Origin of the sequence: Xenorhabdus hominickii, from assembly GCF_002632725.1 — a bacterium.
GTDB lineage: Bacteria > Pseudomonadota > Gammaproteobacteria > Enterobacterales > Enterobacteriaceae > Xenorhabdus > Xenorhabdus hominickii.
This window is the reverse complement of sequence record NZ_NJAI01000004.1, coordinates 11,810-61,086: the sequence shown is the minus strand read 5'-3', so window position 1 is coordinate 61,086 and position 49,277 is coordinate 11,810. Positions and strand designations below refer to the sequence as shown.

Below are 49,277 nucleotides of genomic sequence, written 5' to 3'. Positions count from 1 at the left end.
GATTTGTGACAATAACGGCAATAGACGTCAGCTTTGGCCATGCTTTACCCTTAAAAGGCGGGAAGCATATCACAACAACTAACTATTTAATACATGACCGTTTGTTAGGTTATCGCCAATCTATTTGTTATTTTCATTATGGTGATAGCGTGGCATCAAAAAAGAAAACCAGAACTTCTATTGTTATTTTTTGGATTGGTGTTGTGGTGGTCGCATTTAATACCAAAGGGGCAAAAGAGAGCATATTAAATAATGTAATACTGTTTACATTTATATACTGGGTCGGTTATTTTGCGCTGAGAATGACGCGGTATTTTACCGCAATTATTCTTGAGCGTAGTTCCAAAAAGAGGCGCACCCAAGATGCTAGAAAATATTTAGAGATTTTTTTGTCCCAATTAGAGAGGTTTTTGCCAGTATTGGCAAGAAAGAAAAGATTTTTAATTACAGCTGATGACTACGGATATATATCAACTGATAAATGGGAATCTGAAAAACGTAATTTTCTAAAGAAATTTAATTACCAACCGCGCATCACTAGAGACTACAGAGGCCTTATTGATGATGAATATAGCTTTTCATTAGATACCGCAGTAGATGATTATTTGAATAAAAACCCTCTCATAGAATGGAATGATCGCATGAGTCCCTCTGAATACGAAGGATATTGTGCTGACATCCTTAATAGCAATGGCTGGCAAGCAAGAACAACATCTCTTAGTGGTGATCAGGGTGTTGATGTGATAGCAGAAAAAGATGGTCTTTGTATCGCTATCCAGTGCAAGAAATACTCATCACCTGTGGGTAATAAAGCAGTACAAGAAGTTACGGCAGGCATGACCTATTGGGGGGCTTCCATTGGTATTGTGGTAACTAACGCTGGCTACACTAGATCAGCGCGAGAATTGGCGGCTGTTCATGGAATATTTCTTCTTCATCATGAAGAATTAGGGAATTTAGAAAACATTATTCAAAAGTAAACAGTTACTGTCGATAGCAGCCCCATAAGGGGCTTTTACTATCCAAACCCTCTCGTCATACGCCATTGACTTATACGATAAGAGTGCTATTATCATTCTATACATACACCAATGGCGTACTGAAACATGATATTCATTGAGACCTCTATATTCACCGAAGACTGTAAAGAGCTGTTAAGTGATGATGAGTATCGCGAGTTTCAGCAATATCTTGCAGACAATCCCGCTTCGGGTGATGTTATCCAGCACACTGGGGGCTTACGTAAAGTCAGATGGGCATCCAGAGGTAAAGGTAAACGTGGCGGTGTACGCGTCATTTATTATCACAAGGTCGATGTCTCACATATAAGACTGCTGCTGATTTATAAAAAAGGCATTAAAGATGACCTTAGCGAGTCAGAAAAGAAAGTCTTGAGAGCATTAAATGAGGGATGGTAACAATGGATAGCAAATTATTTTCCAGACTCACCGAAAGCATGACACAGATGAACGAAATCATGAATGGTGAACGTGCTGCTTCTCGTGAAACAACTATTGAGGCAGTGAAGGTAAAAAACATTCGTCAGACAACCGGCTTAAGCCAAGCGGGATTCGCTAAATTAATCTCTGTTAACGTTGGAACCCTTCGTAATTGGGAACAAGGAAGACGAGAACCAACAGGGCCAGCAAAAGCATTGTTAAAGGCGATAGAGAAAGATCCGCTTCATGTATTAAAGGCGTTATCTATGTAGCTTACTAAGCCCCATCACGGGGCTTTTTTGTTGGTGAGTTCTTTTTTTAGATCAAGTAATTCTCTGAATTTACGACTATCTGCCTCCATTCTTTCCATAAGCAGATATGTTAGCAAATCAATTTTATAATAAGCCTCATCATTGTCCCAGTCATCCGCCTCAAGCATTTCTTGGTAAACGCTGGAGAACTCTTCATCCATAGGTAAAGATACGCCTCCATGCAGAGTGTCTTGCAAAATCTGAACAATTTCGGAATTCATTGATCTGCCGTTTTCTTCTGCTCTTTTGGCGATAGAGTCTCTTAAACCGTCAGGAAATCTAACGGTGAACTTATCCTGTGTTTGGCTTGGATACTTACTCATAATTATTACCCTGAAAATATACTTAAATAAGTATAGTGGCTACTTGACTTTATAAGCAATGGTGCTAAATTAACTCTAGAGGCAAGTAGCCTCTAGAGTTAAATAGCCTTCACATTCAGAAAGGGAATCATAATGAACACAAAACTAGACACAAGAAAGAAGAATGAAAAGATGCAATTAAGAACCACTGAGTTTTTGAAAGACCAGATTTGTAAACTAGCTGATAAAGATGGAATTTCTCAGAATTCAGTGATTAATCAAGCGCTAGCTTGGTATGTAAATGAGAGAACAAGAAGTGTGGCGTAGTAAAAGCGAAACCTCGAAGGGTGCAACCGACGAGGCTTCTAAATCTTCAAGACCATCGAAAGTAATTAAAGATTATGTCAACCCATAACAGAGAGTGACAATATGAATAATGTAGCAAATAAAAATCTTCCTGTCATTGCAGGCGTAGAAATCACTACCGATTCAGAAGGTCGTTTTAACCTGAATGCTTTGCATAGAGCGAGTGGTGGAGATGCTCATAAAAAACCCAGCCAATGGCTACGCCGTAATGAAACACAAGCTCTTATCACAGAGCTTGAGTCTAACTCATTGAAAAATATCCAGAGTGTAAATTTACACCCTGCTCGCAAATCAATCAATATTGTTAACGGTGGCAATAATCAAGGCACTTTCACCCACGAGCTTTTAGCTGTTGAATATGCGGGGTGGATCTCTCCCAAATTCCGTTTACAGGTCAACCAGACTTTCATTGACTACCGTTCTGGTAAGTTAGCGCCAGTATCACCTGAGAAAAGCAAATTAGGTTTACCTGAATATCGTCGTGCCAGAACATTGAAAATGTCGATTGATGCTGTCAGTAGCTTGTTTGCTCTGATGCCAAACTTGAGCGATGAAGCAAAACAATGTGCAGCCGCTAATATCGTTAACCCTATCGTCGGTTTTGAAGCAGTCCCTCTCCCTGTAAGGGTTTGTAGTGGAACGGTGGACGGTAATCATCGAGGCCAGAAATGAAACTGAATGTGTTGCTGAGTGTGGTGCCTTCACCGCCACTGTCTCCCAGTGCCTGCGGGCAACGTCCGTGGTGGCTGATACCGACCACCTGCCAGCGAACATTGAGCGGTTTATGTGGATGATTTTTTATCTCGAAGATTTTGCCCGGCATCAGTTTGATGCAGTTACTACTGCCGCTGCCGGTTTGTTTCTGGTTATCCAGCGCTTCCTGACGGTATTTTAAAAAGGGTTTGGCGGCGGCATCTTTTTGAAAGCGTCCGTAACTTTCAAATACGGTATACGGTGTCTGGCTGCCAAAATCACGGAAGCCTTCGCTGCTTTGCATATGGGAGAGGTGATAGCGCGGGTTCTCCAGGTTGTAATCTTTATGCAGACTGCGTTGCGGACTCATACCAACGCCTAGCCGCACCTGATAAATCGTATCGACGCCGTAGGCCGTTTCCGGCTGGGGCTGGTATTGCAATGGCAGACCCGCCGTCATTCCTAAATGACTGTCACTGAAAAACGCCGTTTCATCTTCAAACCAGAAACTGCATCCCTCTTCCGCCGCCAACCGGCTGAAAAACGCATAATCCGATTCGCGTTTCTGGGTGACATATTCCCTGTCCTGATGGGTATCGTAGAGCTTCGAATCGGCTTTCACCCGGTGTTTTTTCAGCAGACTGTTTAACATCGCCGGAACATTTTGCTGATGATAAATCCGGCTGTCCTGATTGAGCGTCAGACGCCAGAGCGCCGGGCGCACGGTGACGGTATAAAGTGTTTTGTTGCCATCTGTACCGCTCCAATCTGCATGGGAAACAATACCGGTGATTTTGCGCTGCTCAGTTTCGCCGTTAAACACCTGCAATACCGCTTCCTGCATCAGCAGCGAGGCCAAATCAATTTCCGCCTGCGGTTTAAACGGGTTCGCGTTACCGGTTCTGACTAACGTCAGGTTCAGGGTAAAGAGTTCCGATAAGCCTTCTTGCAGGGAAAACTCCCCCACGGCAAAGGTGTTTTCCGGCACACCGGCGAGAGTGCAGACAAAACGTAATCCACTTTTCATTTTTACTCCTTCTGATTTATTGCATCGGTTCCTTAGTTACATATCCGGGCGTAACCCATCGACATGCCCGAACTGCCACAGCACTTTGTTACTGTCCGGGATAAAAATTTCCAGCTTGACAAATGTAGACTGGCTGATAAAACAGGCCATTGCTTCATTGATTAAGCGGCAGAAGCGGTACATCTCGCCGGGAGTGCGGTAATAATCTGGATTCAGCGTCAGTGACAGCACATACCCGCGAGCCGGTCGGTCAGGCGTTCTTCCACCTGTACAATACCGTCAATATGTTGGCGGAACTGGCGGCTCATCGGGTGATTTGTATTGGTATGCGAGTCAAACAGGCGGAGGAATTGTTTCAGGCTGTCAGTAGCAAATAACATCACCGGCGGGCTGGAAAGGCAGGACAGCAGCGGCCCGCCGCTATTTTCCTGTAACAACGGCGGGTAATCGGTCATGACCGGGATAATATTCTGCGCACCAAGATGAGACGGTGAACTTTCCTGTGTCACCGTGATCGCCCCCTGTGCCAGCGTCAACGCCTGCTCGTGATAGCTGATGAAATGGCACGAGATGGCGATGTCGGGTAAGTTTTTTGCGGGTTTGCCGGTCAAATCAAAAAAGTTCAGCCGGTGCCCGGTTCTGCCCAGGAAATCCTGTGTGGTTTGAAGCTGGTAATAAAAGTCATCAGGTTGCTGGTCGTCATCGAGAAAATGCCCGGCCGGAACAAACTGTTCAATCGGCAGCCAGCGATAAGGTGTGCCGCGTTGCTCATCGTTATCGGGCTGTTGCACCACCTGAATCTCCCGAAGCCGGAACAACCGCATCGATTCCCCCAACGGCAATAGATAGCTGTGATCCCCGGTCTCCAGCAAAATGGACGGACTGCTTTGGTTTTCCAGATGAATGGCAGGCACGCAGCCCAACAAAAACGCCCCATCGACATCATCCAGCGGCAATTCACCCTCGAAACGAAAAATCAGCTCAAACATGCTATCTTCATTCAGCGGCACTTGTGCATGCTCATTGCTGATGTCCAACGGGACGAAGTTATAAAGTGCAGGTAGCGCATAATATTCCACCAACGGTTGCAGGCCGGAATACGTATTCTTTGGTGTCGGTAGCACCGGACTATCAAACAAATTATGCCAGCCATAAGGCGAATCGTTGAGTCTCCGCCGTTCGTCCTGAGCTTTCAGGCTGACATCACAAAGGTGCTGATCCAGCCACAAACTGAGCTGAGTGGCACGTTCCATATCGGTACCCAGGAAAAAGGTTAATGAACCACTTTGCCAGACAGCAGATCCCGTGCCTGTCTGGCACAGAGTCAGAATGATCTCACTGTGAGTGCCCGTTTTATTTACCGCTCGCTCCTGCACGATTAACGGTTCGATATGCAGGGGCCTACAGGTCTTAAAGGCGAGTAACTGCCCGTTAAGCCGGGCAGACACGGATGCCCCTGCTGGAATATCAGCAATACCCTGATGCTCATCATCCATGGGATAAAACTGCAATAACGTCGTGGGCGGAACAGGACACAAGAATAACGGCCAGATACGCGAGAGAATGCCGTGGGTGACTTCGGGAAACTCATCGTCCAGTTTATCCCGTATATTGGCGATTAGCAGGGCAAAGACTTCAAAAAGACGCGCAATATCGGGAGCATGGGAGGCAATAAGAAAATCGGCCAGATGTGGTGATTTTTTCGCCACGCGCTGTGCCAGCTCCCGCAGATAGGCGCGTTCTTGCAGGTACAGCGATTCCTTGTTGTTTTTCATTATGCTTACTTTTTTATGTTAGATTTTTTTATTCGGTAGGTTAATTTATTGTACACATTCATCAATAAAATTAATTAACCAATTAGATGGAATTTTCACCTGATTTTGGTGAAATATGGGGAAATTAGTGGAATAGGCACGGAAATATAGGCAAAAATAAGGCTGATACGAACACGGTAATTGTCAACATCGTTGGCATCATTAATGAATTTAATCAACCATCACTATTGTAGTGACTTCATTAGGGACACTTGTGTTAGATATTTTACCAAATAAACAGCAAGGAGGATTTATTCCTCCTTATCATGTACACCAGTAAAAAATACAAAGAAGAATTAGAGAGCACTCACTGATATCAAAAGGAATATTGGCTATTTACGGGGCAAGAACATGGCTTCTAGAATTTCAACAAGCAGCGCTGCATAACGACCATCGGGATCTAAATCAGGATCGAAAACAGAAACCGTCATGCCACAGCATAATGGGTTATTAAGTAATTGCGCCCCGATATTTTTTAGCCAACTCGGTTCAATACCCGGACTACCGGGTGAATCAACCGCTGGCATGATGTTTTGGTCAAGAACATCGACATCGATATGTATCCAAAAACGCCATGTCGGCTGAGCAACTAACATTTGCTCGATTTTGTGGAGGATCCCTTTTTCACCGATTGAATGTGCGGTAAATACATCAATCTGTGAAATAGCCGTTTGGTTAATATCAGGCCAAGCAAAATCAACATCTCTGCTCTCGCGTTCGCCGAGTTGGAGTACCTGTTGCTCTGGCACTAATGGACTTTCTATATCCGGCCAATCGATTAATAGCGCCTCACCTCGACCGGTTGCCAAAGCCAAATCCATCCCAGCCACTGCACCTAACATTTGCTGTGTATCGTAGTTATCTGGATGACGATAATCACTGTGACCATCAATATGGATGAGTGAAATAGGCCCTGCCTGACGAGAGCCCGCCAATGCGCCTAATAGAATTGAGCAGTCACCACCAATAATGAGTGGAAAGTTGCCATTTTCTTGTACCTTAGCCACTTCCGCCGCCAACTGTAGATTAAAGTCACGAATACCATAACCATTGCGTATCCGTGTCCCGATTTGAGGTTCCGGTGAATATACCGGACGCATTAATTCACTGACCGCATTAGCCCGTAGCTTTTCCGCTAACCCATGTTTCATCAGTACTTGCGGAGCCCGCCATGTCCCTGGCAAGTGCCCCTCCCATAAAGGGCTTAACCCAAGATTGGTTGGCGCTAGAATGATATGCATAATAAGAGCTCCACTGATAAATCATAAGCGAATTTATTAAAATAGAAGCATAAACGGGACAACAAGAAGAGTAAACACAGCGGTATCGAGGCTGGCTTTTAGCCGGTGGGGATGACCTGCTTATGCAGACGGCAGTACCGCGTACTCAACCGATACCCCGCAATACCTCAACCTGTGTTCACTCTGGCGCACAGATATTCGTCAAGGGCAAGGCAGATATATCTTGTTTTGCCGCATTGTCGCGCGCCAGAGATCGTATGTTGTCAGGTATAAGCAAGGGAAAGCCAATGAGCCGATTGATTAAAGAATTAAAATTTTTTGCCCGTCAGGGTGGTGGCAGTCATAAAACCTGCCATGACCGTATTCGGATTGCGGGACGTTTAGGGGCGTTGTTATTGAGCCTGAATATTCAGGTTAAAAGTCTCAGCCATTTGAAAGCCAAGCATGTGGAACATTACGTTGATGCCCGCTTATCTCAAGGGATTGCCAAACGAACGGTGCAAAATGAAATGTCCGCACTGCGTAATATCTTCCGCATGGCAGGCCGGGAAAAATTGGAAACTTCGTCCCGTTTAAGTAATCAAGCATTGGGATTAAGCGGAACCAGCCGCGCTGGAACAAAACAAGCGATCCCTGATGCCACGTTTCAGATGGTTTATCAGAAGGCGCTTGAACGTGATGCCGGATTTGCTGTCACGCTGAAACTTGCCCGATTATTGGGATTACGTTTTCAGGAAGCGGTGCAATGCAGTGCTTCACTGAAAAGCTGGCGTAAACGGTTGGAACAATCAGATCCGAAACTGCATGTTGTCTTTGGTACAAAAGGTGGCCGACCAAGGCAAACCCGTGTATTGAATACCATAATCATCATGGTGCTTGTTAGTTTTCATTTGATTAGTTGTTGTTTTTACGTCAAAATTTTGTATAAATTACATTAACTTTTAGATGACATTAACGGCGCATATCTGGTGATTACCTCATTTTGTATTTACCTGATTTACTTATGTATATATAATGCTGCCCCGTTTTTATGGACTCAAAAAGTAAATGCTAAAAAAATTACTATTATTATCTACTCTTGCTATGTCTGGTTGTGTATTAAATAAAATACCAACAGATAACTTAACATCACTCAGCAATAATGAATTATGTTCGGCTCTTGGTGAAAATTCAGATAATGGCAATACTACCCTTAGAATCTTAGATGAAATAACCTTCAGAAAAGGTGCCATTGATATGGATAAATGTCATGCACTTGAAATGTCAGCAAGAAGAAAAGGCTCTGATTTTGTTGATTCTAACGCTTGGGCTCGTGATGCCAGCAGAATGGCAGAACAAGCCAGAAGAGATGCGGAAATGTTCAAGAAATTACAGGAAATGGGTAAAATTTAGTTATTGAGTGAAGGCACATTCATGTTCTGGTGTGCTTTATTTCCAATCGATTGAAGAAAGTTGGAAGAAATATGCAATGGTAGGTTATACTGGTCAATAAATCATCTGATCATGGTGTGCTTATGTGGAACAGCCATCCCCAAAGAGGAAATATGCAGTTATTGGCAAATTTTCTATCACCGATAGATGCTCATATTATTTTGGGCAGAATGTTGTCTGAAAACGTTTATGCAGTAGTGATAGATGAAGACATTGTGTGGAATAACTACATGTATTCTCAAGCATATGGTGGTGTTAAGATCCTTGTTCATCGTTCTGATATAGAACGGGCGAAAGAGATACTTTCTCAAATTGAAGACAATCAGTATTTATTAGATGAAAGAAAATCTAATTTGGAAAAAAGTAAATCATCTCAATATCGCTCTATGACGTTAATAAATATTTTTTTAGTTATTTCTTTATTTTTGACGATGGGGATAGCTTTACCACTAAAAGATGATGACCATTATTCATTGTGATTTATTTAAGATCAATGTTTGGATGCTAATAATGCTCTATAAGGATTAATTTAAATAAAAATTAATCTGATATTTTTTAGGGTGAATAAGGCGTTCGTGGTTGGTATAATACTTCGTTATTGCATTTCTTGGATAAGGAAAAATCAACTAATGTTAATTAAAATTAAAAAGAGTGGAAGAGTGATATAAAAAATCTGCTGAACAAGGTGCTGTAGACGCTGAATGTAGTTTGGAAAATTTATATGCAATACTAGGCAAGCATTTATTATTCAGTGAATTAAACAATATTCAATGGCATGAGCTTTTATGGTGATCAAGTTTCCCAGTATCATATTGCTGCTTTATATATAGAAAAAATGTCAGGGAAAATCGTAAATGATGTTCGTTTTTATTAGAACTTTTTTGTAATAATGGCTATCAATGTAGTTGTCAGATATTAAAGAAGTATTTTCATTAATCACCCCTTGAAATTAAATGCAAAGTTAATTAAATCACCTTCTTATGGTTTAATTAACATAAATTAAAAAAACACTGGCAATAACTATAAAAATTGAAGTATGATTCAGCGCGCGTAAAACGCAACTATTCATTAAACCCCATTAACGACTGAAAAGGAGGAATTCATCATGATGACAGTAGCAATAACTCTTTTCAGGCCAGCCCATAGCTAATTACGAAATTAAAAATTTTTCAGTATTGCTTGGCTAGGAAGGCCTGACCACACCTTTATTTTTTCATTGATCATAAGGTTGATCTATGGGCAATACTTTGCATTCCGCTGTACCGAACGTACAGATTATCGCAACAGAAAATACTTGGCTGGAAGGTAAGGCCATTCAGCAACTTGAAATAACAGCGCAACTTCCTGACATGGTAAGTGTAGTTGGACTCCCGGATCTTCACCCAGGTAGAGGGTATCCTGTTGGAGCAGCATTTTTTTCACAGTCACGTTTTTATCCCGCACTCATTGGCAATGATATTGGTTGTGGTATAGCATTATGGCAGACTGATTTGACATTAAATAAATGGTCATTGGACAAGCTGGAAAAACGGTTAGGCTCCATTGATTCTCCGCTGGCAGAAGAAGATTTACCTGACGATATACCTGAACATTTTTGCTATTTGCCGGGAACGATTGGTGGTGGCAACCATTTTGCTGAGTTACAGCAATTGGATGAAATATATCAACCAGAGGTGCTTGAAACGTGGAAACTGAATAAACAGCAACTTCTTTTATTGGTACATAGTGGTTCACGTGGCATGGGGCAAATGATCCTTGAACAACATGTTCGTGAACATGGGCATCATGGATTGGTTGCATCTAGCCCACAAGCGCAAAATTATCTTCAGCAGCATCAACAAGCGTTGGATTATGCTTGTTTCAATCGTCAATTAATTGCGGAGAGAATGCTAAAACGCTGGAAAGCTAATGGGGAACGCTTGCTTGATGTTTCACATAATCTGCTTACCCCATGTACTATTGACGGCACCAATGGCTGGTTGCATCGCAAGGGCGCAACACCGGCTGATCAAGGGCTTGTGATTATACCGGGGTCGCGTGGTGATTATAGTTATTTAGTTCAACCGCTGGCCAGTGAACATAGTCTATTTTCTCTTGCTCATGGTGCAGGACGGAAATGGATGCGTAGTGAGTGCAAGGAACGGTTGGATGGTCGTTACAATGCAGTACAGCTTTCTCGCACTGCATTGGGTAGCCGGGTCATTTGCTTAGATAAGCAATTAATTTTCCAAGAGGCACCTGAAGCTTACAAATCTATCAGTTGTGTGATGGATGCAATGTTACAGGCTGGTTTGGTGACGTTAATCGCAAGACTTAAACCTGTCCTGACATATAAAACGCGGGGAGGCAATGAATGATATTATTGCAGATTTCCGCTGCACAGGGGCCTGATGAATGCGCGTTAGCTGTCAAAAAAGCATTAGAGCGATTGATTCAAGAAGCCGAAGAATTGGGAATTACAACTAATATTTTGGAGGAAGAACGGGGGCAGCGTTCAGGTACATTGTGTTCTGTGTTGGTTGCTATTCAAGGAAAAAATGAACAGCAATTATTTGAGCGTTGGCACGGTACGATTAAATGGATTTGCGAAAGCCCATGGCGAAAAGGAGTTGGCCGCAAAAATTGGTTTATTGGCGTGACGCAATTTGAACCTGAACTCATGCAGGAAATAACGGAAAGCGAAATTCGGTTTGAAACATTGAAAGCTTCCGGACCTGGTGGTCAACATGTCAATAAAACTGAATCAGCAGTTCGGGCAATACATGTTGCCAGTGGTATCAGCATTAAAGTGCAATCAGAGCGTAGCCAACATGCTAATCGGCGGCTTGCTCGTTTGTTGTTGGGGCATAGGCTTCAGCAACAGCAGAATAGGTATCAGGTACAACTCAGGGCTGAACGGCGTTTGTTCCATCATCAGGTTGAAAGAGGGAATGCGGTGCGCACTTTTATTGGAATAAAATTTATTCCACAGTCCTGATATTAGAGCGACGCCATGGTTCCGTCGCTCTACACGTGTTTATTTAACACTTTCCGACAAGGCATGCTTTGTTTGTACTTTGCATGCTTTAACGGATTTATCCAGCGATTCGTCAAAATTCTGATGACTTGGGAACACTTGCTTATTTTTTCTGACTTCTGTGACGGTTTGTTTGATGGATGAGACAAATTCATCTTTGTTGCTATGGATTTCTTTAAGATCGAAACCATTACTACTCAATTCACTGAAAGCTTTTTGGGCTATTGCATCAGATGAATCATTAGTTTTGAATGCTTCTACGGAGGCTTTCCCAAACACATTACAATAGGCTTCCGCTGTTTTATCTATATTCGTATGTGCGGCATAAGAGAAGAATGGGGCAAGGAAGAATGGCAGTAAAAGACGTTTCATAAGTTCCTCTTGATCGACAATACCGTGAGAGTGATGACAACATTAACAATAGTACATTATCTCGTGTTTTTGCCAAATCTGAATGATGAACCGAACTTATTAATCTTTTTGTATTGGACATTCCCCTCTTTTACACAGTTTGAGGAGTGTTTTAATGGGATCAATTGTACTATTTATATAGATGCGACTGAGAAGTTTAACGTTTTTGTCGGTAATTTTTAGCGCATCAACTTCAAGATAATTTCCAGAACCTACCGTGAGTTTAGAGACGACGAGTTCCTTGGAACCATCATCGTTAATATCGGCAAATGCTATTCTTGGTTTATGGTTATCGTCGAATACTGAACCGTCCCGGGAAAAGACAGCTCCAGTCTCAAAGTTTATGAGATCTTTATCCTTGAAAATGGCAATGGAGTAGCTGCCAGCAGATTCACTTTCCAAATCGCCAACTGATAGAACGGCAAAACGTTTATCAGGTAAGTGAATCAGAACTCCATCTCTTGCGATGGCGAGTGTTGATAGAGATAGCGCTACTATAAGAGAGGACATGGCTATAGTTTTCATAATATTGCTTATACGCATAATTAATACTCCATTGTCTATGGTCTTGTTCAACATAATCATGAGATTAAATTTATATCGTAGCATGGATTTTGAAAAACCATATTCCTAATGTATTCCCTTTCATTTTTCAGAGTCTCTTTTTGTCGGTTGCACTCTTGTAATATAGTTACATTAACTATGCTCCTTCAGATCCATTGATTTGTCTTTTCAATGCAACTCGAAATCTATTGGATATATTTTGTAGGTTTTAAATAATTATCTTTACGATAGAGAATAGAAAAATATTTCTTTATATGGGGAAGAGGGTTGGTGTGATTACTGAATTTCATTCAAATCAATAGACTGTTTTTTGGTTTTATTTATTAATTTAATTGATGTTTTTTTGATTGGCAGATGATAAAGAGTCAACGGGAGTGGTGACTCCCGTTTATTTGTTAATTCCAACATATTAAGCTCTATGTGCTATTTTTTTCGATTTTTTCGACAATCTTATTGTACTCTTTCCAAACAACGGATACTGGTGAATTTAAACAGCAAATAGAGATCGAACCACCTGTTGACGGATGGTACTCATACTTTGATTTTCCTCTGTAAACTCTCTTGGGAAGTATGTTGTCTGCCGGGTTTTTTCGTTTTCGTATTAACATCGACTATACCTCATTTGCAGGCTATCTGATGATCCGATAGTGTAAATTTAACATATTATTAACCTATTATTTTTTGTTTCCTACCGTAAAGATAACAAATGAAAATTTTAATATGTAATGGTGTCTTTTTCCAATTATCACTGTATTAAAATTTAATAATCTCATTTGTAGAAAGATGTTGCTATATATTTTCGTAAAAAAGGAAACTTCAATATTAAATTTTGTAATTATTTTTATTTTTTTAGTAAATCTCGTTATTGCTACTTAAGCAATTTAATGGTGAGGGAATATCGGAATTTGTTCTGTTCGATTATATGATAGGGTGTTAATAACCTTTCATTAACACATGATTTTTGTAAGGACTTTGTGCGATTATTTATCTGATTGGTTGTGTTTTGGTTATTAATTGGTTTCTATTTTGGGTTTAATTGTTAATTTATTTATTCTTTTTTTTGTGTGTTAGATGAGGAATTAATCTATTTTTTCTCATAAAAAATACGCTAGACCCTTTTGTATAAGGGGATTGTGTTTTTAGAGATAAATGCAAATGTTTATGAATGTTAAAGTAAATGTAAAAATTTCATTAAAAGTTACCCATTGAAATGGATATTGTGTTACATTCTTTGCGTTTTACTGGCTAGTATCTCTCTGTTTTCGTACGCGGAATTGTGTTACTTGTTGATTATAAAGGAAATTTAGCACAATAAAATCTCACAGATACTGCATTATGGTCAGCTAATGTTTGCTAATTAGTAAGGGGAAAATATCTTGACGGATCCGATTAACTTCATTAACAACATTCTTTGGGACTACGTACTAATATACTTACTTCTTGGAGTTGGCCTTTACTTCACAATACGTTTTGGTTTTATACAGCTCCGTCATTTTGGTCACATGTTTTCAGTCCTGAAAAATAGTAACAAATCAGATAATGCTGGTATCTCATCTTTTCAGGCTTTATGTACCAGTCTTGCTGCTCGTGTAGGAACCGGTAACTTAGCCGGGGTCGCTATTGCAATTACTGCTGGTGGGCCAGGGGCTATTTTTTGGATGTGGGTAGTAGCATTTATTGGCATGGCAACTTCTTTTGTGGAAAGCACGCTTGCCCAGTTGTACAAGACGAAAGACGATCGAGGAAATTATCGCGGTGGCCCTGCCTATTATATGGAGAAAGGGTTGAAGATGCGCTGGATGGGAGTCTTGTTCTCATTCTTCCTTATTATCGCGTTTGGTCTTGTGTTTAATGCTGTTCAAGCAAACTCAATTGCGACAGCGGCTGATGTTGCCTTTGGTGTTAAACCAATTTATGTCGGTATTGTATTAGTCATTATCAGTGGCATGATTATTTTTGGCGGTTTACGTTCCATTGCACGCGTCGCCGAATTCGTTGTACCGTTTATGGCCGGGGCTTATTTAATATTGGCATTTTGGGTTGTTGGTCACAATATTGAACGTATTCCAGATGTATTTGCGTTAATTATCAAGAGCGCCTTCGGTCTTCAAGAAGCGATAGCCGGGACATTAGGTTACGGTATCTCTCAGGCGATGATTCAGGGGGTTCAACGCGGGCTGTTTTCGAATGAAGCGGGAATGGGTTCTGCACCAAACGCCGCAGCTTCTGCCTCTCCATATCCACCACACCCAGCCTCTCAGGGTTATGTGCAGATGTTGGGGGTATTCATGGATACTATCGTTATCTGTAGTGCAACGGCTGTTATTATCCTCTCTTCTGGAATACTCAACGAAAACATCACTGATATCAGTGGTATTGAATTGACTCAGCGTGCATTGTCATCGGCTGTGGGGTATTGGGGATCAACATTCATTGCTATTGCAATCTTCTTCTTCGCCTTTACATCAATAATCGCGAACTACGCCTATGCTGAAAGTAATATGATATTCCTGGAGCGTAACCACACCGCGGGTTTATTTATCCTGCGCTTGGCTGCACTGGGTATGGTGATGTTTGGCACATTGGCAGAAGTGCCTCTGGTTTGGAACATGGCTAACTTATCAATGGCATGTATGGCTATTGTTAACCTGATTGCCATACTTATGTTGTCTGGTATCGCAGTGAAACTTGCGAAGGATTATAACCACCAGAGAAAATTGGGGCAGTTGCCAACATTCGACATCAATATGTATCCAGAGATTCGGCAACAAGTTGAAAAAGGTATCTGGGATAATGAGTCTCCTCAGAACATTGAGAAGAGTCATAGCTGACTAAGGTATAATATTTATACTAAGTAGATTTCGAAGATATAACGTTATCAACCGGACATTCGCTACTTGACGAGTGTCCGGTTTTTATTTGTGCTCAGAAAACTACCTGATAATAAAAACATTACAACTATTTTAGTTTCATCTACTATATAGTTATTACAATGTTATGTTTTTATTTCAAATAGCTAACTCAGCATGATAAGAAAATTAATGATAGGTGTGTTTATCACACTATTGATTGGCTGCTCTCATTCCCCTGAACGGGAAAACAGAAATGGTTATATTATTGATCGCTCTCATCCTTATTCAACCAAGCAGGATGTCGATTCGATTAAAGTTCTTGTCCTACATTATACAGCGCTGAATGATGAACGCTCTTTGCGGGCATTAACGGGAGGACATGTCAGTGCCCATTATCTCATTCCTGCGCAACCAAAGTATGAAAATAATGAACCGATTATTTTTCAATTAGTTTCAGAAAAAGAAAAGGCGTGGCATGCAGGCAGAAGCGATTGGAATGGATATCAAGACTTAAATAGCTATTCTATTGGGATTGAAATTGTTAATTGTGGATTTAAACGACACTTTATCAAAAAAGAATGGTGTTTATATTATCCGTCACAAATAGATGCAGTGATCCGACTGGCAAAAGATATTATTCAAAGGCATCAAATTAAGGCAATAAATGTTGTTGGTCATAGTGATATAGCTCCACTGAGAAAAGAAGATCCCGGGCCTGTTTTCCCATGGGAAATGCTTTATGAACAGGGGATTGGTGCTTGGCCTGATCATATGACGGTTAATAAGTATTTGGCAGGTCGAGCTACTGATATGCCTGCGTCAGTGATTTCTATACAGAAAGCACTGGCCACTTATGGTTATAGCATACCTCAAACAGGTTTTCTGGATAACGCGACTCGTAAAACTATTCAAGCATTTCAGATGCATTTCCGTCCGTCAGATATTAGTGGAACGCCTGATGCGGAAACAGAAGCAATTGCTTTGGCAGTGGTCGAAAAATACCAGTAGCAATTTGCGATGAACGTATCGAAAGTCATGAGTCGCAATTATCAGTCAGATGTAATGGGAGTTTAACTTCAAGCTCTATGTCTACACTTTGGCGAAAGTCATAGGGCGTAATACCATATTCTTTACGGAACATATATGTGAAATGAGATTGAGAGCCGAAGCCGAAATCCAGAGCAATATCAAAAATAGGCAATGAACTGTTTCTCAGCAGGAAAACAGCCCCCGCCAATCGTCTTTGGCGGATGTACTTTCCAAGCGATATTCCTGTGACTTCTTTGAATATTTTCTGCATGTGCCAAAGCGAATAGCCAGAGTAAATAGCAAGCTCTTCAAGATGGATAACTCGGCCAAGGTGGTTTTCTATCCATTTACTCAGTGCGCATACAAGTGCTAAGTGGTTATCTTGTAGCATTACAATTTTAAATTAGTTGAATGTAGGGGAAGTATACACAACTTCTTTTCAAGATGACAAAACCATTACTTATAGGTGTTGACATGCTTAAGTAAAAAATTAAAAATTTTACATATCAAACCCCTCATCATATTTGATTAAAATGTCAACTACAATACAATTGTTCTGAGGCGGTCTAATTGAACATTGAAAAGACGCTTTTAGCTTTTTGTTTGGTATTGGTATATCTATTTTTGTATTTGCAAGCACTAGACGTACATTGTGATCATGGTAATGATGGATTCGAATTAGGTGTCTGTTCTATTACTCGATATCTACCTTTTTGATATTTACCTCAATCAGTATCCAGCTTATATGTGTGTTAACATACATTCGCAGTATTCATTCTTTGAAAATGATGCTTTAATATTCACTTGAATCAAATTAACAGACTAAATCTCGCGTTAAATTAGAACCTACTTCAATCTCTGCAATTGCTGAAGCAATTTAAGCTGGACAATTTTTGTGGGAATTGGGAGAGTGGGAAGATTTTTGCTCTATACAGGTTCAAAACAACAAATAAAATAGCTTTTAATGAGACAGGTTCTAATCATTGTAAGTAGAGGACTAGATGGCAGGACAACAGGAACAACAATCGACGCTTAAGCGTGGTTTACAGAACAGGCATATTCAGCTTATTGCTCTTGGTGGGGCAGTAGGGACGGGATTGTTTTTAGGTATTGCTCAAACTATAAAGATGGCTGGGCCTTCCGTGCTTCTCGGATATGCGATTAGTGGATTTATTGCATTTTTGATTATGCGCCAATTAGGTGAGATGGTTGTTGAGGAGTCAGTTGCAGGATCATTTAGCCACTTTGCCTATAAATATTGGGGAGATTTTGCCGGTTTTCTATCTGGCTGGAATTACTGGGCAATGTTCATTCTGGTCGGTATGGCAGAGCTAACTGCCGTTGGTATATATATTCAATATTGGTGGCCAGAGGTTCCAACATGGGTTTCTGCAGCAATATTTTTTGTCCTGATCAATCTTATTAACCTAGTTAATGTCCGATTTTATGGTGAAACCGAATTCTGGTTTTCTATCATTAAAGTTTCTGCAATCATCGGCATGATTATCTTTGGTAGCTATTTACTGATTAGTGGTAATGGTGGCCCGCAGGCAAGTATCACTAACTTATGGCAGCAGGGCGGTTTTATGCCAAATGGGGCTTCTGGCCTGATTATGGCTATGGCAGTCATCATGTTTTCATTTGGCGGTCTGGAAACTGTTGGGATCACTGCGGCAGAAGCTGAAAACCCTGAAAAAAATATCCCAAAAGCAACAAACCAAGTTGTTTATCGCATCCTGCTGTTTTATATCGGTTCATTGGCTATCCTGCTTTCTTTGTATCCGTGGAAGAATGTGGTAGAAGGCGGTAGTCCTTTTGTTCTTATTTTCCATGATCTGGATAGTTTCTGGGTAGCAAATATCCTGAATGTTGTTGTGTTAACGGCGGCATTGTCTGTTTATAACAGTGGAGTATATTGTAATAGCCGGATGTTGTATGGTTTGGCTAAACAAGGTAATGCACCTCAAATTCTGGCAAAAGTGAATAAGCGCAGTGTACCTGTCTTGTCAATTGGCTTATCGGCGTTAGCAACATCGATTGGTGTGTTAATTAACTATATTATGCCGGGTAAAGCATTTGAGTTGCTGATGGCATTGGTCGTGACAACGCTGGTCATTAACTGGATTATGATTTGCCTTGCTCACCTGAAATTCCGCGCTGCTAAGAATAAAGAAGGAATTAAGACGAAGTTCCAAGCATTGTGGTATCCATATGGAAACTACTTATGTTTAGTATTCTTGGTATTTATTCTCATCATTATCCTGAATATTCCGCCAATTCGTATTTCAGTTATCCTGATGCCATTCTGGATTGGTGTATTATGGGTAGGCTACTTGTTTGCCAAAGCAAACAAGGCCAAAAAACAAGTAAACTGATTTTGTAACCATTCAACACTTTTTCAGCCGGGTATCATGCCCGGCTGATTATTCATGTCAGAACCATTCTTATGAACGCTTCAATTTATTCATAGACAACGATGATTACCACTGCCAACGTAGCCAGCTAAACAGCACGTTACCGTTATTGTAAGTACCGGGGATATAGGTTGACTGTAAAGACAGCCGATTATATTCAATGGAAAAAATCGGTAACGGTAAGGGCAGGGGAATGTAATTATAATCGTGGCGTGCAGTAACACTGAGTGTGAAACCTCCACCGATTCTGAAACCATCAAGGCCATCAGGTATCCACATTTTTTGAAACCCGTAGCCGACAATAGGCTCAAGGCGATTGTGTGAGTCCATAAAAACCATCATATAAAGTGAATGCCAATCGTTATCTTTGTCATAACGATACTTGCCGTAACCAAATCCCCATGGCATTTCGTTATATTTATCTGTCTTTTTTTTATCATAGGTAAAACGGTTATGCCATGTGATTACAGGTAAATAAATATCATTATTTGGAGAATCCCATGCTAAGAGTATATTACTTCTGAGTTTTCCCCATACTCCAGGAGTAGAGTATTTGTAATCCTTTTCTGACAATTTAATCCCACTCTCTTGAATAGGAACCGAATACGCCATTTTTGATGATATAAATAGTGTTATTGGTAGAACACATAATGTGGTGAAATTAAACTTCATTTTTAACTCCAACTACCCCAGTGTCATATGTTTTATATGATTTATTGTATATAAAGAATAGTAGGAGTAAATTGTTAATACAATAATTGAATAATATTTAACAATATTTAACAATATTTAATAAATGATAAACAAAAAAACAAATAAATTAGACCTGTAATAGTTATATTCTAATTCTGATAAGTAAAATGGTTTAGATCATACTGATTTTAGCCATACCATTATTGTTATCCAAAAAATCATTTGGGTAATTATAATTCTATAGTGTACCTCTTAAGAGGTGTAAAAACAGCATTATATATTAAATTAATTAAAGTTATTTTTTGTGGTGGTGTTTTGTTTTTGTATTTATTCATTAGCTTATGTGAATTAAAGATTTTTTAATAATTTCAAATAGGTATTAATGTTAAGTTTTTTAAATGTGTGCGTTGGCTCCAGCACCTGAAAAAAATGGCTTGCGATTATATAAAGAGTATGTGATAAAACACATGGGTAAACGAAGTCGTACTCTGTTTATAAATAATAGCAACCAATACTGGTTTGTTTATTTGTATGCCAATCGGCGGATAAAGTGATTCAAAGGAAATTTTTGAAATGGCAAAAATCACTGGTACTGTGAAGTGGTTCAACGAGTCTAAAGGTTTTGGTTTTATTACTCCAGCAGATGGTAGCAAAGATGTATTCGTACATTTTTCTGCGATTATGAAAGATGGGTTTAAAACATTGTCTGAAGGCCAAAAAGTTGAGTTTGAAATTCAGGATGGTCCTAAAGGCCCTGCCGCCGCAAACGTCTCAGCTTTATAGTAATTAATTTATTTTGGCTGGTCTGTCATTGCGGGCTAAATGTATATATCACTAGTTTTGTTATCTAATAATAATCTATTGCAAAAATCACTCTATTGGGATACTAGTAGAGTGATTTTTATTTGTGGCTCGGGGCGTTCTTGATTGAACTGAGAAGAACCCGTATTACCTGATCTGGATAATGCCAGCGTAGGGAAGTCATGGTATCTCTTATTTTGATACTGGCTTTTCTTTGGCTGGTAGTAGGAGTTACCATCATGAGAATTAATTCATTAACTATCGCAGGTACCGATCCCAGTGGTGGAGCTGGCATTCAGGCTGATTTAAAAACTTTCTCAGCACTTGGTGCTTACGGTACAACGGTCATAACTGCACTGGTTGCCCAAAACACATCAGGCGTACAATCGGTTTATGAGATTGACCCTCTTTTTGTTGCTGCTCAGTTAGAATCGGTGCTTTCAGATGTCAGAATAGATAGCGCCAAAATTGGCATGTTATCCAATGCTGCCAATATTGCTGTCGTTGTAGAGTCATTACATCGTTACACTATCCCCTATGTTGTATTGGATACCGTTATGATGGCGAAGAGTGGAGATCACCTATTATCACCGAAAGCCATTACAACTCTGGTAGAACAATTACTGCCAATCGTCTCTTTAATCACACCAAATTTGCCCGAAGCTGCCGCCATGCTGAAATGTCATGCTGCCAAGACAGAAGATGAAATGTTACAGCAGGGACGTGATCTACTTTCAATGGGATGTCAGGCGGTTTTATTGAAAGGGGGGCATTTAGTTAATGTAGAAAGTCCCGATTGGCTTTTTACACCTGAAGGTGAGTGGCGCTTTACTTCGACTAGAATAGATACACGACATACTCACGGAACGGGGTGTACTTTATCCGCAGCACTTACCGCATTGCGTCCGCATTATTCTGATTGGCAAAGCACGTTACCTGTGGCCAAGACATATTTGCAGAATGCGTTGGCACAGGCAGATACGCTTGAGGTTGGTCAGGGTATCGGGCCGGTACACCATTTTCATCAATGGTGGTGAGTTAGGATAACGGTACTGTCATTAATGGAGATACTTGTATCTCCATTAAATGGTGAATGAAACAGTTTGATTAGGCGATGGTGATTTTCTTGTCGAGATAAACATCTTGAACGGAATGGATCAATTCAACACCTTCTTTCATTGATTTCTTGAATGCTTTACGGCCAAGAATTAACCCCATCCCACCGGCGCGTTTGTTGATAACCGCAGTGCGGATTGAATCACTCAAGTCGTTTTTTCCAGAAGCACCACCGGAATTGATTAATCCAGAGCGTCCCATATAACAGTTAGCGAGTTGATAGCGAACCAGATCAATCGGATGTTCAGTGGTCAAATTACTATAGACACGTTTATCAGTATGTCCGAATCCAATGGCAGTATAGCCGCCATTAGTTTCTGCCATTTTTTGCTTAACGATGTCAGCACCGATTGTTGCAGCCAGATGATTTGCCTGACCTGTTAAATCGGCACTGGTATGGTAATCAACCCCATCTTTCTTGAAAGCTGAATTGCGCAGATAGGCCCATAACACAGTAACCATACCCAGCTCGTGAGCGCGTTCGAAAGCGGCTGAAATTTCCTCTATCTGGCGACGTGATTCGATTGAGCCGTAATAAATTGTCGCACCCACTGCAACCGCACCCATTTCAAATGCCTGCTCGACACTGGCATACAACGTTTGGTCGTATTGGGCGGGATAGGTCAACGTTTCATTATGATTGAGCTTAACTAAAAACGGGATTTTATGGGCATAACGACGAGAAACTGACGCCAAAACGCCGTAAGTTGAAGCAACACAGTTACAACCCGCCTCGAGCGCTAATTCAACAATATTTTTTGGATCAAAATAGAGGGGATTGGCGGCAAAAGAAGCACTGGCGGAATGTTCTACACCCTGATCTACCGGCAAAATTGAAAGATAACCAGTTCCTGCCAAGCGGCCATGATTCATTAAGGTTTGCATAGAACGCAGGACAGTATTGGGCCGATTATTTTCTATCATTACCCTATCGACGAAATCTGTTCCTGGGAGATAGAGATTTTCACGAGGAATGGTACTACATTGATGTTGCAATAAACTCTCTGCGTCTTTTCCCAACAACTTAGCAATATCAGTCATGATTAACTCCAGTTTGCAAAAGGCGCTACTGATTGTTGTTGATATTTATATTAAGTACAAGATAAGTAGAGAGGGAAACCGCAGTGGATCGCTTCAGTTGAATAACTTCGATGCTATTTTCCTAAAATTTCCTTCAATAAATTGAATGATATTAATCGCAATATAGTTTTTTTATTTATAATAAATTACGTTATTAAATTTAGTTGAAATACATGTCATTGAGAATCAGGAATTATTAAATTATTTTATCATTTTCGTCATGATGAGCTTCACTTTAACATATTGAATAAATTAGATTATTTGTTTTTTGTGCAAAAGAAAAGGCCAGCCCAAGGGAGATTGAGCTAGCCAAGGAGGTGGTTCCTAGTCTTACAGTAAAACTTTTTTAGTTCTTCATTTTTCAGGGCTGATAATACGAGAAATAAAATAGTATTGATGTGATCTGTTTCTAAAAAAATAGAACAATTTCTTTAAAATCCTATTTAAAATTATTTCACTGGTAAATCTTGTAAATGAGGTGCTCTGGTATTGCCACTCTTCAAGTTTCGTACCAATAAAGCGTAGTTTAGGTCAATTTCTTCAGGAATAGAGAGATAAACAATATGCCCATCACCGGGGGCGACATCTACTGATTGACCTTTTTTATTTGTCATGGCCTCTAACGTGAAATTAATATTTCCTGATGGTGTCATTAATTCCAGATGATCCTCAACCAGAAATTTATTCTTCACGGCGACTTCTGCTAACCCATTGATGCGATTGCCTGTAAATTCCCCAACAAATTGCTGAGTGTCTGATACAGAATAACCGTATTCATAAGTTTGGTAGGCATCGTGGGTATGGCGGCGCAGGAAGCCTTCTGTGTAGCCACGGTGTGCAAGGCCTTCCAGCGTCGTCATCAGCGTTGGATCGAAAGGTTTTCCTGCAACGGCATCATCAATGGCGCGACGATAGACTTGGGCAGTACGGGCACAATAATAAAAAGACTTTGTACGGCCTTCGATTTTCAGTGAATGCACACCCATGTCCGCTAATCTTTCTACATGCTCAATCGCGCGCAAGTCTTTAGAGTTCATGATGTAAGTCCCATGTTCATCTTCAAACGCTGACATATATTCGCCAGGGCGTTTGGCTTCTTCAATCATGAATACTTTATCTGTTGGTGCGCCTTGACCCAATGTTGGTTTAATGTTTTTAACCGGTATGGGATCGTGTTGATGGACAATATTACCGACAGCATCTTCCTTACCTTCTTGTACATTATACTCCCAGCGGCAGGCATTGGTGCATGTTCCTTGATTGGGATCGCGCTTGTTGATGTAACCCGATAACAAGCAACGACCTGAATAAGCCATGCAGAGTGCGCCATGGACAAAAACCTCAAGCTCCATATCCGGCACTTGTTGGCGGATCTCAGCAATTTCCTCCAGTGAAAGTTCACGGGAGAGAATGACACGTGTCAGCCCCATTTGCTTCCAGAATTTGACTGTAGCCCAGTTAACGGCATTAGCTTGAACGGAAAGATGAATATCGATGTCAGGAAACGTTTCACGTACCATCATAATTAAGCCCGGATCGGACATAATCAACGCATCAGGCCCCATTTCCACGACAGGTTTCAAGTCACGGATAAATGTTTTTAGTTTTGCGTTATGGGGAGCAATATTGACGACTACATAAAAACGCTTACCTAATTCGTGCGCTTCCTTAATACCTTGAGCTAGCGTTTCATGGTTAAATTCATTATTACGGACACGCAGGCTATAGCGGGGCTGTCCTGCATAGATGGTATCTGCGCCGTAGGCGAATGCATAACGCATGTTCTTTAAAGAGCCTGCAGGAGAAAGTAATTCTGGAATAAACATATTTTTTAACGTTCTCGGTCTGAGTTCAAGTCAGTCCTTACCCTCTTATCGTTATCATTACTAAGGGTAAGGTTAAAGGAAGAGGGATTTTAGCGCCAACTCCATCATAAGCACAAATATATTGTGGAATGTTCTGACAACAAACTTTGAGATCGTTAAAGCGGCTAAAGGTTAAGACTGATAAAGAAAATGCGCCGACGATGCGGCGCAAGTGATTAATTGAGTTTGGTCAAATCACGAATATTTTTTGTTGGCCCGATTTGCATGATGGATTGAATATACTTCTTCATACTTGCTTCATTGGCATAAGATTCACTGACACCAATAATTTGATGATTGCGGGCTTTCAGAACAAAATAAGACTTACCTGACTTATTCTTTCTCACCTCATGGCGAGTTTTGTCGGGAGAGTTGACTCGTACTGAATTGATACCTTTATTGGCTGCGGCTTTGGTGGTATACATTTCGCTATTCAGAATAATGTCACCGTTTGCTGCCACCAGATTGAAATAAAATTGCCCGTTCTTTGCTTTCTTAAGATCATAATGCCCAGTAGCCATAAGAAATTCTCCTGATTGGGTAATTATCAAATTAAGTTTAGCTTGAATTTCATACAGGGCAGTAGATCCGTAAAAAATTATGCTTACATGGATCTTCACTATGGTTGATGTATATTCTGCGCCTTGTGGAGGATGTGCTCTATTGTGTTCAATTTTTGAACTTGGCACTCCAACCTTGGGGGAGGTTTCCCCCCGAAGATTGGCTTGGTGTTGTCCGATAGCTTAAATCGGTCTAAAAACAGTCCAAACAGAGGCTATCGATGGCAACTTTTATGAAGATTTTGCTATACGAAGTTTTGCCGCACGACGGTGCCATTTTTCACGTAGCCGATCAAAAAATAGATATACAACAGGGGTGGTATAGAGTGTAAGAAGTTGGCTCATCACCAGACCACCGACAATCGTGATACCTAACGGGAAGCGTAATTCTGCACCATCCCCGTTGCTCAGAACCAAAGGTAAAGCACCGAACAGAGCAGAAAGAGTTGTCATCATAATCGGTCTGAAGCGCAGTAAACAGGCCTGAAAGATCGCTTCTTGGGCACTGAGTTGACCGCTTTTTTGCGCTTCAAGGGCGAAATCGACCATGATAATGGCGTTTTTCTTGACAATCCCCACCAGCAACATAATCCCAATCATAGCGATTAGGCTAAATGGTGTGTTGAACAGCTCCAGAGCCAGTAAAGCGCCAACGCCTGCGGAGGGTAGGGTGGAAAGAATAGTCAGCGGATGAATATAACTTTCATAAAGTACGCCTAAAACCAGATAGACAGTCACGATGGCTGCAAGGATCAACAGCAATTGAGATCGTTCACTTTCCTGAAAATCTTGTGCAGTGCCAGCGAAAGAGCTACGTATTGATGAGGGAACACTCAGTTCTGTCATTGTTCTCTCTATCGCACTGATTGCATCGGACAGCGTATAGTCTGGTGTAACATCAAAAGCAATGGTCGAGGAGGCTGAAAGACCTTGATGATAAATGCTCAACGGCGCATTGGAAGGACGCCAGCGGGAAAAATAGGAAAGCGGAATGCGTTCTCCCTTAGCATTAATAACAAACATTTTCTCTAGTGCACCGGGGTCTTGGTTATATTGCGGCGCAACTTCCATTACCACATGGTACTGATTTAAGGGTTGGTAAATCGTAGAAATTTGTTGCTGCCCAAAGGCGTTGTTGAGTAAGTCATTGGCATCAGAGACATTAATTCCCAAGCGAGCCATGAGATCGCGATCGTAGGTAATCGCTATTTCTGCGCCTTTATCATCTCCGTCCTCATCGGAGTTGACACCCACCAATTGAGGCAGTTTTTCCAATGCTTTCTTGATGATGGGACTCCATTTACGCAATTCACCAGAATCATCGGACAGTAAACTAAACTGATAACTGGATTTGGCTCCTTGTCGCCCTCCGGATGGGAGATCCTGAACCGGTATTAAATACAGGCGAGTTCCCGCTTCATTGGACAATTCGCCTCTCAAACGAGTGATGACTTGTTGGATATTCTCAGAACGCTCTGCCAGTGGTTTCAGGGAAATAAACATGAAACCTGTATTGAAGTTGCCCCCCCCCGTGAACCCCACGACATTATCTATCGTTGGATCGTCATTGATGACCTGCATGAAACGTTTCATTTTTTCACTCATGGCTTTAAATGAAGTACTTTGGTCTGCAACGACAAAGCCTGATAGGTTCCCCGTATCTTGTTGAGGGAAAAAAGTCTTTGGGATATTGATATAGAGCCAAACATTCAGGGCGACAATGCCGACTAAAGTCAACAATACCCAGCGGGTATGGTTGAGTATCCATTTCAGTGAATGGCCATAACCTCGCTGAATTTTAAACAGTACTTTACCGAATCCCCGGATATGTCCCTGCGATTTTATTGGTGATGGCTTAAGTAAGTGCGCACACATCATCGGGGTTAACGTTAAAGAAACTAACAGTGAAATTCCAATCGCGGTTGCGAGTGTGACAGCAAAATCCCGGAATAGCCTACCGAGTAATTCATCAATCAACACAAGGGGAATAAACACCGCAACGAGTGACAGACTCATGGCGAGTACTGTGAACCCAACTTCCCTAACCCCTTTGAGGGCAGCTTGTATCGGTGTCAATCCGGCATCCAGATGGCGGGAAATATTTTCCAGTACAACAATGGCATCATCAACGACAAAGCCCGTGGCAATGGTCAAAGCCATCAACGAAAGATTGTTTAGACTGAAACCGCACAAGTACATGGCAGTGAAGGTGCCAATAAGTGATACCGGAACCGCAATTGCCGGAATGAGCGTGGCTCGGCCTGAACGTAAAAATAGGAACACCACCAGAATCACTAAGGCGACTGCGATGGCCAGAGCGCGTTCTACCTCTTGTAGGGAAGCACGAATGGTTGGTGAGCGATCTTGTGCGATATTTAACTGAACAGTGGCAGGCAGCGATGCTTGAAGAAGCGGGAGTTCGGCACGAATGCGTTGAACAGTTGAAATAATATTCGCACCTGCTTCCCGGCGGATAGCGATGACAATAGCAGATTTATTGCCAGACATAGCAGCTGCCCGAATATCCTCGACGGAATGCTTGATATTAGCGACATCCTGCAAATGAACAGGAGCACCGTTCTTGTAATGCACGATAATAGAACGGTAACTGTCTGCTGTTTTTAGTTCATCATTGGTGTGTAATTGCCAATTTTGCTTAGCGGAATCAATGTGACCTGTTGGGCGCCTAACGTTTGCATCACTGATGGCAGTTCTGACATCATTAAGGGAAACTCCCTGATTGAATAGGGAGTTAGGATTTAATTCAACGCGTATTGCTGGTAATGAACCGCCGCTAATCTTGACGTTGTTGACCCCCTCCACCTGCGAAAGTTTTTGGGCCAGTTGCGTGGAGGCAAAATCATACAGTTGCCCTTCATTATAGTTATCTGATGTCAGCGTCAAAACCATAATCGGAGCGCCTGACATATTAGCTTTATGATACCTTGGCTTGCGTGGCATACCTGAAGGTAATAAACTTTGTGCGGCATTAATGGCGGCTTGGACATCCCGTGCTGCGCCATTGATATCCCGATTAAGTTCAAACTCCAAATAAATAGAAGATTCCCCCAGCCAACTGACAGAACCCATCTCTTTTACTCCCGCAATCCTGCTTAATGAGCGCTCCAGAGGTGTTGTCACAGAAGACGCCATGGTTTCTGGTGATGCTCCGGGCATTGAGGCAGAGACTGTAATCACAGGGAAATCGATCTGTGGTAGCGGCGACACAGGCAGAAAGATAAAACTGAGCGCCCCACACAAAGTGATGGCTAAACTCATCAAAGTTGTGGCCACTGGCCGCCGAATAAATAGGGCGAAAAATTTCACAGTGGCTCCTGATGATTAGCAGAGGTTTTATCAAGCCGTATTGGATTTGTGTGCTTGTCCTGATTATTTTTCTTTTTTCGGTGAAAATGTGCCAATTGGTCAAAGAGCAGATAAATAACAGGCGTTGTGAACAGAGTTAGAATTTGGCTCATAATCAAGCCGCCGACCATACTGACCCCCAATGGACGGCGTAACTCTGCACCAATGCCGGTACTCATCATCAGAGGCAATGCCCCTAATAGGGCCGCCATCGTTGTCATTAATATCGGTCTGAAACGCAATAAGCAGGCTTGATAAATAGCTTCATAAGGCGGCATACCTTTTTCACGCTCTGCTGCCAGCGCAAAGTCGATCATCATGATAGCGTTTTTTTTCACAATGCCGATCAAAAGAATAATCCCAATGATGGCGATAATATCCAGTTCATACCCGCCCATCATCAAAGCCAGCAAGGCGCCGACACCCGCAGTAGGCAGGGTCGACAAGATAGTGACCGGATGGATAAAACTTTCATATAGAATACCGAGCACGATATACATAGCGACGATGGCAGCTAAAATCAGCCAGAGGGTATTACTGAGCGCAGCTTGGAACGCTAGTGTTGCCCCTTGAAATTGCGTGATGATCTCCTTTGGCATTTGGATCGCCCGTTCCGTTGTCTCCACAGCATTGACTGCCTGCTCAAGTGACGAATCATCCGCAACATTAAATGAAAAAGTGGCGGAAGGAAATTGTTGCAGATGGTTGATAGACAGGTTCCCCAGCCGTTGCTCTACAGTAGCGATGGCCTTGAGTGGCACCATTTTTCCATCATTTCCTGTCAGATAAACATTGTCGAGTGCTTCCAGTCCTGATGTGCTTCCCGTATCTTGTTCAAGGACCACACGGTACTGACTTGCTTGCGTATAAATGGTTGAAATCAGACGTTGGCCGAAAGCGTTATACAGAGCATTATCCACGGCAACCATAGAGATCCCGAATCGGCTGGCCATATCACGATTCACGTTGAGATAAGCCACTAACCCCTGATTTTGCCAATTATTGCTGATATCCTCCAATTCTGGTCGTTGTTTCAGCGCATTCTGCAACTTAGGCACCCAGACACTAAGTTCATCAAGGGAAGTCGCTTGCAACGTGAACTGGTACTGTGTGTGTGAGACTTGGGTATCAATTGTCAAATCCTGTGTGGGTTGCAGATACAATTTGACATCAGGGACGTTCGCAACCCGTGTTTGTAGACGTGGAATAATTTTGTTAATGCTCTCTTCACGCTGATCGAACGGTTTTAACGTAATTTGGAGACGTGCATTATTCAATGTTGAGTTGCTGCCATCAACACCAATGAATGTTGAGACATTCTCCACGGCAGGATCTTGTAACAACAAGGTGGTAATTTGCCGTTGTTTATCCGACATCGCACTGAATGAAATGGATTGCGGTGCCTCTAATGAGCCTTGAATCAGCCCGTTATCTTGCAACGGGAAAAAACCTTTTGGGATCATGATATAGAGCAGGGTGGTCAGCACCATCGTACTGAATGCGACACCAAGCGTTATCCAAGGATGATTCAGTACTCGTTTCAGAAAGATAGCGTATATCGCAATCATGTGCTCAAAAAAACGCTCACAGGCTTGTTCGAAGCGATTGTGTTTAATATCGGCTTCGGGCTTTAACATTCTTGCGCACATCATCGGCGTTAGTGTCAGTGATACAACGGCAGAAATGAGAATAGCCACAGCAAGAGTTATTGCGAACTCCCGGAATAAGCGACCGACGATATCGCCCATAAAGATCAGTGGGATCAACACGGCAATCAATGAAAAAGTCAGAGAGATAATAGTAAAGCCAATTTCCCCCGCCCCTTTCAGCGCCGCCGCCAGCGGTTTTTCTCCCTGCTCGATATGACGGGAAATATTTTCTATAACGACAATGGCATCATCCACGACAAAGCCAGTTGCGATAGTTAATGCCATTAGTGTGAGGTTATTAACGGAAAATCCGCAGAAATACATAATGGCGAATGTCCCCACCAAAGAAAGTGGCACGGCAATACTTGGTATAAAGGTTGCTGTGGCATTACGCAAAAACAGGTAAATCACCATGACAACCAGCGCAATCGCCAGAAAAAGTTCAAATTGAACTTCCTTGACCGAATTTCGGATCGTGACTGTACGATCTGTCAGTACATCCACATTGACGGATTTGGGGAGACTATTGATTAATTCAGGCAGCATGGTACGGATATTATCGGTTGTTTCAATAACATTCGCGCTGGGCTGGCGTTGGACATTGATGACAATAGCTGGCTTTTCATTTGCCCATGCACCCAGTTTGTTATTTTCTGCACCTTGCTCAATGATCGCGACATCACGTAAACGAACCGGAGCCCCATTTTTATAGGCCACGATTAAATTACGATAATCGTCGATAGACCTCATCTGATCATTAGAGGAAATAGTCATTGAGCGTGTTGGCCCATCAAAACTGCCTTTTGCTGAATTGACATTGGCTTTCATAATGGCGGAACTAATTATATCGCTGTCTAATCCTTGTGCTGCAACAGCCTGTGCATTTAATTTCACACGTACAGCTAGACGCTGACCACCCGCCAATGTCACCAAACCAACACCACTTACCTGAGAAATACGCTGGGCCACACGGGTTTCCACCATATCCTGTACCTGCGTCATAGACAGAGCATCAGAGGTTACAGCGAGCGTCAAAATAGGGGGATCGGCCGGGTTAACTTTGCTGTAAATAGGGGGGTAAGGTAAACCGCCAGGCAATAAAATACTGGCGGAATTAATTGCTGCCTGTACATCCTGCTCTGCTATATCTAATGGTAATGAAAGTTGAAATACCAACGTGATCACCGAAGCGCCCCCAGAACTTCTGGATGACATTTGTTTCAGGCCAGACATTTGCCCAAATCGACGCTCCAACGGTGCTGTTACGGCAGACGTCATAACATCAGGACTTGCTCCCGGATACAGGGTTACCACTTGGATGGTTGGGTAGTCCACTTGCGGCAAAGCAGAAACGGGCAGCATCCGATAGCCTATGATCCCTGCCAGTAATATCGCAATCATAAACAGCGTCGTAGCAACAGGACGCAGGATAAACAGGCGAGATGGCCCTCCGCCTGTCATTGGCGCATCAGGTTGCATTACAAACTCTCCGCGTTATTGTTTGATTGCTTTACATGTTTCTTATCGTTGTCGGTATTGAGTGGTTCAACTGGCAAGGGTTTAACAATCTCAACTTTGGCACCCTCAGTCAATTGATCAATGCCATCGGTGACAACTTGCTCACCCGCCGATAGACCGCTGTTGATGACTATGAATTGACTGTTTTGCAGTCCGACGATGATTTTTTGTTTACTCACCTTATTTTCTTTATCTACTTTCCAGACGAAATTACCAGTATTTCCCATTTGTAACCCTGTATTTGGGATCACTACGACATTTTGCAGCGTATCGACTTTTATCTGAATGTTGACGAATTGATTAGGAAACAGCAGATTGTTTTGATTATCAAACTGAGCTTTCATTTTGATCGTTCCAGTGGCGACATCAATCTTATTATCGATACTGAGTAACTTGCCTTGCGTCAATTCTTGTTGATTATTGCGATCCCAAACGCTAACGGTAACACTTTCGTGATTCTTCTGAGCCTTCAACACGGTGCCGATATCATTTTCAGGCAGAGAAAACAGCACATCAATGGGATCGATTTGCGTAATAACGACAATCGGCGTTCCACCCGCACCAGAGATATAATTGCCGACATCAATTTGTTTTAGCCCGACACGGCCGGAAATAGGTGCAATGATACGGCTATGGGTTAATTTCAGTTTAGCTTCGTCGATATCTGATTGATCGGTTTTCAAGCTGGCTTCGGTCTGGCGAACCAATAAGATTTTATTATCCAGATCTTGCTGGGATATCAGTTTATTTTTCGCCAATTGTTGATAGCGGATTAAATCCTGTCTGGCATTGGTCAATGTAGCCTGATTTTTGGCATACAGCCCCTGAGCCTTTGCCAACTTGACCTGAAGAGAACGAGGGTCAATTTCTGCAAGTAAATCACCTTTTTTAACGTATTGGCCTTCATTAAAATGCAGTGCCATTAATTGACCTTCCTCAAGACTGGTAACCGTCACTGTATTTTCTGCCTGAACCGTTCCTAATCCATTTAAATAATGGGGGACAGATTTTATTTCAGCTATCGCCACTTGCACGGGTGGTTGGGCTGGGTTACGTACACCCTGTTTTGATTCTGAACCTTGCGTTTTATCAGGAGTTGTAGGCGTGTAGAATTGTTTCCACGCAAAAAAAACTACCGCGACGATAATGGTTAGTGCGACAGCGAGTCGTAAAAAATGGGAACGGCTTTTGTTATTCATTTGCTCGACATTCTCTCAATGTTATGGCGGTAATCAGTCATGCAGCATCTTATGCCAAATAGGTGTAAGAATATATTATTAGTGCAGTTTATGGAAATGGGGCAATAATGAAGAAGATATGGAGGTTATGTCAAAAAGATAATATTTTTATTCTTAATTTTTCATGAGGTTCGTGATGGTGAATGTAACAAAAATGAAAATTATGTTAAATGGATGAATGAGTTATTTTTACAATTATTTACAACTAGCAGAAAGGATGTGTGAGATAAAATATCCATTAATATAAAATACGCTATATTCAAGGCATTATTTTAGGAAATTTCATATAAAATTTAGACATATAATGTGTACCAAAACACTTAATATAGTTTTTTTCATCAAGGGTGCTGGTGTAGTGTTCCCTGAACGCATGTTAATACAGATTGCACTAATAATTAAAAGGCCCCAAATAGGTATGCAAACAGTACTAAATTTTCCTATTACTGTTTTGGCAAAAGCGGGTAACTGAAAATCAGAAAAAGGGGGAAGTGTAGATAAGGGGAATAATATATAACAGGATACAAATCTGTTGTATGTGATAATGTTTGGATAGGTCAACATATTCAATAAATCGCGAAGTCTAACGTTATCGATGTGTAGTCAAGTGATATAAATTTTGGCGGAGCACTAACACTTGAACAGCGTTGTTTGGTTTCTATTTACAAACTATCCAATATTTCTTTGACCTAAGAATAGTCTAATTATTTTATAGTCTTTCATATAATTAGAAGATAAAGAAATCTGCCGATACCAGTATTATTTTTTAGTTATCAATAATTTGTCACTATGGTGCTGTTATACAATAAAAATAATGAAATGAATATATCATGCAACATTTTTTAAAAAAATAATAAAGAGAGTGTATTATGAAAGAACTTAGTAGTGAAAAATGGGTATCCAGAAAGTACTTCCACAAAAGATCTAAAACTTAGCTTTAGAATTGATGTAGAAGATTTTATTGTACAATTAAAGAAATCGGGAGCTAGAGTAACAATATTTTCAACATTTAGACCATGAGAAAGAGTTACCAGAAAACGTAGGATTATGGAATGACAAGATTAAAAATTGCACCAGCGTTATAAAAGCCAACATATTGAAGGTAATGCAATTGAGGGAAGCATAACATGGAAAAATAATTTAGATATTAAAAATAAACAGGGGGAATCTGTAATTTAATAAAGTCTCTTCCAAGGGAATGAATAAAGAATTGCATAATATAGGTAAAAGCTACGGAGTGATAAAATTTCACGGTGGTACAAAAGACAGACCTCATTGGTCTAGCAATGGTAGGTAATATGAAAAAATTAACAGTGGCATGTATTATGTTATTTTTTTATGTGGGTGCACATGGACGTCAGAAAATAATATCCCAAAAGATTCACAAGAGTATATAGATAATGTGGAAGATTGTCAGCATTTAGCGGATGAGTGGGATAATAATTTGTCTGATGAACAAAGGAAAGAAGTAGAAGATGATATTGATAAATATTGTACGAAAGCAAGAGAATTGCAGAAAAAACTTAAGGAAAAATACAAAAATGATACTAAAAAAATAGAAATTATGAATTATTATGATATTTAATTCGCCTAAAGTAATATTGACTTTTTTATGGAGTTATGCAGTGAGGTAAATTTAAGGTTGGACTTTTATCATATAGTGATTACATCGCATTTTTTATACACAATCCACTGTATTTAGAGGTATATTAACACTGTTTTATTGTACATTATGAACCTTAACCAAAACAGGAAGTTATCATGGCAAATATGATCTATTTAACATTGCAGGGAGATAAACAGGGGTTGATTTCACAAGGTTGTTCTTCTGTTGAATCCATTGGCAATAAATATCAAGCAGGTCATGAGAATGAAATTTTTGTATTAAAACTACATCATTCCATTCACAGAGAACAAAATGTTAACCATAGTCCAATTGTATTTGTAAAACCGCAAGATAAATCATCACCATTATTGATGATGGCAATTTCAGATAATGAAACACTGAATCTGAAATTTGATTTTTATCGCACAGCACAATCAGGGGCACAGGAATTATATTATTCCATTGAGTGCCGTGATGCGACGATTATTGAGTTATCACCGGACTACCCGCACAGTGTCAACCATACGGAAGCTCAACCGGAAGAAATGGTTTCTATCAAATATAAAGATATTATTTGCCGTCACCATATGGCAGGAACTTCTGGATATAGTGTCTGGGATGATAGAGTGTATTGATAATTGAAAAAACGCCGATTGATAAATCGGCGTATCTCTATGCTATCCAATACGTCTCAAATTGCTGGTAGGATAAAGTTTGATATTTATTGCGTATCTGCCAATTAATACAAAGTCAGCATACCTAAATCAAAATTCAAACTAAAAACAGCGTTGCTAGCCCCAAAAAGATAAAGAACCCACCGGTATCCGTAATAGCAGTAATCATCACACTGGAGCCAATTGCCGGGTCTCTTCTCAGCTTCATCATGATAAAGGGGATCAACACCCCCATCAACGCGGCCATCAGCAGGTTTAAAATCATCGCCATTGTCATGACACCGCCCATCGCAAGGTCACCATAGAGCAGATAAGTGATTATGCCCATGAGTCCACCCCAAATGACGCCGTTAATCAGTGCGACACCTAGTTCCCTCAATAATAGATAGGAATAGCTGCCTGTTTGGATTTGGTGGAGTGCCAATGCCCGAACGATCATAGTGATGGTTTGATTGCCCGTGTTACCGCCGATACCGGCTACAATGGGCATCAGTGTTGCAAGGGCAACAAGTTGGGAAATGGTATGTTCAAACAAACCAATGACACGCGAGGCCACAAAAGCTGTACATAGGTTAATGGCGAGCCATGTCCAACGGGTTTTCACAGCTTGCCCAACCGGTGCGAAGACGTCTTCTTCACGACTTAAACCACCCATGCGCCGGATATTGGTATCAGTCTCTTCACTCAAGGTATCAACGATATCCTCAACGGTCAGGCGCCCCATCAAGCGCCCATTATTATCCACCACGGCGGCGGAAATTAAGTCGTAACGCTCGAACGCACTGGCGGCATCTTCACCTTTTTGCTCTGGTGAGAAAGTTACGGTATCCGTATTCATCACTTCGGAAACCAATTTGTTCTGTACATTGGTCAGCAAAGTTGTGAGAGGAAGTTCCCCTTGAAGGCGGTTGTTACGATCAATAACAAAAATTTTATCCGTCGTTTCGGGAATAGCGCCTCGGGAACGTAAAAAACGCTGAACTGTACTGAGGGTAATGTTTCCTCGTACTGTCACTAATTCAAAATCCATCATCTGACCGATACTGTCCTTGTGATACTGCAATACTTCGCGGATGCGGTTGCGTTGACTCGGTTCCAGATAAGTCAGTAGGCGGCGTGTGGTATCCCGGGGCAAGTGCTCCGCGATGTAAGCTTGTTCATCTACGTGCAGCGCACCGATAGCTCGCAATAGCTCAACGTCAGACATGTCTTTGATTAAATTATCCCAGACAGGGATTGAGGCTTCCACCAGAACCTCACCGCGCTGATGGTTGTCGATCAATCGCCATAAAGCCAGACGCTCATCATAGGGTAAAGCTTCCAGAATATCAGCAATATCGGCGGCATGTAGACTGGTCAGCAGTGCCTTGACTTCTTCTATTTTTTCTAATAATTGTTCGTCGCTGATGGCTGAAGGATCATCTGTTTGATCCAATAATTTATCGACAAAGAGTTTGTCATTTATGAACAGTGAAAGTAAGTGTTGACGAACATGTACCAATTTTTGAGAGTACTTGCTGGCAGCAGTCGCATTATCTGGTGTAAAGGCCGGTTGTAGCATGGTGTACCTTTAGGGCAAAAAAATAGGGCGATCAGATGATCACAGTAATATAACCATAACATAGTCTGGAACATTGCCCCCAACAACCAACATAATAGCGATACTTTGCAATTCAAAATTTATTGGGGACGTTTTGTTTCCGGACTGCTGAGAGGTTCCACCAATTGCTGCTGTGTTTGCTGGTGATGTTCCAGTGCAACTATGAATGAATAGATAAAACGCCCAAATAAAATTAAGAAGCTGATAAACAGTATCAATTTTGTAATCTGAGCAGTTTTCTTTTTTCTTTTCATAACGCGATATTGTTAAGTCGATTCTTCTTCAATGTGTAAATTCCAGCCCGTTACGTCACTCCAATAATCCTGTTCTTTTTCCAGATCAAGTTGAACAAGGGCATTTTGCGTTAAGTAGTTTGGTGGCAGATAGAGCGTCCAGTGGCCGTGATCAGTTTTGAGCCTTAGTGTGTCCGGTGTCGTGGTAGATTGGCGTTGGTTATTGAGTAATGTAGCCAGCCGCAATATTTTCAGCATAGGGAGATACTGTTTTTTCTTGAAAATATAAAAGCGGGGATGTTCATGAACTTTGACCGCTTTGCGGTGATAACGCACCAGTGTTGCCAATAATAATTGCTGTTCTTGGTTAAATCCCGGCAGATCGGCATGTTGCAGGATGTAAGCGGAATGCCGTTGCAGCCCACTCAGATTGATGCTTAAACCGACTTCATGCAGCATAGCAGCCCAGAGCAGAATGGATTCCAGTTGTGGTTGTATTCGTTTGGGATTTTGTTCTGCCCATTGTTCGTAAAGATTTTTGGCGGTATTCCAAACTCGGTCAGCTTGTTCCCGATCGATGTTATAATGCTCGGCAAGGCTTTTGGCGGTTCGCTGACGAATATCTTTGTGGCGGAAGCGATCTTCCATTTCGTAAAGTACGCCTTCCCGCAATGCCCCATGAGACAAGCGTAATTCTTCAATATGCAGGGCATCAAAAACACCACACAAGATGGCAAGGCCGGGAACAAAAGTCTGTTTGCGGTCATCAGACAGTCCCGGTAGCTCTAGTGCGTTGAAATTTTTGTATTTCAGGACGCGTTTTACCAGCATATTCAGGCGTTCAGGTGTAATCAGTCCATCTTTTTCACCCGATTCGACCAACAAACTGTGGACGGCTTTGATCGTTCCTGATGCACCTAAGGCAAAATCCCAGCCTTTTGTACGAAATTGCCAGACGAGATTTTCCAATTTGTTTGCCGCCTGAAGGCGTGCTTTGCGAAAATAGTGCTCATTGATCACACCATCAGGAAAGAACTGGCGGGCAAAACTGACACAGCCCATACGGCGGCTTTCGATAAGTAGAGGCTCGAAGTCTTCACCGATAACCAGCTCTGTTGAACCTCCGCCGATATCAATGACCAGCTTGCGGCCTTTTTCTGGCTGAGTGTGCTCAACCCCCATAAAAATCAGACGGGCTTCTTCATAGCCGGAGATAATTTCAACCGGATAGGGAATAACTTCTTTCGCCCGTTTTAAAAACTCTTGTGCGTTGGTGGCTTCACGTAAGCTATGTGTTCCCACCAGACAGACATTATCCGCAGAAACCCCCTGCAATCGTTCGGCAAATAGTGAAAGGCAGGTCAGGCCACGGTTTATGGCTTCTTCACTTAATTCATTTTTGTTGTCTAAACCATCGGCAAGGTATACCCGCTTTTTTAAACGTCCAATAACTTGTAACGCACCGTTCACAATACGGGCGATAACCATATGAAAGCTATTGGAGCCCAAATCAATAGTGGCAATTTCCTGGGGTTTGGGCATGGGTTTGTCATGTTTCAACGGCATAGATCAGGCTCTTGGTTCCGGTTGTTCGAGGTTTTTCAGGTAATCATAAACAGCAATCTGAGCGCGAATCTTACGCTTATTTCCGCGTGGTACATAGCGATTACTCAACTCTTTATCGATATAACGTGCTTTGACGGTATCATTGAACTGCAATTCGAGAATATCCATAACCTGTTGTTTTAACATTGGATCGAGTAAACAAACGGCAACTTCAATTCGATAATCGATATTGCGGGTCATCCAGTCTGCCGAGGAAAGGAAAATTTTTTCATCACCTTTATTGGTGAAAACATAAACGCGATCGTGTTCGAGGAAACGATCCACAATACTGGTGACCTGAATATTTTCACTAAAGCCGGGCTGATTAGGCACCAAAGAGCACATGCCTCGCACCAGGATACGAACTTTGACACCCGCTTCAGAGGCATCATATAGACGATCTACCAGCTCTTTATCGACCAGATTATTGATTTTTAGCGTAATGCCTGCTGTTTCACCCGCTTTTGCATTTTCGATTTCCTGAGTAATTAAGCGGTTGAGCATAGCCCGTGAATTTTGGGGAGATACCATTAAATTATCAAATTTAACCGGGCGATAAGGGTTTTCAATAAAGTTAAATACCCGGCGAACTTCATTGGTGACTTCAGGATCTGCGGTCAGCAGAGAATAATCGGTATATAAACGTGCAGTTTTTTCATTGAAGTTTCCCGTACCGATATGAGCGTAACGAATGATTTTATCCCCTTCCAAGCGCGAAATAACAAACAACTTAGCGTGGATTTTCAGGCCTGGAGCGGAGAAAATAACATGCACTCCGGCTTCAGTCAGGCGCTTAGCCCAGTGGATATTCGCTTCTTCATCAAAACGTGCTTGCAATTCCACCACGACGGTAACTTTCTTGCCGTTGTGTGCGGCATGGATCATGGAGTCAATAATGCGTGAGTCTTTTGCAACACGATAGATATTAATCTTGATAGAAAGCACACTGGGGTCAAAAGAGGCTTGTCGCAGCAATTCCAATACATGTTCGAATGTATGGTAAGGGTAATAGAGCAGGACATCCCGTTCACGAATGGCATCGAAACCATTGCGGAAATGGTCGAACCAAGTATGTCGCAGCCGTGGCATCGATTTATTCAGTAAATTACGTTTACCTTCGTTGGGAAATTTAATGAAATCTTTAAAATTATGATAGCGGCCACCAGCAACCACGGAGTCGTCATTCGAAAGCCCAAGCTTACTACGCAAGAGCTCCACCATCTCATCAGGCATATTACGCTGATAGGCAAATCTCACTGGCTCTGCTGTCAGCCTTTGTTTCAGTGTGGAAGACATCAGCTCCAGTAAGCTGGATTCCATTTCCGTTGCTAAATCATATTCGGAATCACGGGTCATTTTCATGGAATAGACGTTTAAGGTGTCGTAATCGAAGAACCCTTTGAAAATTTCATCCAGCGTGTAACGAAGAATATTATCAAGTAATATCATTGACTTGCGTCTGCGGGGCATTTCTGGTGGCAGATTGACAAAACGAGGTACTTTATCTGATGGAATTTCCAGCAAAGCATATTGCGTTTCTTGTCCGCGGATAATTTCAACAGCCAAATAAGTATAATCATCCTTCAAAAATTCAACCAGATTGGTTTCTGTGTTGATAACAATCGGCGTAATGTGAGGGCGTAAATGTTGACGGAAATATTGCCTCAGCCAAATTTGTTGATTTGGAGATATCTGCCGTTCATTGATCAGAAAAATCTGGTTACGCGCCATTTCCAACAGTAGGTCGTTGTAAAGATCATCAAATTCCTGATCGATTTTGACAACTTTAGCCTGGATTTTTTTCAATAACTGGCGAGAGTTGGTGGCTGAGCCCTGTTCTTCACTGATAAGAATGCGCCGTTTTACATCGGCAAAGCGAACTTTATAAAACTCATCCAAGTTATTGGAGTAGATCCCTAAAAACCTCATTCTTTCAATCAGCGGGTTACTTTTGTCAGCTGCTTCTTGAAGTACACGTTCGTTGAAAGAGAGCCAGCTCAGTTCTTTTTCGGTATAGAGACGATCGTGGGACATTACTACTCCATTTAGTTTTCCATTCAGTTTAGCGGTTAGCGTTTAATAAACTAGCACGTTAGTCTGGGATTGACGGGCTTTATTGGCAAAATAGTGGTGCTGGAAAGTACACATCCGAATGGCTGTATGATAAGAGCCGTTTACAAAAAATTCATCGATTAATTCGCCTTCAGTATGAAACCCTAACTTATTGTATATATGAATAGCCTTCGCATTTTCTTTATCAACAATTAGGTACAGCTTGTAAAGATTGAGGACAGCAAAAGCGTATTCCATCGCAAGCTTAGCAGCTTCTGTCGCATAGCCTTGCCCTTGATAAGCGGGAGCAATGATAATTTGGAATTCTGCTCGGCGGTGGACATAATTAATTTCAACTAATTCCACTAACCCAACTTTGGAGTTTAGGCTTTCAATGATAAAACGGCGCTCACTTTGGTCGTGGATATGTTTGTCATAGAGATCGGATAACTCAACAAAAGCTTCATACGGCTCTTCAAACCAGTAACGCATGACGCTGGCATTATTATCGAGTTGGTGAACAAAAGGCAGATCTTCACGTTCGAGAGGACGTAAGCTTACAGACGGATACTCGGAACCACTGGACATTAGATACCTCAGTGCTTTTAAGGGAAATGACCTTTATTTTTCAAAAAGAAATAAATACTGAATGATAACTTACAGCAAAGTATCACCTATGCCCAATGGATTTCAAGATGCCGCGCTTATGTCTTGGGAACGAATCCCCAGCAGCATTGCTAATTCTATGTTTATAACTACGTGACTGGGGTGAGTGAGCATAGACAACAAAGCTGCAACTTGAAAGACGACAGGTATAAACACAATACGTTACACCTGTCTATAAGCTGATATTTTATAGTTCTATTCTGATGCGTAACCCTGTGCTGGCAGAACATCACCATCCATTACGGCTATGTTTTCTTTCATCGTCAAACGCCCATCAAGGAACCAGCCAATGACCAGAGGATAGATGTTATGCTCTTGGGTTTGGATGCGCCCAATAACATCTTCCTCTTTATCTCCCTCAAAAATTGGCACTTTGGCCTGCAAAATAATGGGACCACCGTCTAATTCTTCAGTGACAAAATGGACCGAAGTACCATGTTCCTTATCCCCATTTTCTATGGCCTTGCGATGAGTATGCAGACCGGGATATTTGGGCAATAGGGAAGGGTGGATATTGAGCAAACGTCCATGATAGTGCTGCACAAAATCGGGCGATAAAATTCTCATATAACCAGCCAAGACCACTAAATCAGGCTGATATTGATCAATGGCTTTGAGCAAGGCGCTATCATAATTTATGCGATCCGCATAGGCTTCGGGACTGAGATAGTGGGCGGGAATACCCGCCTTTTCAGCTCGTAGCAGACCATAGGCATCAGCATTATTGCTGAAAACCGCAGAAATATGCCCATTAATCCGATTTTGCTGACAGGCATCTATGATGGATTGCAGATTACTGCCGTTACCGGAGATTAAAACAACAATTTTTTTCATGGGCTGCCTTTACTGAAGAATAACAACAGGTTGTTCATCAGCGTTGAGTTCAGCAATAGTACCAATCTGCCATGCATTTTCGCCGACTGATTTCAGATATGAAATCGCCTGTTCTGCCTGAGATTGGGGCAGAGCAATCACCATACCTACTCCGCAGTTAAATGTGCGATACATTTCATATTCGCTAACATTTCCGGCTTGCTGTAACCAGGTGAAAATGGCTGGCCACTGCCAACTAGCCGCATTGATCCTTGCTTGAAGATTTTCCGGTAGGACGCGCGGAATATTTTCCCAAAAACCACCGCCAGTCAGATGTGAAATCGCATGAATTTCAATTTTTTCAATTAGCTCAAGAACAGATTTGACGTAAATTTGAGTGGGAGCCAGCAGATGGTCTGCTAGTGATTTACCTTCAAGTTCGGTAGTTTCGGGATCTGTCTGGCTTACTTCAAGAATTTTACGGATCAGCGAATAGCCATTAGAATGTGGCCCACTAGAAGCCAGTGCAATCAGGGCATCACCAGCCTGAACCTGACTGCCATCGATAATGTCTGATTTTTCAACAACACCAACACAGAAACCGGCAACGTCATAGTCTTCACCGTGATACATGCCGGGCATTTCGGCTGTTTCACCACCTACCAGCGCACAGCCCGCTTGTTTACAGCCTTCTGCTATACCCGTGATGACATTGGCGGCAATATCCACATCCAGTTTACCCGTGGCATAATAATCAAGGAAGAACAGTGGCTCGGCCCCCTGAACAACCAAATCATTGACACACATGGCGACTAAATCAATTCCGATAGTATCGTGACGGTTCAGATCCATGGCCAGACGCAGCTTGGTGCCAACCCCATCCGTACCGGAAACCAAAACCGGTTCACGATATTTCTGAGGTAGGGCACATAACGCACCGAAACCACCTAATCCACCCATGACTTCGGGGCGGCGGGTTTGTTTTACGACACCTTTTATACGATTGACTAAGGTATTGCCAGCATCAATATCGACACCAGCATCTTTATAGCTAAGAGAGGTTTTGTTGCTCACTGCGTAGCTCCCAGACGGTTGCATTTTCATGAATGAAACAGAACGGCAATAATTCTAACAGCGTAAGCAAACGTTTGCGATAGCTTTATGCAGCTTTCTGAACAGTAAAAAGATAAGAAAAATAATTATGGTTGATAAAAATCAATAGATTGATAGTGGCGCGATGTTGAAAAGGAGGTATAATCCCGCGATTTTTTTATCTGCCGGCTATATACAGTGGGGTTTGTTTGTTTGTATATCAATGAATTAATATTATATGGGGTGCTATTGGGGTGCCATTGTAACAGCACCCGATAGTTTTTGGCGGGTTCTTACTGGTTCATTTTCTTGTAAACTGCATCCTTTCCACTTCTTTTGCGGCAAGCTCTCTTTGTTTATCAATATACTCGGCGAGATCGTGTACATGAACAATTCTTGGTGATTTTTGGCTGTCATTCATTCTGTATGTCGGGAATTTTAGCTTTCCCTCGATAGCCTTACGTTCTGCTGTCGCTGGGGTTAACTTAAGATATTTCTCGGCTATAACTGACAGAAGAATTTGCGATGTTTCGAACTCTGCCATTAATAGAAATGCTGTATTCATCTTCACTCAACCCTCCTATAACCACTCTCCAAAACTATTTTTGCCACCATTGCCGGAGTTACAGTGTCACTCCATGTCGCATCAAAAATAATGGTGTTCAGCTCCGTTGTGAGAATATCATCCAAATTTTTTGGTCTTTCAGAGTAGAGCACCTCATCGGGCACCCCGTTCATGACATCGATAGTGAGTTCAGCGATTGCCTTTTCTCCCCGTTCTGGCTTCCGGTAGCCTGCCTGCCAGATTGCCTCGGTGATATCAGCAGGATCGCCCCAGACCGAGGCGATGATTTGGGTGAGGTGGAAGGCGTTATTGATCATTTTTAGCTCTCCATCCCGCTGAAAAAAGTTGAAAATATTTTCTGGTGTAACTGCTAAAATATTCACCATTTGTATATTTAACTAATAAGTTGGTATTAAATTGAGGGCTATCGGTGATAAATTTCTCAAACGCCTCTCTACATGAATTTGATTTATTGTTGCTCATGGCTGCTTCTCCTCTGTTGCTGGAGCGGGGATATCATCCATGTAGCACCAGTGTGTGACTTCATCGTTCTCATGTTCCGACCATTGCTTTTTATCAGTATCCCAGTAGTCATAGCCTGCGCGGGAAAATGAACCAAAAGAAACATAAACAAGACAGAGGGGAGCGTAATCGTCATCATCTACTGGCATTCTGTCCTGAACACTTACCCAAGGAATTGTTTGGGGTTCAGGTTCCGTAATATCAAATTTTGCAAATTTTCCTGACTGCATAAGAAAATCAAATATATCACCTGAACTATGCTTCTCAGCTTCAGACAAAAACTCGTCTGGAGACATGGCAAGCATCTCATAAAGGGCGGCTTGTAATGCCGCAGTAGGCTTTTCCTCAATTTGAGGAAAAGTAACCGTCTTTTTCAATAACCAGTCAGCCCATTCTTTCCCGTCATCAATGTGACCAGCCAACCCAATTTCATTTTGTGCGTTATCGATGCTTATCATTATTCTTTACCTCGCTTATTACGCGCTTTCTTCACCGGTGTTAACTTCACTCCGGCCACTTTGGGTGCGGGTGGCAGAGGAGGGCAGATGCCCTCATGAATATGCTGGTTCCGTCTCACACCATCGGCACATGCCGTTGATACTGGTTAACGGTGGTTGCCGGTTCTGGAGTGCATGAGATAGATTCAGCTCATTTAAATCATTCGCTGCGTCGATAATATCCATGATGGTTCCCTATTTGTTTGGATGGCGATAGAGGGGAATAGGCAACAATGGTTTTTCAAAACGCTCAACTTGAATAAATCCATGCTGACGATTTTTAACGTATTCTAATTCCACTTCATTAGTAAAACCCACAGGTTCCATATTTTCATATTCAGCGAGTTTTTCAGTGGACTCTATCCATGATTTTCTAATTATTTCAATATCAGGCATTTCAGCGCGAAAAATTTCTAGTGCTTTAGTTATGCTTACTTCATTTTCCATTCGCTTATTAACCCAGCCATTTAAATCACTGGCGTTATTTTCTGCCTCAGATAATAGGTCTTCCTCTGCCCAATCAAGAAGCCCCTCCATCCAATTCATCGCCTGTTCTTTATCTCCTTTCTCTAGCAAATAAAGGGCAACTGAATTTACTAGTAAAAATCTTTCCATCACCCATGAATTAGATAATTCCATTGCCGCTTTAAATTGCAGTTTTTCTATTTCACTCGCTATATCAATCACATCTTTGCTCATTTATTCTTCTCCTGTTTGATTGTATTCTCACGACTTGCTTTCCATGCTATTTGCCAGAATTCCCATTGTTGATGTATAAATGGATAACGATAACTACCATCTAAATCTCGCATTAGAATTGGGTGATTATCATAATTCAGCGCTCCTTCCTTCTTTAAATGTTCCTCAAACGCTTCTCTGCATAAATCTGAATTAGTCATTATTATTTTTTCTCAACTCTTCGATTATATAAAAATCATCTGCACCACATTTTGGACAAACATGAATAAATGCGAATGTTGGAAATTCTGGGTCTGGAATCATTACGCGTTCATTTTCATAATGAATATGTTTACACTTACGTTTAGCACATTCTATTTTGTCATTTCTCATTTAAACTCCCTGCATATATTCGCTGCTTTCTTACACATCTCGGCATTAAACCAGCCGAAATGACATTTACTGGCACTGACTCCCAGCCGCCATGCCAGCCATCGGTAGGCGTCCGTGCGTTCAACATTCCCTCTCTTCCGCATCTCCTCAAATTCCTGCTTGCCTTTCCGTCTCGCCTCCCGTGTCGGTTTATCTGCCAGATAGCCCAGCGGAATATTCGTTTCCGGATGCATTCCTACACGCGCATCACATGACCAGCAGACATAGAGCCACGGCCAGCGACTGCGAACCTCCCCAAACACCTCCGTGTGATGGGCGATGGTCACATGATTGCAGCAGTGGCGACATTGGGTAGGAATGGGAACTGGGTCATTAACTCGCTGTGCTGCTTTAGGATTGGGGTTCCATGGGGTGAACTGCATGTTGTGTCCTCCCGAATTTTGGTTGTAATACGCCTCCCGCCACTGAGGTAGCGTTAGTTAATGGGGTGGGTTAGATGTTGGTTATTTGGCGATTAATCCACGCTTTTTCATGGTTTCGTTGACTGATTCAACGTCTGAACGGTGTTCCTCTTCATCTAAATTGTATTCTTTGCAGTACGCTGAAAACTGCTCATCGGTAGCGATCCCTGTTCCGCTACAGATATAACAACTGTCACCATTTTTAACTTTATGGAATTCATCATGCCCACAACAGGGGCATCCGATGCGCCCAATGTCATGAAATGCTAATGTTCCAATGAATCCGTGGTCTGGATTGTTGCAGGTCTCTTTTCCATCGCCGCAACATTCAGGGCATATTGACATAGCTTATCCTTACCGCCTGTTGGCAGTGGTTGAATTGTATAGATAGGGTGGGGTTAGGTGGTTCTGTTTGGATGGCTGAGAATGAATACTGGGTGTTGAAAATCCGTGGGGTGCGTCCTTTCTTTTTGCGCTGGTTTATTCCGATCTTTCCTTACATATTTGCCTTGATTTTCATTGGCCCATATCCGCCTACATACAGCGCACCTACGATTTTTCGTGTATCTCAACGTGTGTCCATGCGGACACGGTTTACCCTGAAAATATTTACTCGGTTCCTCGGTCATTCAGTTGTACCTCTTCGAATTCCCCTTCAAAAATAGCGGCGTGCTCTTGATCGATATTAGCCTCTGCTTTCTCATCTAAAACCACAGCTTTGTGCATCTCGATAGAGACAGGCAGGTATTTAAACAGGCGGCGAATAACGGTCTTTTTCGCCATCTCTTCCCAGTGAGATACCCACGGCCCATTGCTGCCCGCCTTGCTTTGCGTTCTGACTTTCTCAATTTGGTTAAACGTCATGACTTCAAACTGAACGCCACTATCTTTTAGTCGGGCTACTGCGTAAACGTGAGTGATTGGCGCATCCTCATCTTCGCCCGGAACATGTGTTAAATTTTCACTGAGTCCATATTCAAAATGGAATTTATCGCTACTCCTGACTGTGCGAGCGGAAATACTGACTATCTGACCGGAACGACGAGCCAGATCAATCATTCCCCGGTAGCCGATAATTAACTGAGCGTCAGTTCTGACAGTTACCCACCGATTACCTTCTTTTTGTTTTTTATCAAATGGTAAAATATAGGCATGACCCAATGCATTACCGGGTTCCAATCCCAACTGAGAACATTGGACGACTGCACCAACAAAACTTTGCATGTCACAATTAGCGAGTGCTGGAGTCTTTCTAATTTCAGTGGTGACGATACGGATCATGCGATCAGGGGTCATATGATTAGGCAAAGCAGCAGCCAATTGCGCCTTCATACTGGGCTTATTAATGAACTGAATAAGAGCCTGATCTTTGGTGGTTGCGACTTTAGTTTGTGGCTGCGCTTTCTGTAAATCAGCTTGCGCCAGTGGTGGATTATTCATCTCTTCGCTCCTTAGCATAGTGGGGTAGTGATAATTCTCGCAGACCGGGCCATTCATTCGATTTCAGACACTCGGCATAGGTCGCAAGATTTCTTTGGTAGGCTGCGCGTCCTGCTGATTTAGCTTGCTCGGTCATGATGTAAGTTCTTACTGGATAGCGACCGCAATTCACCGTAGTACTGACAACGATAAAAGCGAATGTAGGTGTTTCACCGATTATTTCCTTATACCCATCTGAGTAGAATGCATCCTGTACGTGATAACGATACTCATAGGCTGTTCTATCGAATTTATTTATGTCTGCCGTTGTTTTTACATCAACTATCCAGTGATGATTTTCAACCAGTCTGTCGGGTCTGGAGCGGCATAAAGTTCCTGTTATCGAGTCCTCCCAATAGATACTGCACTCCGATTTTCCGTCAACCTCCAGCAACGACTTTGCGGTTGGGTGAACCATTGCACTATCACGCATGAGCAGTAATTTTCTGTTTTCTTCATGAGTCAGGATTATCTTATCCCGATTAGCGAGATTGAATGCTTGTGCTTCCTCCTTGCCTAATTTGGTGCGCTTATCGAGTTCAGGTTCAGCAGCAAAACGCTTACTGAATTCATTCGGTTCTAATAACAAGCAGTGCAATGCAGTTCCTATATCAAGAGCTTTTGTTTTTTCCTCATCGATAGGAGAATCCCTTCGACATATAAATTCTGCGGGCATTCCTTCTATATCATCCAACTGCGACTTACTCACTCCCGCGTCCTTGTGATAGTCCTCATTGGAGATGTCGTAATAGATGCCGGGGTTCATTAGGCCTCCATCTGAACTTTCATTAGACATAAGTCGTACATGAGATACCAAACCTGATCGATGGATTCGCTCTTATGCTGGAGTACTGGGCCAAGTAATTTCATTATCTCTGGGCTGAATATCCGCTCCATTTCATTCGGCAGCGTTCCTAGTATTTCATTGGCATCATTTCCCTGTTGCGCCAGAACGGCCTCTTCATAGGCCGCTGCCTCCATTTCTCGCTCGTATTGCGCTTCCTGAGCGCCATAGGGGATATAGTCGTTAAGAAAGTTCATGCGGCCTCCTTTCTTGTTTTGGACTGGAGATAATTGATAATCCGTTCTGCCTGTCCTAACTCGATAGCCTCATCCAATAGGCTCTCTAACTGGTCTGCCTCAATAAGCTGTTCCATTTGCTCTTTGGCCGAGTAACACATTTTTCCGAGGATATCGGCATAGGTTCCATCTATCCTTTTGATGGCGTTGCCCGTAAATGTGAGCATCGTTCCTGTTGATATGTTGTCACCGCCATATGACGAGCATAAAACCTGAATACACATGATTACCTCCCGTCGTCAGACCGGAATAAATACAACGATTGAAACAATGAGTAATGCCAGACAGCGCTTCCATGCGCGCCTGTTCCTGACTGCCTGTGGTTTTTTGGGTACAACCGCACATCCATCGCGCATGTTATTTCGCATATAAAAATCCCTCGTTAGTGAAAACGATTAATGATTTTCGTGACTGGGTTATTTCTGGGTCAGACTAATGAGGGCTCGGGCGTGCAGTTCGGCAGATTCG

The 49,277-nt window shown here is 41.9% G+C and carries 53 protein-coding genes, 1 pseudogene and 1 riboswitch; of the genes and pseudogenes, 19 read left to right on the top strand and 35 right to left on the bottom strand.

The genetic code is table 11. From position 1 onward, the window contains the following. The 3 genes from Xhom_RS12690 to nadS form a co-directional block, all read left to right on the top strand. On the top strand, window positions 1-980 hold a 980-nt coding region (locus tag Xhom_RS12690), incomplete at its 5' end, for a restriction endonuclease (RefSeq protein ID WP_169928431.1). A gap of 126 nt (window positions 981-1,106) precedes the next feature. Further along, window positions 1,107-1,418: a type II toxin-antitoxin system RelE/ParE family toxin gene (locus tag Xhom_RS12685; protein WP_069315354.1), complete on the top strand. Its 312-nt coding sequence runs from the start codon at window positions 1,107-1,109 to the stop codon at window positions 1,416-1,418. Window positions 1,419-1,420: 2 nt separating this feature from the next. Next, complete coding sequence (nadS, locus tag Xhom_RS12680; RefSeq protein ID WP_038243532.1) at window positions 1,421-1,711, top strand: NadS family protein; 291 nt, start codon at window positions 1,421-1,423, stop codon at window positions 1,709-1,711. 14 nt (window positions 1,712-1,725) lie between these two features. Here nadS and Xhom_RS12675 read toward each other — a convergent pair whose 3' ends face one another. Continuing rightward, a complete protein-coding gene (locus Xhom_RS12675) occupies window positions 1,726-2,073 on the bottom strand; it encodes an Arc family DNA-binding protein (RefSeq protein ID WP_069315355.1) in 348 nt (115 codons plus the stop codon). Between the two features lie 132 nt (window positions 2,074-2,205). Between Xhom_RS12675 and Xhom_RS30210 the strand changes: the two genes are divergently transcribed. Both Xhom_RS30210 and Xhom_RS12670 read left to right on the top strand, forming a co-directional pair. Beyond that, entirely contained in the window at window positions 2,206-2,379 is a 174-nt protein-coding gene (locus tag Xhom_RS30210; RefSeq protein WP_169928429.1) for a hypothetical protein, read from the top strand. Window positions 2,380-2,481: 102 nt separating this feature from the next. Beyond that, complete coding sequence (locus Xhom_RS12670; RefSeq protein WP_069315356.1) at window positions 2,482-3,090, top strand: KilA-N domain-containing protein; 609 nt, start codon at window positions 2,482-2,484, stop codon at window positions 3,088-3,090. On the opposite strand, the gene tssI is transcribed toward Xhom_RS12670, so the two are convergent. From tssI to Xhom_RS12655, 4 genes are all read right to left on the bottom strand, one after another. After that, window positions 3,008-4,138 carry a type VI secretion system tip protein TssI/VgrG gene (gene tssI / locus Xhom_RS12665; protein ID WP_232326237.1) on the bottom strand — a complete coding sequence of 377 codons (1,131 nt, stop codon included), beginning with the start codon at window positions 4,136-4,138 and terminating at the stop codon, window positions 3,008-3,010. The two genes, Xhom_RS12670 and tssI, sit on opposite strands and share 83 nt — an antisense overlap. A gap of 36 nt (window positions 4,139-4,174) precedes the next feature. Further along, on the bottom strand, window positions 4,175-4,369 hold the full coding sequence (locus Xhom_RS36575) for a hypothetical protein (RefSeq protein ID WP_232326238.1): 195 nt from the start codon (window positions 4,367-4,369) through the stop codon (window positions 4,175-4,177). Beyond that, window positions 4,357-5,913, bottom strand: a complete 1,557-nt coding sequence (locus Xhom_RS12660) for a type VI secretion system baseplate subunit TssF (protein ID WP_232326240.1) — start codon at window positions 5,911-5,913, stop codon at window positions 4,357-4,359. The genes Xhom_RS36575 and Xhom_RS12660 overlap by 13 nt, the downstream gene beginning before the upstream one ends. Window positions 5,914-6,284: 371 nt before the next feature. Further along, window positions 6,285-7,193 (bottom strand): arginase family protein, encoded by a 909-nt coding sequence (locus tag Xhom_RS12655; RefSeq protein ID WP_069315357.1) that lies wholly within the window; start codon window positions 7,191-7,193, stop codon window positions 6,285-6,287. Window positions 7,194-7,480: 287 nt separating this feature from the next. On the opposite strand from Xhom_RS12655, the pseudogene Xhom_RS12650 reads away from it, so the two are divergent. From Xhom_RS12650 to prfH, 5 genes and pseudogenes are all read left to right on the top strand, one after another. Beyond that, a pseudogene (locus Xhom_RS12650) lies at window positions 7,481-8,050 on the top strand (integrase domain-containing protein); the annotation flags it as partial. A gap of 190 nt (window positions 8,051-8,240) precedes the next feature. Then, window positions 8,241-8,585, top strand: coding sequence for a hypothetical protein (locus Xhom_RS12645; RefSeq protein ID WP_069315358.1), 345 nt, complete (start codon window positions 8,241-8,243; stop codon window positions 8,583-8,585). A gap of 122 nt (window positions 8,586-8,707) precedes the next feature. Next, complete coding sequence (locus Xhom_RS12640) at window positions 8,708-9,103, top strand: putative signal transducing protein (protein ID WP_069315359.1); 396 nt, start codon at window positions 8,708-8,710, stop codon at window positions 9,101-9,103. A gap of 756 nt (window positions 9,104-9,859) precedes the next feature. Next, complete coding sequence (locus Xhom_RS12635) at window positions 9,860-10,981, top strand: RNA ligase RtcB family protein (protein ID WP_069315360.1); 1,122 nt, start codon at window positions 9,860-9,862, stop codon at window positions 10,979-10,981. Beyond that, window positions 10,978-11,601: a peptide chain release factor H gene (gene prfH / locus Xhom_RS12630; RefSeq protein ID WP_069315361.1), complete on the top strand. Its 624-nt coding sequence runs from the start codon at window positions 10,978-10,980 to the stop codon at window positions 11,599-11,601. The genes Xhom_RS12635 and prfH overlap by 4 nt, the downstream gene beginning before the upstream one ends. 39 nt (window positions 11,602-11,640) lie before the next feature. Here the strand turns inward: prfH and Xhom_RS12625 are convergent, their stop codons facing one another. Continuing rightward, the gene (locus tag Xhom_RS12625) at window positions 11,641-12,012 is read right to left on the bottom strand and encodes a hypothetical protein (protein WP_069315362.1); all 372 of its coding nucleotides are present in this window, start codon (window positions 12,010-12,012) and stop codon (window positions 11,641-11,643) included. Window positions 12,013-12,111: 99 nt separating this feature from the next. Further along, window positions 12,112-12,594 (bottom strand): PliI family lysozyme inhibitor of I-type lysozyme, encoded by a 483-nt coding sequence (locus Xhom_RS12620; protein ID WP_069318389.1) that lies wholly within the window; start codon window positions 12,592-12,594, stop codon window positions 12,112-12,114. Window positions 12,595-13,991: 1,397 nt separating this feature from the next. Here Xhom_RS12620 and Xhom_RS12610 point away from each other — a divergent pair. Both Xhom_RS12610 and Xhom_RS12605 read left to right on the top strand, forming a co-directional pair. Then, window positions 13,992-15,446, top strand: coding sequence for an alanine/glycine:cation symporter family protein (locus tag Xhom_RS12610; RefSeq protein ID WP_069315363.1), 1,455 nt, complete (start codon window positions 13,992-13,994; stop codon window positions 15,444-15,446). Window positions 15,447-15,644: 198 nt separating this feature from the next. Then, a complete protein-coding gene (locus Xhom_RS12605) occupies window positions 15,645-16,475 on the top strand; it encodes an N-acetylmuramoyl-L-alanine amidase (RefSeq protein ID WP_198148766.1) in 831 nt (276 codons plus the stop codon). 25 nt (window positions 16,476-16,500) lie between these two features. Here the strand turns inward: Xhom_RS12605 and Xhom_RS12600 are convergent, their stop codons facing one another. Next, window positions 16,501-16,887 (bottom strand): helix-turn-helix domain-containing protein, encoded by a 387-nt coding sequence (locus Xhom_RS12600; RefSeq protein ID WP_069315365.1) that lies wholly within the window; start codon window positions 16,885-16,887, stop codon window positions 16,501-16,503. Window positions 16,888-17,066: 179 nt separating this feature from the next. Between Xhom_RS12600 and mgrB the strand changes: the two genes are divergently transcribed. Together mgrB and Xhom_RS12590 are read left to right on the top strand one after the other, a co-directional pair. Beyond that, complete coding sequence (gene mgrB / locus Xhom_RS42800; protein ID WP_071933828.1) at window positions 17,067-17,213, top strand: PhoP/PhoQ regulatory lipoprotein MgrB; 147 nt, start codon at window positions 17,067-17,069, stop codon at window positions 17,211-17,213. A 284-nt stretch (window positions 17,214-17,497) separates the two neighbouring features. After that, the gene (locus Xhom_RS12590) at window positions 17,498-18,871 is read left to right on the top strand and encodes an amino acid permease (protein ID WP_069315366.1); all 1,374 of its coding nucleotides are present in this window, start codon (window positions 17,498-17,500) and stop codon (window positions 18,869-18,871) included. Window positions 18,872-18,976: 105 nt separating this feature from the next. Here Xhom_RS12590 and pagP read toward each other — a convergent pair whose 3' ends face one another. Then, complete coding sequence (gene pagP / locus Xhom_RS12585) at window positions 18,977-19,582, bottom strand: lipid IV(A) palmitoyltransferase PagP (protein WP_084022959.1); 606 nt, start codon at window positions 19,580-19,582, stop codon at window positions 18,977-18,979. 594 nt (window positions 19,583-20,176) lie between these two features. On the opposite strand from pagP, the gene cspE reads away from it, so the two are divergent. Then, entirely contained in the window at window positions 20,177-20,386 is a 210-nt protein-coding gene (cspE, locus tag Xhom_RS12580; protein WP_069315367.1) for a transcription antiterminator/RNA stability regulator CspE, read from the top strand. Between the two features lie 120 nt (window positions 20,387-20,506). Next, a riboswitch (TPP riboswitch) is annotated at window positions 20,507-20,599 on the top strand. 44 nt (window positions 20,600-20,643) lie between these two features. Continuing rightward, a complete protein-coding gene (gene thiD, locus Xhom_RS12575) occupies window positions 20,644-21,441 on the top strand; it encodes a bifunctional hydroxymethylpyrimidine kinase/phosphomethylpyrimidine kinase (protein ID WP_069315368.1) in 798 nt (265 codons plus the stop codon). A 70-nt stretch (window positions 21,442-21,511) separates the two neighbouring features. On the opposite strand, the gene fbaB is transcribed toward thiD, so the two are convergent. From fbaB to Xhom_RS12545, 6 genes are all read right to left on the bottom strand, one after another. Continuing rightward, on the bottom strand, window positions 21,512-22,561 hold the full coding sequence (gene fbaB / locus Xhom_RS12570; protein ID WP_069315369.1) for a class I fructose-bisphosphate aldolase: 1,050 nt from the start codon (window positions 22,559-22,561) through the stop codon (window positions 21,512-21,514). A gap of 488 nt (window positions 22,562-23,049) precedes the next feature. Beyond that, window positions 23,050-24,426: a prephenate-dependent tRNA uridine(34) hydroxylase TrhP gene (trhP, locus tag Xhom_RS12565; RefSeq protein ID WP_069315370.1), complete on the bottom strand. Its 1,377-nt coding sequence runs from the start codon at window positions 24,424-24,426 to the stop codon at window positions 23,050-23,052. Between the two features lie 215 nt (window positions 24,427-24,641). Then, window positions 24,642-24,986 (bottom strand): YegP family protein, encoded by a 345-nt coding sequence (locus Xhom_RS12560; RefSeq protein ID WP_069315371.1) that lies wholly within the window; start codon window positions 24,984-24,986, stop codon window positions 24,642-24,644. Between the two features lie 270 nt (window positions 24,987-25,256). Beyond that, on the bottom strand, window positions 25,257-28,352 hold the full coding sequence (mdtC, locus tag Xhom_RS12555) for a multidrug efflux RND transporter permease subunit MdtC (protein WP_069315372.1): 3,096 nt from the start codon (window positions 28,350-28,352) through the stop codon (window positions 25,257-25,259). Beyond that, complete coding sequence (locus tag Xhom_RS12550) at window positions 28,349-31,519, bottom strand: MdtB/MuxB family multidrug efflux RND transporter permease subunit (RefSeq protein ID WP_069315373.1); 3,171 nt, start codon at window positions 31,517-31,519, stop codon at window positions 28,349-28,351. The genes mdtC and Xhom_RS12550 overlap by 4 nt, the downstream gene beginning before the upstream one ends. Next, window positions 31,519-32,757 (bottom strand): MdtA/MuxA family multidrug efflux RND transporter periplasmic adaptor subunit, encoded by a 1,239-nt coding sequence (locus Xhom_RS12545; protein ID WP_069315374.1) that lies wholly within the window; start codon window positions 32,755-32,757, stop codon window positions 31,519-31,521. Before Xhom_RS12545 ends, Xhom_RS12550 begins: the two co-directional genes overlap by 1 nt. Window positions 32,758-34,111: 1,354 nt before the next feature. Here Xhom_RS12545 and Xhom_RS12540 point away from each other — a divergent pair. After that, on the top strand, window positions 34,112-34,378 hold the full coding sequence (locus tag Xhom_RS12540) for a hypothetical protein (protein ID WP_084022961.1): 267 nt from the start codon (window positions 34,112-34,114) through the stop codon (window positions 34,376-34,378). 176 nt (window positions 34,379-34,554) lie between these two features. Then, window positions 34,555-35,034, top strand: coding sequence for an Hcp family type VI secretion system effector (locus tag Xhom_RS12535; protein ID WP_069315375.1), 480 nt, complete (start codon window positions 34,555-34,557; stop codon window positions 35,032-35,034). Window positions 35,035-35,170: 136 nt separating this feature from the next. On the opposite strand, the gene mgtE is transcribed toward Xhom_RS12535, so the two are convergent. From mgtE to Xhom_RS12440, 20 genes are all read right to left on the bottom strand, one after another. Then, a complete protein-coding gene (gene mgtE, locus Xhom_RS12530) occupies window positions 35,171-36,634 on the bottom strand; it encodes a magnesium transporter (RefSeq protein WP_069315376.1) in 1,464 nt (487 codons plus the stop codon). A gap of 305 nt (window positions 36,635-36,939) precedes the next feature. Continuing rightward, a complete protein-coding gene (ppx, locus tag Xhom_RS12520) occupies window positions 36,940-38,472 on the bottom strand; it encodes an exopolyphosphatase (RefSeq protein WP_069315377.1) in 1,533 nt (510 codons plus the stop codon). A 3-nt stretch (window positions 38,473-38,475) separates the two neighbouring features. After that, window positions 38,476-40,545: a polyphosphate kinase 1 gene (ppk1, locus tag Xhom_RS12515; RefSeq protein ID WP_069315378.1), complete on the bottom strand. Its 2,070-nt coding sequence runs from the start codon at window positions 40,543-40,545 to the stop codon at window positions 38,476-38,478. A gap of 42 nt (window positions 40,546-40,587) precedes the next feature. After that, a complete protein-coding gene (speG, locus tag Xhom_RS12510) occupies window positions 40,588-41,151 on the bottom strand; it encodes a spermidine N1-acetyltransferase (RefSeq protein WP_069315379.1) in 564 nt (187 codons plus the stop codon). A gap of 273 nt (window positions 41,152-41,424) precedes the next feature. Continuing rightward, complete coding sequence (gene purN / locus Xhom_RS12505) at window positions 41,425-42,063, bottom strand: phosphoribosylglycinamide formyltransferase (protein WP_069315380.1); 639 nt, start codon at window positions 42,061-42,063, stop codon at window positions 41,425-41,427. 9 nt (window positions 42,064-42,072) lie between these two features. Then, on the bottom strand, window positions 42,073-43,116 hold the full coding sequence (gene purM / locus Xhom_RS12500) for a phosphoribosylformylglycinamidine cyclo-ligase (RefSeq protein WP_069315381.1): 1,044 nt from the start codon (window positions 43,114-43,116) through the stop codon (window positions 42,073-42,075). 319 nt (window positions 43,117-43,435) lie between these two features. Continuing rightward, complete coding sequence (locus Xhom_RS12495) at window positions 43,436-43,699, bottom strand: pyocin activator PrtN family protein (RefSeq protein WP_069318391.1); 264 nt, start codon at window positions 43,697-43,699, stop codon at window positions 43,436-43,438. Between the two features lie 2 nt (window positions 43,700-43,701). Beyond that, window positions 43,702-44,016: a hypothetical protein gene (locus tag Xhom_RS12490; protein ID WP_069315382.1), complete on the bottom strand. Its 315-nt coding sequence runs from the start codon at window positions 44,014-44,016 to the stop codon at window positions 43,702-43,704. Continuing rightward, on the bottom strand, window positions 44,006-44,182 hold the full coding sequence (locus tag Xhom_RS30205) for a hypothetical protein (RefSeq protein WP_157104590.1): 177 nt from the start codon (window positions 44,180-44,182) through the stop codon (window positions 44,006-44,008). Before Xhom_RS30205 ends, Xhom_RS12490 begins: the two co-directional genes overlap by 11 nt. Beyond that, entirely contained in the window at window positions 44,179-44,679 is a 501-nt protein-coding gene (locus Xhom_RS12485; protein ID WP_069315383.1) for a hypothetical protein, read from the bottom strand. Before Xhom_RS12485 ends, Xhom_RS30205 begins: the two co-directional genes overlap by 4 nt. Before the next feature lie 93 nt (window positions 44,680-44,772). After that, window positions 44,773-44,904, bottom strand: coding sequence for a hypothetical protein (locus tag Xhom_RS39875; RefSeq protein ID WP_257784756.1), 132 nt, complete (start codon window positions 44,902-44,904; stop codon window positions 44,773-44,775). Between the two features lie 9 nt (window positions 44,905-44,913). Beyond that, a complete protein-coding gene (locus tag Xhom_RS12480; protein ID WP_069315384.1) occupies window positions 44,914-45,417 on the bottom strand; it encodes a hypothetical protein in 504 nt (167 codons plus the stop codon). Continuing rightward, window positions 45,414-45,617 carry a hypothetical protein gene (locus Xhom_RS12475; RefSeq protein ID WP_069315385.1) on the bottom strand — a complete coding sequence of 68 codons (204 nt, stop codon included), beginning with the start codon at window positions 45,615-45,617 and terminating at the stop codon, window positions 45,414-45,416. The genes Xhom_RS12480 and Xhom_RS12475 overlap by 4 nt, the downstream gene beginning before the upstream one ends. Further along, complete coding sequence (locus tag Xhom_RS12470; protein ID WP_069315386.1) at window positions 45,610-45,789, bottom strand: hypothetical protein; 180 nt, start codon at window positions 45,787-45,789, stop codon at window positions 45,610-45,612. The genes Xhom_RS12475 and Xhom_RS12470 overlap by 8 nt, the downstream gene beginning before the upstream one ends. Then, window positions 45,786-46,211, bottom strand: coding sequence for a zinc-finger-containing protein (locus Xhom_RS12465; protein ID WP_069315387.1), 426 nt, complete (start codon window positions 46,209-46,211; stop codon window positions 45,786-45,788). Before Xhom_RS12465 ends, Xhom_RS12470 begins: the two co-directional genes overlap by 4 nt. An 81-nt stretch (window positions 46,212-46,292) precedes the next feature. After that, complete coding sequence (locus Xhom_RS12460) at window positions 46,293-46,595, bottom strand: hypothetical protein (RefSeq protein ID WP_069315388.1); 303 nt, start codon at window positions 46,593-46,595, stop codon at window positions 46,293-46,295. A gap of 264 nt (window positions 46,596-46,859) precedes the next feature. Then, window positions 46,860-47,690 (bottom strand): recombination protein RecT, encoded by an 831-nt coding sequence (gene recT, locus Xhom_RS12455; protein ID WP_069315389.1) that lies wholly within the window; start codon window positions 47,688-47,690, stop codon window positions 46,860-46,862. Further along, the gene (locus Xhom_RS12450; RefSeq protein ID WP_069315390.1) at window positions 47,683-48,495 is read right to left on the bottom strand and encodes a PD-(D/E)XK nuclease-like domain-containing protein; all 813 of its coding nucleotides are present in this window, start codon (window positions 48,493-48,495) and stop codon (window positions 47,683-47,685) included. Before Xhom_RS12450 ends, recT begins: the two co-directional genes overlap by 8 nt. Further along, entirely contained in the window at window positions 48,495-48,770 is a 276-nt protein-coding gene (locus Xhom_RS12445) for a hypothetical protein (RefSeq protein ID WP_069315391.1), read from the bottom strand. The genes Xhom_RS12450 and Xhom_RS12445 overlap by 1 nt, the downstream gene beginning before the upstream one ends. Then, window positions 48,767-49,033, bottom strand: coding sequence for a hypothetical protein (locus tag Xhom_RS12440; RefSeq protein WP_069315392.1), 267 nt, complete (start codon window positions 49,031-49,033; stop codon window positions 48,767-48,769). The genes Xhom_RS12445 and Xhom_RS12440 overlap by 4 nt, the downstream gene beginning before the upstream one ends. Between Xhom_RS12440 and Xhom_RS30200 the strand changes: the two genes are divergently transcribed. Further along, window positions 49,032-49,181, top strand: coding sequence for a hypothetical protein (locus Xhom_RS30200; protein ID WP_157104591.1), 150 nt, complete (start codon window positions 49,032-49,034; stop codon window positions 49,179-49,181). The two genes, Xhom_RS12440 and Xhom_RS30200, sit on opposite strands and share 2 nt — an antisense overlap. Window positions 49,182-49,277 lie beyond the last annotated feature (96 nt).

Bases quoted from the DNA above. Each gene is read 5' to 3' on its own strand.
- Xhom_RS12640 (WP_069315359.1), top strand. From the start codon at position 8,708: ATGTGGAACAGCCATCCCCAAAGAGGAAATATGCAGTTATTGGCAAAT.
- Xhom_RS12450 (WP_069315390.1), bottom strand. From the start codon at position 48,495: ATGAACCCCGGCATCTATTACGACATCTCCAATGAGGACTATCACAAG.
- Xhom_RS30205 (WP_157104590.1), bottom strand. From the start codon at position 44,182: ATGAGCAACAATAAATCAAATTCATGTAGAGAGGCGTTTGAGAAATTT.
- Xhom_RS12465 (WP_069315387.1), bottom strand. From the start codon at position 46,211: ATGCAGTTCACCCCATGGAACCCCAATCCTAAAGCAGCACAGCGAGTT.
- Xhom_RS12470 (WP_069315386.1), bottom strand. From the start codon at position 45,789: ATGAGAAATGACAAAATAGAATGTGCTAAACGTAAGTGTAAACATATT.
- trhP (WP_069315370.1), bottom strand. From the start codon at position 24,426: ATGTTTATTCCAGAATTACTTTCTCCTGCAGGCTCTTTAAAGAACATG.
- Xhom_RS30200 (WP_157104591.1), top strand. From the start codon at position 49,032: ATGATTACCTCCCGTCGTCAGACCGGAATAAATACAACGATTGAAACA.
- Xhom_RS12480 (WP_069315384.1), bottom strand. From the start codon at position 45,417: ATGAGCAAAGATGTGATTGATATAGCGAGTGAAATAGAAAAACTGCAA.
- Xhom_RS12590 (WP_069315366.1), top strand. From the start codon at position 17,498: ATGGCAGGACAACAGGAACAACAATCGACGCTTAAGCGTGGTTTACAG.
- Xhom_RS12545 (WP_069315374.1), bottom strand. From the start codon at position 32,757: ATGAATAACAAAAGCCGTTCCCATTTTTTACGACTCGCTGTCGCACTA.
- Xhom_RS12635 (WP_069315360.1), top strand. From the start codon at position 9,860: ATGGGCAATACTTTGCATTCCGCTGTACCGAACGTACAGATTATCGCA.
- Xhom_RS12440 (WP_069315392.1), bottom strand. From the start codon at position 49,033: ATGTGTATTCAGGTTTTATGCTCGTCATATGGCGGTGACAACATATCA.
- ppx (WP_069315377.1), bottom strand. From the start codon at position 38,472: ATGCCGTTGAAACATGACAAACCCATGCCCAAACCCCAGGAAATTGCC.
- Xhom_RS12475 (WP_069315385.1), bottom strand. From the start codon at position 45,617: ATGACTAATTCAGATTTATGCAGAGAAGCGTTTGAGGAACATTTAAAG.
- Xhom_RS39875 (WP_257784756.1), bottom strand. From the start codon at position 44,904: ATGGATATTATCGACGCAGCGAATGATTTAAATGAGCTGAATCTATCT.
- Xhom_RS12620 (WP_069318389.1), bottom strand. From the start codon at position 12,594: ATGCGTATAAGCAATATTATGAAAACTATAGCCATGTCCTCTCTTATA.
- prfH (WP_069315361.1), top strand. From the start codon at position 10,978: ATGATATTATTGCAGATTTCCGCTGCACAGGGGCCTGATGAATGCGCG.
- nadS (WP_038243532.1), top strand. From the start codon at position 1,421: ATGGATAGCAAATTATTTTCCAGACTCACCGAAAGCATGACACAGATG.
- Xhom_RS12535 (WP_069315375.1), top strand. From the start codon at position 34,555: ATGGCAAATATGATCTATTTAACATTGCAGGGAGATAAACAGGGGTTG.
- tssI (WP_232326237.1), bottom strand. From the start codon at position 4,138: ATGAAAAGTGGATTACGTTTTGTCTGCACTCTCGCCGGTGTGCCGGAA.
- Xhom_RS12685 (WP_069315354.1), top strand. From the start codon at position 1,107: ATGATATTCATTGAGACCTCTATATTCACCGAAGACTGTAAAGAGCTG.
- Xhom_RS12445 (WP_069315391.1), bottom strand. From the start codon at position 48,770: ATGAACTTTCTTAACGACTATATCCCCTATGGCGCTCAGGAAGCGCAA.
- Xhom_RS12490 (WP_069315382.1), bottom strand. From the start codon at position 44,016: ATGATCAATAACGCCTTCCACCTCACCCAAATCATCGCCTCGGTCTGG.
- cspE (WP_069315367.1), top strand. From the start codon at position 20,177: ATGGCAAAAATCACTGGTACTGTGAAGTGGTTCAACGAGTCTAAAGGT.
- Xhom_RS12550 (WP_069315373.1), bottom strand. From the start codon at position 31,519: ATGCAACCTGATGCGCCAATGACAGGCGGAGGGCCATCTCGCCTGTTT.
- Xhom_RS12540 (WP_084022961.1), top strand. From the start codon at position 34,112: ATGTATTATGTTATTTTTTTATGTGGGTGCACATGGACGTCAGAAAAT.
- recT (WP_069315389.1), bottom strand. From the start codon at position 47,690: ATGAATAATCCACCACTGGCGCAAGCTGATTTACAGAAAGCGCAGCCA.
- Xhom_RS12625 (WP_069315362.1), bottom strand. From the start codon at position 12,012: ATGAAACGTCTTTTACTGCCATTCTTCCTTGCCCCATTCTTCTCTTAT.
- Xhom_RS12460 (WP_069315388.1), bottom strand. From the start codon at position 46,595: ATGTCAATATGCCCTGAATGTTGCGGCGATGGAAAAGAGACCTGCAAC.
- Xhom_RS12495 (WP_069318391.1), bottom strand. From the start codon at position 43,699: ATGAATACAGCATTTCTATTAATGGCAGAGTTCGAAACATCGCAAATT.
- Xhom_RS30210 (WP_169928429.1), top strand. From the start codon at position 2,206: ATGAACACAAAACTAGACACAAGAAAGAAGAATGAAAAGATGCAATTA.
- speG (WP_069315379.1), bottom strand. From the start codon at position 41,151: ATGTCCAGTGGTTCCGAGTATCCGTCTGTAAGCTTACGTCCTCTCGAA.
- Xhom_RS12655 (WP_069315357.1), bottom strand. From the start codon at position 7,193: ATGCATATCATTCTAGCGCCAACCAATCTTGGGTTAAGCCCTTTATGG.
- Xhom_RS12600 (WP_069315365.1), bottom strand. From the start codon at position 16,887: ATGCTACAAGATAACCACTTAGCACTTGTATGCGCACTGAGTAAATGG.
- ppk1 (WP_069315378.1), bottom strand. From the start codon at position 40,545: ATGTCCCACGATCGTCTCTATACCGAAAAAGAACTGAGCTGGCTCTCT.
- Xhom_RS12645 (WP_069315358.1), top strand. From the start codon at position 8,241: ATGCTAAAAAAATTACTATTATTATCTACTCTTGCTATGTCTGGTTGT.
- Xhom_RS12560 (WP_069315371.1), bottom strand. From the start codon at position 24,986: ATGGCTACTGGGCATTATGATCTTAAGAAAGCAAAGAACGGGCAATTT.
- thiD (WP_069315368.1), top strand. From the start codon at position 20,644: ATGAGAATTAATTCATTAACTATCGCAGGTACCGATCCCAGTGGTGGA.
- pagP (WP_084022959.1), bottom strand. From the start codon at position 19,582: ATGAAGTTTAATTTCACCACATTATGTGTTCTACCAATAACACTATTT.
- Xhom_RS12670 (WP_069315356.1), top strand. From the start codon at position 2,482: ATGAATAATGTAGCAAATAAAAATCTTCCTGTCATTGCAGGCGTAGAA.
- Xhom_RS12675 (WP_069315355.1), bottom strand. From the start codon at position 2,073: ATGAGTAAGTATCCAAGCCAAACACAGGATAAGTTCACCGTTAGATTT.
- purN (WP_069315380.1), bottom strand. From the start codon at position 42,063: ATGAAAAAAATTGTTGTTTTAATCTCCGGTAACGGCAGTAATCTGCAA.
- Xhom_RS12660 (WP_232326240.1), bottom strand. From the start codon at position 5,913: ATGAAAAACAACAAGGAATCGCTGTACCTGCAAGAACGCGCCTATCTG.
- Xhom_RS12485 (WP_069315383.1), bottom strand. From the start codon at position 44,679: ATGATAAGCATCGATAACGCACAAAATGAAATTGGGTTGGCTGGTCAC.
- mgtE (WP_069315376.1), bottom strand. From the start codon at position 36,634: ATGCTACAACCGGCCTTTACACCAGATAATGCGACTGCTGCCAGCAAG.
- fbaB (WP_069315369.1), bottom strand. From the start codon at position 22,561: ATGACTGATATTGCTAAGTTGTTGGGAAAAGACGCAGAGAGTTTATTG.